Origin of the sequence: Flavobacterium aeripolare (genome assembly GCF_013294025.1) — a bacterium.
Lineage (GTDB): Bacteria > Bacteroidota > Bacteroidia > Flavobacteriales > Flavobacteriaceae > Flavobacterium.
The window spans coordinates 225,766-283,436 of record NZ_JABSNL010000001.1 but is presented as its reverse complement, the minus strand read 5'-3'; the positions used below and the strand labels follow the sequence as shown (position 1 = coordinate 283,436).

At 33.9% G+C, this 57,671-nt stretch carries 55 protein-coding genes, 2 tRNA genes and 1 pseudogene (2 of these 58 only partly in view); 25 read left to right on the top strand and 33 right to left on the bottom strand.

Going from position 1 to position 57,671, the window contains the following annotated elements; translation table 11 throughout:
* Together HNQ00_RS01245 and HNQ00_RS01240 are read right to left on the bottom strand one after the other, a co-directional pair.
* Positions 1-334 carry the 5' portion of an RsmD family RNA methyltransferase gene (locus tag HNQ00_RS01245; RefSeq protein ID WP_026709112.1) on the bottom strand. Its footprint begins 260 nt before the window's first position, so only the first 334 of its 594 coding nucleotides appear in the window; the start codon lies at positions 332-334; its stop codon lies off the left edge, out of view.
* Positions 331-1,152 carry a DUF3822 family protein gene (locus HNQ00_RS01240; protein WP_173836285.1) on the bottom strand — a complete coding sequence of 274 codons (822 nt, stop codon included), beginning with the start codon at positions 1,150-1,152 and terminating at the stop codon, positions 331-333. Before HNQ00_RS01240 ends, HNQ00_RS01245 begins: the two co-directional genes overlap by 4 nt.
* 201 nt (positions 1,153-1,353) lie before the next feature.
* On the opposite strand from HNQ00_RS01240, the gene ung reads away from it, so the two are divergent.
* On the top strand, positions 1,354-2,025 hold the full coding sequence (gene ung, locus HNQ00_RS01235; protein WP_173836283.1) for a uracil-DNA glycosylase: 672 nt from the start codon (positions 1,354-1,356) through the stop codon (positions 2,023-2,025).
* A gap of 154 nt (positions 2,026-2,179) precedes the next feature.
* Here the strand turns inward: ung and HNQ00_RS01230 are convergent, their stop codons facing one another.
* The 5 genes from HNQ00_RS01230 to porX all read right to left on the bottom strand — a co-directional run bounded on the left by HNQ00_RS01230 (position 2,180) and on the right by porX (position 6,415).
* Positions 2,180-2,554 carry a DUF4258 domain-containing protein gene (locus HNQ00_RS01230; protein ID WP_173836281.1) on the bottom strand — a complete coding sequence of 125 codons (375 nt, stop codon included), beginning with the start codon at positions 2,552-2,554 and terminating at the stop codon, positions 2,180-2,182.
* A 35-nt stretch (positions 2,555-2,589) separates the two neighbouring features.
* Complete coding sequence (locus tag HNQ00_RS01225; protein WP_173836279.1) at positions 2,590-3,789, bottom strand: alanine dehydrogenase; 1,200 nt, start codon at positions 3,787-3,789, stop codon at positions 2,590-2,592.
* An 88-nt stretch (positions 3,790-3,877) separates the two neighbouring features.
* Entirely contained in the window at positions 3,878-4,357 is a 480-nt protein-coding gene (locus HNQ00_RS01220) for a GNAT family N-acetyltransferase (protein WP_254598411.1), read from the bottom strand.
* A 2-nt stretch (positions 4,358-4,359) separates the two neighbouring features.
* Positions 4,360-4,767 carry a tRNA (adenosine(37)-N6)-threonylcarbamoyltransferase complex ATPase subunit type 1 TsaE gene (gene tsaE / locus HNQ00_RS01215; RefSeq protein WP_173836276.1) on the bottom strand — a complete coding sequence of 136 codons (408 nt, stop codon included), beginning with the start codon at positions 4,765-4,767 and terminating at the stop codon, positions 4,360-4,362.
* Positions 4,768-4,861: 94 nt separating this feature from the next.
* Positions 4,862-6,415, bottom strand: a complete 1,554-nt coding sequence (gene porX, locus HNQ00_RS01210; RefSeq protein WP_173836274.1) for a T9SS response regulator signal transducer PorX — start codon at positions 6,413-6,415, stop codon at positions 4,862-4,864.
* Between the two features lie 486 nt (positions 6,416-6,901).
* Here porX and HNQ00_RS01205 point away from each other — a divergent pair, with 486 nt between their 5' ends.
* On the top strand, positions 6,902-7,948 hold the full coding sequence (locus HNQ00_RS01205) for a serine hydrolase domain-containing protein (protein WP_173836272.1): 1,047 nt from the start codon (positions 6,902-6,904) through the stop codon (positions 7,946-7,948).
* A gap of 59 nt (positions 7,949-8,007) precedes the next feature.
* A complete protein-coding gene (locus HNQ00_RS01200; protein WP_173836270.1) occupies positions 8,008-8,556 on the top strand; it encodes a DUF1697 domain-containing protein in 549 nt (182 codons plus the stop codon).
* 55 nt (positions 8,557-8,611) lie between these two features.
* Here the strand turns inward: HNQ00_RS01200 and HNQ00_RS01195 are convergent, their stop codons facing one another.
* The gene (locus tag HNQ00_RS01195) at positions 8,612-9,367 is read right to left on the bottom strand and encodes a Dph6-related ATP pyrophosphatase (RefSeq protein ID WP_173836268.1); all 756 of its coding nucleotides are present in this window, start codon (positions 9,365-9,367) and stop codon (positions 8,612-8,614) included.
* 201 nt (positions 9,368-9,568) lie between these two features.
* Between HNQ00_RS01195 and HNQ00_RS01190 the strand changes: the two genes are divergently transcribed.
* On the top strand, positions 9,569-11,647 hold the full coding sequence (locus tag HNQ00_RS01190; protein WP_217425236.1) for a M1 family metallopeptidase: 2,079 nt from the start codon (positions 9,569-9,571) through the stop codon (positions 11,645-11,647).
* A 23-nt stretch (positions 11,648-11,670) separates the two neighbouring features.
* Here HNQ00_RS01190 and HNQ00_RS01185 read toward each other — a convergent pair whose 3' ends face one another.
* Positions 11,671-12,189, bottom strand: coding sequence for a DUF7935 family protein (locus tag HNQ00_RS01185; protein WP_173836266.1), 519 nt, complete (start codon positions 12,187-12,189; stop codon positions 11,671-11,673).
* Positions 12,190-12,323: 134 nt separating this feature from the next.
* On the opposite strand from HNQ00_RS01185, the pseudogene HNQ00_RS01180 reads away from it, so the two are divergent.
* From HNQ00_RS01180 to HNQ00_RS01165, 4 genes and pseudogenes are all read left to right on the top strand, one after another.
* A pseudogene (locus HNQ00_RS01180) lies at positions 12,324-13,094 on the top strand (sulfite exporter TauE/SafE family protein).
* 242 nt (positions 13,095-13,336) lie between these two features.
* Positions 13,337-15,667, top strand: a complete 2,331-nt coding sequence (locus HNQ00_RS01175) for an ATP-dependent helicase (RefSeq protein WP_173836264.1) — start codon at positions 13,337-13,339, stop codon at positions 15,665-15,667.
* 129 nt (positions 15,668-15,796) lie between these two features.
* Complete coding sequence (locus HNQ00_RS01170; RefSeq protein ID WP_173836261.1) at positions 15,797-16,150, top strand: TfoX/Sxy family protein; 354 nt, start codon at positions 15,797-15,799, stop codon at positions 16,148-16,150.
* A 24-nt stretch (positions 16,151-16,174) separates the two neighbouring features.
* Positions 16,175-16,795, top strand: a complete 621-nt coding sequence (locus tag HNQ00_RS01165; RefSeq protein ID WP_173836259.1) for an L-threonylcarbamoyladenylate synthase — start codon at positions 16,175-16,177, stop codon at positions 16,793-16,795.
* A gap of 243 nt (positions 16,796-17,038) precedes the next feature.
* On the opposite strand, the gene HNQ00_RS01160 is transcribed toward HNQ00_RS01165, so the two are convergent.
* From HNQ00_RS01160 to HNQ00_RS01150, 3 genes are all read right to left on the bottom strand, one after another.
* Positions 17,039-17,872, bottom strand: coding sequence for an OmpA/MotB family protein (locus HNQ00_RS01160; RefSeq protein ID WP_173836257.1), 834 nt, complete (start codon positions 17,870-17,872; stop codon positions 17,039-17,041).
* 72 nt (positions 17,873-17,944) lie between these two features.
* Entirely contained in the window at positions 17,945-18,934 is a 990-nt protein-coding gene (locus HNQ00_RS01155) for a glycosyltransferase family 2 protein (protein ID WP_173836255.1), read from the bottom strand.
* Positions 18,935-18,965: 31 nt separating this feature from the next.
* Positions 18,966-19,427, bottom strand: coding sequence for a type I restriction enzyme HsdR N-terminal domain-containing protein (locus HNQ00_RS01150; protein WP_173836253.1), 462 nt, complete (start codon positions 19,425-19,427; stop codon positions 18,966-18,968).
* Between the two features lie 94 nt (positions 19,428-19,521).
* Here HNQ00_RS01150 and holA point away from each other — a divergent pair, with 94 nt between their 5' ends.
* Genes holA through ettA form a run of 3 tightly spaced genes read left to right on the top strand, consistent with a single transcriptional unit; the run spans position 19,522 to position 22,476 of the window.
* Complete coding sequence (holA, locus tag HNQ00_RS01145; protein WP_173836251.1) at positions 19,522-20,526, top strand: DNA polymerase III subunit delta; 1,005 nt, start codon at positions 19,522-19,524, stop codon at positions 20,524-20,526.
* A gap of 45 nt (positions 20,527-20,571) precedes the next feature.
* The gene (locus HNQ00_RS01140; protein WP_173836249.1) at positions 20,572-20,754 is read left to right on the top strand and encodes a CAL67264 family membrane protein; all 183 of its coding nucleotides are present in this window, start codon (positions 20,572-20,574) and stop codon (positions 20,752-20,754) included.
* Positions 20,755-20,781: 27 nt separating this feature from the next.
* Positions 20,782-22,476, top strand: coding sequence for an energy-dependent translational throttle protein EttA (gene ettA / locus HNQ00_RS01135; protein ID WP_173836247.1), 1,695 nt, complete (start codon positions 20,782-20,784; stop codon positions 22,474-22,476).
* A 52-nt stretch (positions 22,477-22,528) separates the two neighbouring features.
* On the opposite strand, the gene HNQ00_RS16370 is transcribed toward ettA, so the two are convergent.
* The 5 genes from HNQ00_RS16370 to HNQ00_RS01115 all read right to left on the bottom strand — a co-directional run bounded on the left by HNQ00_RS16370 (position 22,529) and on the right by HNQ00_RS01115 (position 27,328).
* Positions 22,529-22,657: a hypothetical protein gene (locus HNQ00_RS16370; RefSeq protein ID WP_256434225.1), complete on the bottom strand. Its 129-nt coding sequence runs from the start codon at positions 22,655-22,657 to the stop codon at positions 22,529-22,531.
* Positions 22,658-22,800: 143 nt separating this feature from the next.
* Entirely contained in the window at positions 22,801-23,655 is an 855-nt protein-coding gene (locus HNQ00_RS01130; RefSeq protein WP_173836245.1) for a hypothetical protein, read from the bottom strand.
* Between the two features lie 3 nt (positions 23,656-23,658).
* Entirely contained in the window at positions 23,659-24,372 is a 714-nt protein-coding gene (locus tag HNQ00_RS01125; protein ID WP_173836243.1) for a hypothetical protein, read from the bottom strand.
* Between the two features lie 267 nt (positions 24,373-24,639).
* On the bottom strand, positions 24,640-25,059 hold the full coding sequence (locus tag HNQ00_RS01120) for a thiol-disulfide oxidoreductase DCC family protein (RefSeq protein WP_173836627.1): 420 nt from the start codon (positions 25,057-25,059) through the stop codon (positions 24,640-24,642).
* A gap of 100 nt (positions 25,060-25,159) precedes the next feature.
* The gene (locus HNQ00_RS01115) at positions 25,160-27,328 is read right to left on the bottom strand and encodes an endonuclease MutS2 (protein ID WP_173836241.1); all 2,169 of its coding nucleotides are present in this window, start codon (positions 27,326-27,328) and stop codon (positions 25,160-25,162) included.
* A 157-nt stretch (positions 27,329-27,485) separates the two neighbouring features.
* Here HNQ00_RS01115 and HNQ00_RS01110 point away from each other — a divergent pair, with 157 nt between their 5' ends.
* A complete protein-coding gene (locus tag HNQ00_RS01110) occupies positions 27,486-28,910 on the top strand; it encodes an ATP-dependent DNA helicase (protein WP_173836239.1) in 1,425 nt (474 codons plus the stop codon).
* Between the two features lie 104 nt (positions 28,911-29,014).
* Here HNQ00_RS01110 and HNQ00_RS01105 read toward each other — a convergent pair whose 3' ends face one another.
* Positions 29,015-29,821 (bottom strand): hypothetical protein, encoded by an 807-nt coding sequence (locus tag HNQ00_RS01105; protein WP_173836237.1) that lies wholly within the window; start codon positions 29,819-29,821, stop codon positions 29,015-29,017.
* 95 nt (positions 29,822-29,916) lie between these two features.
* On the opposite strand from HNQ00_RS01105, the gene kdsB reads away from it, so the two are divergent.
* Positions 29,917-30,642 carry a 3-deoxy-manno-octulosonate cytidylyltransferase gene (gene kdsB / locus HNQ00_RS01100; RefSeq protein WP_173836235.1) on the top strand — a complete coding sequence of 242 codons (726 nt, stop codon included), beginning with the start codon at positions 29,917-29,919 and terminating at the stop codon, positions 30,640-30,642.
* Here kdsB and HNQ00_RS01095 read toward each other — a convergent pair whose 3' ends face one another.
* Positions 30,643-31,359: a potassium channel family protein gene (locus HNQ00_RS01095; RefSeq protein ID WP_173836233.1), complete on the bottom strand. Its 717-nt coding sequence runs from the start codon at positions 31,357-31,359 to the stop codon at positions 30,643-30,645.
* A gap of 9 nt (positions 31,360-31,368) precedes the next feature.
* Complete coding sequence (locus tag HNQ00_RS01090; protein ID WP_371738681.1) at positions 31,369-32,037, bottom strand: spermidine synthase; 669 nt, start codon at positions 32,035-32,037, stop codon at positions 31,369-31,371.
* A gap of 59 nt (positions 32,038-32,096) precedes the next feature.
* On the opposite strand from HNQ00_RS01090, the gene HNQ00_RS01085 reads away from it, so the two are divergent.
* Entirely contained in the window at positions 32,097-32,648 is a 552-nt protein-coding gene (locus HNQ00_RS01085) for a 1-acyl-sn-glycerol-3-phosphate acyltransferase (protein WP_173836231.1), read from the top strand.
* 73 nt (positions 32,649-32,721) lie between these two features.
* Entirely contained in the window at positions 32,722-33,729 is a 1,008-nt protein-coding gene (locus tag HNQ00_RS01080) for a hypothetical protein (RefSeq protein ID WP_173836229.1), read from the top strand.
* A gap of 58 nt (positions 33,730-33,787) precedes the next feature.
* On the opposite strand, the gene HNQ00_RS01075 is transcribed toward HNQ00_RS01080, so the two are convergent.
* The gene (locus HNQ00_RS01075) at positions 33,788-34,234 is read right to left on the bottom strand and encodes a helix-turn-helix domain-containing protein (RefSeq protein ID WP_173836227.1); all 447 of its coding nucleotides are present in this window, start codon (positions 34,232-34,234) and stop codon (positions 33,788-33,790) included.
* A gap of 313 nt (positions 34,235-34,547) precedes the next feature.
* Here HNQ00_RS01075 and HNQ00_RS01070 point away from each other — a divergent pair, with 313 nt between their 5' ends.
* The 4 genes from HNQ00_RS01070 to HNQ00_RS01055 all read left to right on the top strand — a co-directional run bounded on the left by HNQ00_RS01070 (position 34,548) and on the right by HNQ00_RS01055 (position 39,471).
* Positions 34,548-35,702 carry a M14 family metallopeptidase gene (locus HNQ00_RS01070; RefSeq protein WP_173836225.1) on the top strand — a complete coding sequence of 385 codons (1,155 nt, stop codon included), beginning with the start codon at positions 34,548-34,550 and terminating at the stop codon, positions 35,700-35,702.
* 76 nt (positions 35,703-35,778) lie between these two features.
* Positions 35,779-36,258, top strand: coding sequence for an Lrp/AsnC family transcriptional regulator (locus tag HNQ00_RS01065; RefSeq protein ID WP_007139244.1), 480 nt, complete (start codon positions 35,779-35,781; stop codon positions 36,256-36,258).
* 102 nt (positions 36,259-36,360) lie between these two features.
* The gene (locus tag HNQ00_RS01060; RefSeq protein WP_173836223.1) at positions 36,361-38,946 is read left to right on the top strand and encodes a phosphoenolpyruvate carboxylase; all 2,586 of its coding nucleotides are present in this window, start codon (positions 36,361-36,363) and stop codon (positions 38,944-38,946) included.
* A gap of 9 nt (positions 38,947-38,955) precedes the next feature.
* The gene (locus HNQ00_RS01055) at positions 38,956-39,471 is read left to right on the top strand and encodes a DinB family protein (protein ID WP_173836221.1); all 516 of its coding nucleotides are present in this window, start codon (positions 38,956-38,958) and stop codon (positions 39,469-39,471) included.
* Between the two features lie 2 nt (positions 39,472-39,473).
* Here the strand turns inward: HNQ00_RS01055 and HNQ00_RS01050 are convergent, their stop codons facing one another.
* The 8 genes from HNQ00_RS01050 to HNQ00_RS01015 form a co-directional block, all read right to left on the bottom strand.
* Complete coding sequence (locus tag HNQ00_RS01050) at positions 39,474-39,947, bottom strand: DNA-deoxyinosine glycosylase (RefSeq protein WP_173836219.1); 474 nt, start codon at positions 39,945-39,947, stop codon at positions 39,474-39,476.
* 4 nt (positions 39,948-39,951) lie between these two features.
* Positions 39,952-42,066 carry a DNA helicase RecQ gene (gene recQ, locus HNQ00_RS01045; RefSeq protein ID WP_173836217.1) on the bottom strand — a complete coding sequence of 705 codons (2,115 nt, stop codon included), beginning with the start codon at positions 42,064-42,066 and terminating at the stop codon, positions 39,952-39,954.
* A gap of 97 nt (positions 42,067-42,163) precedes the next feature.
* Positions 42,164-42,565: a DNA primase gene (locus tag HNQ00_RS01040; protein ID WP_173836215.1), complete on the bottom strand. Its 402-nt coding sequence runs from the start codon at positions 42,563-42,565 to the stop codon at positions 42,164-42,166.
* 9 nt (positions 42,566-42,574) lie between these two features.
* A complete protein-coding gene (locus HNQ00_RS01035; protein ID WP_173836213.1) occupies positions 42,575-43,546 on the bottom strand; it encodes a deoxyhypusine synthase family protein in 972 nt (323 codons plus the stop codon).
* A gap of 92 nt (positions 43,547-43,638) precedes the next feature.
* Positions 43,639-45,039 (bottom strand): type III PLP-dependent enzyme domain-containing protein, encoded by a 1,401-nt coding sequence (locus tag HNQ00_RS01030; protein WP_173836211.1) that lies wholly within the window; start codon positions 45,037-45,039, stop codon positions 43,639-43,641.
* 50 nt (positions 45,040-45,089) lie between these two features.
* Positions 45,090-45,269 (bottom strand): hypothetical protein, encoded by a 180-nt coding sequence (locus HNQ00_RS01025; protein WP_173836209.1) that lies wholly within the window; start codon positions 45,267-45,269, stop codon positions 45,090-45,092.
* 57 nt (positions 45,270-45,326) lie between these two features.
* Positions 45,327-46,394: a 3-dehydroquinate synthase gene (aroB, locus tag HNQ00_RS01020; protein ID WP_173836623.1), complete on the bottom strand. Its 1,068-nt coding sequence runs from the start codon at positions 46,392-46,394 to the stop codon at positions 45,327-45,329.
* 18 nt (positions 46,395-46,412) lie between these two features.
* Positions 46,413-48,797 carry an O-antigen ligase family protein gene (locus HNQ00_RS01015; protein ID WP_173836207.1) on the bottom strand — a complete coding sequence of 795 codons (2,385 nt, stop codon included), beginning with the start codon at positions 48,795-48,797 and terminating at the stop codon, positions 46,413-46,415.
* A 160-nt stretch (positions 48,798-48,957) separates the two neighbouring features.
* On the opposite strand from HNQ00_RS01015, the gene HNQ00_RS01010 reads away from it, so the two are divergent.
* Positions 48,958-50,121 carry a proline dehydrogenase family protein gene (locus tag HNQ00_RS01010; RefSeq protein WP_173836206.1) on the top strand — a complete coding sequence of 388 codons (1,164 nt, stop codon included), beginning with the start codon at positions 48,958-48,960 and terminating at the stop codon, positions 50,119-50,121.
* Between the two features lie 85 nt (positions 50,122-50,206).
* Here HNQ00_RS01010 and HNQ00_RS01005 read toward each other — a convergent pair whose 3' ends face one another.
* Together HNQ00_RS01005 and HNQ00_RS01000 are read right to left on the bottom strand one after the other, a co-directional pair.
* Positions 50,207-51,535: a porin gene (locus HNQ00_RS01005; RefSeq protein ID WP_173836204.1), complete on the bottom strand. Its 1,329-nt coding sequence runs from the start codon at positions 51,533-51,535 to the stop codon at positions 50,207-50,209.
* Position 51,536: 1 nt separating this feature from the next.
* Entirely contained in the window at positions 51,537-53,327 is a 1,791-nt protein-coding gene (locus tag HNQ00_RS01000) for an ABC transporter ATP-binding protein (protein WP_173836202.1), read from the bottom strand.
* 218 nt (positions 53,328-53,545) lie between these two features.
* On the opposite strand from HNQ00_RS01000, the gene HNQ00_RS00995 reads away from it, so the two are divergent.
* A tRNA-Val gene (locus HNQ00_RS00995) sits at positions 53,546-53,620 on the top strand.
* A gap of 164 nt (positions 53,621-53,784) precedes the next feature.
* A tRNA-Val gene (locus HNQ00_RS00990) sits at positions 53,785-53,859 on the top strand.
* Positions 53,860-54,074: 215 nt separating this feature from the next.
* Here HNQ00_RS00990 and HNQ00_RS00985 read toward each other — a convergent pair.
* A complete protein-coding gene (locus HNQ00_RS00985) occupies positions 54,075-54,773 on the bottom strand; it encodes a pseudouridine synthase (protein WP_173836200.1) in 699 nt (232 codons plus the stop codon).
* A 266-nt stretch (positions 54,774-55,039) separates the two neighbouring features.
* On the opposite strand from HNQ00_RS00985, the gene ribB reads away from it, so the two are divergent.
* The 3 genes from ribB (at position 55,040) to HNQ00_RS00970 (ending at position 57,265) form a co-directional block, all read left to right on the top strand.
* The gene (ribB, locus tag HNQ00_RS00980) at positions 55,040-55,702 is read left to right on the top strand and encodes a 3,4-dihydroxy-2-butanone-4-phosphate synthase (RefSeq protein WP_173836198.1); all 663 of its coding nucleotides are present in this window, start codon (positions 55,040-55,042) and stop codon (positions 55,700-55,702) included.
* 6 nt (positions 55,703-55,708) lie between these two features.
* A complete protein-coding gene (locus tag HNQ00_RS00975) occupies positions 55,709-56,278 on the top strand; it encodes a Crp/Fnr family transcriptional regulator (RefSeq protein WP_173836196.1) in 570 nt (189 codons plus the stop codon).
* A gap of 69 nt (positions 56,279-56,347) precedes the next feature.
* Positions 56,348-57,265 (top strand): bestrophin family protein, encoded by a 918-nt coding sequence (locus HNQ00_RS00970; protein WP_173836195.1) that lies wholly within the window; start codon positions 56,348-56,350, stop codon positions 57,263-57,265.
* Here the strand turns inward: HNQ00_RS00970 and HNQ00_RS00965 are convergent.
* Positions 57,262-57,671, bottom strand: the 3' end of a protein-coding gene (locus HNQ00_RS00965) for a transglutaminase-like domain-containing protein (RefSeq protein WP_173836193.1). 520 nt of this gene lie beyond the right edge of the window; 410 of the gene's 930 nt are visible here — the last part of the coding sequence; its start codon lies beyond the right edge, outside the window; the stop codon is at positions 57,262-57,264. The genes HNQ00_RS00970 and HNQ00_RS00965 overlap by 4 nt on opposite strands.

Here is a 57,671-nt window from a genome sequence, read left to right as displayed (position 1 = left end):
CAAATGAAGCGTTGTTTTTCTCTAAAAATTTAAAAACGTCACTTTTAGTTGCAGCAATATTAAAATCATATTCACTAGCCGTTTGCTTTATAAATTTCACACAGCCAAAATCTCCATCTACAGAAGTAATTGGCGTGCTTCCTCTAGAGGCAAATTCATAGCTTATATTTCCTGTACCTGCAAAAAGGTCTAACACTTTTAACCCTTCAAAATTAAAGTGATTGTTTAAAACGTTGAACAACGCTTCCTTAGACATATCGGTGGTGGGGCGTACTGGTAAGCCTTTAGGTGGAGATATGCGTCGTCCTTTGTATTTTCCTGAAATGATTCTCATGAGTTGAAAAGTATATAATTTTTTCTGTTTTCGGCTTCAGAAAAGTAATTGTTCCATCGCAAATCCTCCACATCAAGTAGAGAAACATTGCGAATGTATTTATAAGCTATTTTGTAGAAATCGCTTTCAGTGCTAATGTCTCCAAGTAATGTTAGCGGGAAATGTTCTGGATTTAAACTCAGTTGTTCAGCAGTAAAAAGAATGTAGTAAATAAAGTCTTCTACCGTTTTGTATTCAAAAGAGTTGAAAAGTAGCAACTTTTCGTTTTGAATTACTGCGATTTCAAAATGTTTTTGATCAAAATGAACGTACATTGTTTTGTGTTCGCTATTTTTAGATTCACCTAGCAATCTACCTACTAACACACTGTTAGCGTGTTTGTAATCGAAACTACCGTATTTGTCGATTAAAAAATTATTAATATTGACATAGGGAATGTACACTAAATTAATCTGGTATTCTGTAATTGCATCATAAGAGAAAAAATCAGATTCAAAAACCTTTGTGTTGTATTGCATGTAGCTCGCTAAATAGTTCTCGTCAAATAATGAGGCAGGGACTAAGGTAGTAAGACTATTGCTGTGCACAACTTGTATTTCGTCATACTGAGCAGTTAATTCAGGATAGGTTTCAAAAGCAGCAGCATAGTGTGCTTCGATCTTTATCTCAGGATTACTTAGGTCAAAAACAACAGTATTGAAACTACTAACCGTATTGTTTAAGGTATTGAAACAACAATAAGAAAGCCCAGACAACGAGACTTGTATTGCGAGTCGGTTGTTAGTTTTTTCTATTTGAATTGTTTCTGGAATGACCATAGCTGCAGTTTAAATTTGGATTTTATGAGTCCGTTTACCGGATGCAAATTCAGCGACAAACTTACAATATTTTTTTATTTTTATGGGTTGCAGTCGCTGCCATTTAGCGGTTTTGTTTTTAAATAATATAAAGTTATACTTTTATACTATTATGGATCATCGTATTCACTTATGTTTATATTTGTAATTCAACACAAGACTATGAAAATTAATCTCACACCAGATTGGACTACTTTTTTATCACATCAGCTAAACGCACCTTATTTTGATGAAATGGTTGTTGAATTAGATAAAGAATATACTGAGAACAGCTGTTTTCCGCCGCAAGATCTAATATTTTCAGCATTTAATACTTGCTCTTTAGAAAATTTAAAAGTTGTAATTATAGGGCAAGATCCTTATCACGGACAAGGAGAGGCTAATGGACTTAGTTTTTCGGTGAATGATGGAGTACGTATTCCGCCATCATTGCGCAATATAAATAAAGAGTTATGTTCTGATTTAAGTCATATTTTTGAACCTGCATCAGGTAATCTAAAACATTGGGCAGAACAAGGAGTACTGCTTTTAAATGCTGGATTAACAGTGAGAAAAGACCAACCTAATAGTCACAAACATTTAAAATGGAGTGTCTTTACTGATGCTGTGATTGCAAAAATTTCAGAAGAGAAGGAAGGAGTAGTGTTTTTACTTTGGGGTGCTTTTGCTCATAAAAAAGGGCTGAAGATTGACCGTGAAAAACACTTGGTGTTAGAATCAGGACATCCTTCACCTATGAGTGCTAATCAAGGAAAATGGTTTGGTAATAAACATTTTAGTCAAACGAATGCTTACTTAGAGAGTCAAGGTAAAGCAGGGATAAAGTGGGTGTAAGATTATGTAAATAGAAGCAGAGATCGCGTGAGGGGTAGTAGCAATCTGCCAAAGCAGAGCGGATGACCCGACAGCATAAATAAAAAGGAGCTAATCAACACAACGCTGATTAGCTCCTTTTTATTTATGGTGGCACGCCCAAAAGAGAAACGTACTAGTTTTTTATAATATCTTCTAGCGTTGCTTTTTCGGCACGATTGCTAATTTTAAGAGTGATAGGAATATTTTTCATTGTTTTACCTTCAATTACATACACTTTAGCTTTATTCATCTCAGTGTTGCTTTTATCGAAATCTACGTCTCCATATTGCAAGGTGTTTTTAATATCGATAGTGTCAATCCACGGCTCAGCAAGCACTTGGGAAGCTTTTTCAGAATAATTAAAAGGTTTGTTTCTAATGTCGTTCAAAACACGAGCGTTAGGAAAATAATTACAGCGCGTATCTTTACCGCTGAAAACTAGTGCTACAAAAAAAAGACCTAGAACTAATCCCACTAAATAGTAGGCGAAACGTTGTGCAAATTTCATGAATTATTTTTTGGCAAAGGTAAAGGAAAGATTCTTTAAAATACAATTAAATTGATATCGTTGTTAGGTAAATTAAACCAGTCACCTATGGCTTTATTTGTCAAAATACCGTGGTATAAATAAACACCATGTTTGAGTCCAACATCACAACGAATTGCGCTCTCAATACCGCCATCTTCAGCGATTTTCATAATAAACGGACTGATAATATTGCTAATAGATAGCGAGGCCGTTTTAGAATAACGAGACGGAATATTAGGGACACAATAGTGTACAACATTGCTTTTTATAAATGTTGGTTTTTCATGCGTAGTCACTTCAGAAGTTTCAAAACAACCTCCAGTATCGATACTCACGTCAACAATTACAGCACCACTTTTCATGTGTTCTACCATAGTTTCAGTTACAACAACTGGACAACGTTCAATACCGCGCATCCCACCAATAGCGACATCGCAACGTCGTAGAGCTTTTAATAAGGCCTTTGATTGAATCGTAGATGTAAAAATACGGTGGTTAAGATTGTTTTGTAAACGGCGTAATTTAGTAATTGAATTATCAAAAACTTTTACTGTTGCGCCCAAACCTAAGGCGGTTTTAGCAGCAAATTCTCCTACAGTCCCGGCGCCTAAAATGACCACCTCTGTAGGTGGTACACCAGTAATATTACCAAAAAGGAGTCCTTTTCCAAATTCGTTTGTAATCATCAATTCTGATGCGATGAGTACCGATGCAATTCCTGCGATTTCACTAGAGGAACGCACTACGGGGTACGAACCATCTTGATCTTTTATATATTCGAATGCGAGAGCTGTAATTTTTTTCTTGCTTAACGCCTCAAAGTATTCTTTTGTTTTTGTTTTTAATTGGATTGACGAAATCAAAATTGTTTGATTGTTCATCATTGCGATTTCTTCTAGAGTAGGAGTTCCTACTTTTAAGATCATCGGACATCCAAAGACTTTTTTAGTATCCTTAGTTACTTCGGCTCCAGCGTCACTGTATTCTTTATCTGAATAGCTAGAATTTAATCCCGCTCCAGCTTCAATCATTACTCGGTGACCGTGGGCAGTAAGTGAATTTACGGCATCAGGAGTCAAACAAATACGACGTTCTTGATAGCTAGTTTCATTAGGAATCCCTATGAATAGCTCGCTTTTATGTCGTGCAACTTCAAGTTTTTCTTCTTGAGGTAGCAATTGTTCTTTTGTAAATGGTGATAATGATATTGACATTTTGTGATACTAATTTAGAGTAAAAATACATAAAAAGATTAAAAATAGGCGATTAGATGTTTAGAAATCTCTAAACAAATGATTTAAACTATTTCATATTTCTTTCCATCTTGATATCGGCACGTTCATAATTTGTTGCTCCTAGTGGCACTTCGATAAATCCATGCTGATAATAAAGATGCAATGCTGATTTTAATTTTCTATTCGAATAGAGTAGGAGCTTGTCTATTTTAATAGCTTGTGCCTCTTTAATAACATGTTCGAGTAATTTTTTTCCAATGCCATAACCTTGGTATTTACTACTTACAGCCATTTTACTCAGTTCATAGGCGTTGTCGTTCACTTTAATCAAGGAAACAGTACCTACAATTTGATTTTCTAAAAACGCATAATATATGTGACCTCCTTGATCAATAATATGCTTTTTTGGATCAGAAAGTACGCGCTCGTCTTCGGCTTCAATTTTAAAATGCAGTTGCAACCACTCTTCATTTAGAGTTTTAATTGCTGTTTTATATTCTTGGCTAAACGGTACAATCGTGACCAAATCAATTTTATTCATGTTCATAATTATCTTAAATGAAGCAAACGCTTGCCATCTTCTAGAACCTCAATCGTGATAACGCTATGTTCGTCAGGAATTAAATTAGGTACGTTCTCTGCCCATTCGATAAAACACCAATTCCCAGAGTAGAAGTAATCATCTGCACCCATATCAAGCGCTTCATTTTCATTCTTTAAACGGTAGAAATCAAAATGGTAAACAGTCTGATGGTCTGTGGTTTGGTATTCGTTTACTAATGAAAAGGTAGGACTACTAGTCGCTTCTGTAACACCTAGCGTTTTACAAAATTGCTTGATAAAAGTTGTTTTGCCAGCACCCATTTCACCATGAAATAAAATCACTTTATGCGGATTTTGAATCACAATAATCTCTGCCACAGAGGCGATATCTTCTAATGAAAAAATAAATTCCATCTCTCTTTATTATTTTAAGTTCTGAACCTATTACTTTACTGTTAATGCTTACTTTGCAGCTTAAAATGTACAATTCAAAACATAATTTCGAATATTATTTTGGGTTAAACACCAAGCAAGGAATAATCATTTCTTCCAGTGAAATACCACCATGCTGATAGGTGTTTTTATAATAACTCACATAATGGTTGTAATTGTTTACATAAGCAAGAAACAAATCATTCTTTGCAAAAATATAAGAACTACTCATATTAATGGTAGGTAAACCTATTTTTTTAGGATCTTTTACCGCATAAACATCTTTTTGTTCATACGTCAAGCTGCGACCGGTTTTGTAACGCAAATTCAAGCTCGTGTTTTTATCTCCCACGACCTTAGAAGGGTTTTTTACATTAATCGTTCCATGATCTGTAGTTAAAACCAACTTGAATCCCAGTTTTTGAGCCTGTTGAATGATTTCTAGTAAAGGGGAATTTTTAAACCAACTCAACGTTAATGAGCGGTAAGCTTTATCATCAGATGCGAGCTCTTTTACCACATCCATTTCTGTTTTAGCGTGTGATAACATGTCGACAAAGTTGTAGACTACCGTAACTAAATCATTATCTTTTAATCCTTTAAAATTCTCAACCAATTTTTTACCCGAAGCTAAATTTGTGATTTTGAAATAGTCCTCTTTAATTTTAAGACCCAATCGCTTTAATTGAGCAGATAGAAACTCGGCTTCAAATAGGTTTTTACCACCTTCTTCGGGATCATTTTTCCAGTATTCTGGGAATTGTTTCTCCATGTCTACAGGTAGTAAACCAGAGAATATAGCGTTACGTGCGTATTGCGTCGCGGTGGGTAATATAGAATAATAAGGTACTTCTTTTTCTAACTTGTAATAATCAGCAACGACACTTTCAAAAGTTTTCCATTGATCATAGCGCAGGTTGTCAATCACGATAAAAAGTACTGGTTTGTCTTTTTTAACTAATTCAGGAACTACAATTTCCTTAAAAAGTTCGTGAGACAGTACGGGCTTGTCCGCTCTAGGTAAGAACCATTCTTCGTAGTTGCGTTCAATGAATTTTCCAAACATTGAGTTGGCTTCTGCTTTTTGTGATTCTAAAATGGTAATCATTCCTTGGTCGTTAATTGTTTCCAATTGCAGCTCCCAGAATATCAATTTTTTGTACAATTCTATCCAATCTTCGTAAGAATTTACCATCGCCATTTCCATAGTGATTTTCCTAAATTCTTTTTGGTAATCAAGAGTTGTTTTTTGCGAAATTAATCTGGAGTGATCGAGATTCTTTTTTAAACTAAGCAAAATCTGGTTTGGATTCACTGGTTTAATTAAGTAATCAGCAATTTTAGAGCCTATGGCTTCTTCCATGATATACTCCTCCTCACTTTTTGTGATCATAATCATAGGAATGGCATTCTTTTTCTCTTTCATCTCTGATAGGGTTTCAAGACCACTCATACCAGGCATGTTTTCATCTAAAAAAACAACGTCAAAATTCTCTTCGTCAAATATATCAATAGCGTCACGACCGTTATTACAGGTAGTCACAGCATAATTTCTTTTCTCTAGAAACAGTATGTGCGGTTTTAAATAATCAATTTCATCATCAACCCAAAGTATTTTTATCTTGTCCATATCTCTCGTGTAACGGTGTTAATCAATGTGCCAAATTACATTTTTTTACAACGGATAGTTACTAATATTATTATAAAGTTTAGCTTCAACAAGGTGCCAAAGTGTTCCGATAATTTTGAACAGCAGTCTTAAATTAGCTGCAATTCATTGATGCACGATCCATTAATTGAGTGAAAATCACTAATTCAGATTATCAGTATTTAATAGAAATAATCTTATATTTGGAACCAATTTAAAAAACAGCAAATTTGTTTGATGAATCTATCTAAAAACTGCTGTCTTTTAATGGCTATTATCAGTACAATTTCCTGAGCAAAAGCATGGTCAAGCAACCAAGTAAGATAGGCCTTTTTTTCATGGGAAATAAATATTTGGTTGTACCTTTTATACAAATTTTCGATAGCATTGATTTTTGTAAAAGTTTACTTTTCCAGTAAGTACAATGATGCTAAGCAAATTAATTGTGAATAATTACAATAAGAAATAATGAATATACTATCTAAGATTACTGTTGCTCTTAGTCTTTTACTTTTATTAAGTACGAGTTGTAGCAAAGCCCAAAAGAGCGATAACGACACCGTAAAAATCGATAGTTTGCTAACGCTTGTAAGCCCAAGACCTTTTAATGGAGTGGTCCTGGTTACTCAAAACGATAGTGTACGTTATGAGAAGGCAGTAGGTTATGACACTTTTAAAAACAAAAAAACATTAAAGGTTAACGATCAATTTGTGATTAATTCGAATAGCAAACAAATAACCGCTGTATTGATTTTATTAGAGGTAGAGAGAGGAACGGTCGATTTACAAGCTCCTATAATTACTTATTTACCTCGTTTAAAAAAGGATTGGGCTAAGAAGGTTACTGTACATCAACTTTTAAATCATACTCATGGTATTGCAACACTAAATAAACCGTTGCTGTTTGAGGCTGGAACCGAATTTAAATACGGGAATTTATCTAATGTTTTGCTGGGCGAAATTATTTCAGCTGTTACAAATAAAAGCTATACGGTAGTTGCAGAAACACTTTTCAAAAAATTAGGAATGAAAAATACTGTAGCAAATGCTTCTAGGGTCGCTCCTAATTTAGTTGCAGGAAACACTAATGATAACAATACATTTACGGTTGCAAAAAAGATAAAGAAGAATGCGTCGAGTATTCCCGCCGCCGGAGTGATTAGTACTGTTCATGATTTGGCTTTATGGAATAAAAGTTTACATGAGGGCGCCATTTTAAAACCAGAAAGTTATGCTAAAATGATTACTGCTGCAGTTTTAGCGCAGCATGATGCCTTTGGTAAAGAAAAAACTGGATATGGATACGGTATTAGAATCAACGATTTAGGGAAAACAAAATACATTGGTCATACCGGTCTTGGAGATGGCTATGCTTCTTTAAACGTGTACTTTCCTGAAACTAAAACAAGCTTAGTGGTATTAGAAAACCAGTCAAATGCTGATATGAGTTTGAGTTATTATTTTGGCACTCAAATTAAAGAGATGCTATTAAAGTCCATGAATAGCGTAAAATAATAAATTGTGATTTCTATCACAAAGACGATACCTTTGTGACAATTAAAAAAAACTCAAAAATGACTACGCATCTCGCTTTACTTCGTGGAATCAATGTTTCTGGACACAACATGATCAAAATGGATTTGTTGAAAACAACCTTAGAGAAAATAGGATTTACAAATGTGGAAACCTATGTGCAGTCAGGGAATGTGTTTGTTGATACTGAGGAAGTAAATGCCGCTAAAGTAGGATTTATAATTAAACAAGAGATTTTTAAAGCTTTTGGGTACGATGTTCCTACAATCGTAATTGGGATTAGTGATTTGCAAAATTGCTTTAAAAATAACCCTTATTTAAAGGAGAAAGATGCTGATGTGAAAAAACTTTACGTGGCCTTTGTATCTAAAGAGTTGAAATCAGAGAATATTAATGATTTAAAAATCAGTCAATTTAAGCCTGATGTAGCTGCCTTGGATCAAAATAGAATATTTATAAAATATGCAGTAGGAGCAGGGAAAACGCGTTTAGACCAAAAATACATAGAGAAGAAACTCAATCTTACTGCAACCATTAGAAACTGGAATTCAGTTACCAATCTTTTAAAAATGTATGAGGAGCGCATCTAATTGCTCTCAAAACGATTGGCTTTTTTTAAAATAGCTACTTTATTTTATTTTGCACTTAAAATGAGTCGATAGTGTCTTTTGCAACTAAATCACAGTACCAAAAGCCGTAGTCAAAAGCGTCTGTGGCACTAGTATCGCAAGCTTTATCTGAGCTGTCTTCCTTTTCAGGTCTCTCGTATTTTCTATAAACGATTTCGCCTGTTTCAAAATCAACTGGTTTTGTAAAGATTGGTCCATCAAAAGTGAAAGTATGAAATTCACCATTCTCACCACAAACATCTACATTTGCAGGTAAGTCCTTGATAAACTGTTCGTCAATTACACGTCCTACAAAACTCTTGTCTAGAAAGTGCTCGTTTACACATACAACAATGGTTTTAAAACCCAAGCAAATAAATTCTTGAATTAAATCCATAGTTGGTATTTTCCAAAGTGGAAAGATGCCTTTAAATCCTATAGTTTCTAATTTTTCTTCGCGGTATTTTCTTAAATCTTCTAGGAAAATATCACCAAAGATGGAGTAATCTACCCCTTCAGACTTTAGCTGCGTCAGTGTTTGAGTCATGACTTCTTCATACACTTCCATCGTGGGCATTTCAGGAATTTCCATTATTTTAAGTGGTATTCCAATGCTCTTTGCTTGTTCTTGTAGCAGTGAAATTCTAATGCCGTGCATCGATACTCGCTGAAATTGCTGGTTCACACTGGTAAGTAAACAACTAATTTCATAATCTGGATTTTGCAATGTTTTGTAAAGTGCTAATGCAGAATCTTTGCCGCTGCTCCAGTTGAATAAGGCTTTCTTTGTCAAAATAGTATCTTTTTAGGGATTACAAACGTACAAAATTAGCTTCTGATTATACTCTTGTCATGATGACAAACGTGTAAAACTTTGTAACTTTGGCTTGACCAGAAACGATCGCTATTGTTTGATTTATTTTCGAAAATAAAAAAGCCTAGTTTGTGGAGTATATTTATAATAACGACCGAGACTTTCTTGCAAATAAATACAATGATAAAATACTTTTTCTTATTACTTACAACAGCTGCCTTTGCTCAACAAACGGCAAAAGTAGATTTTAAATCCATGAATGGTAAGATCGCAATTGATGTTGCTAGTAAAGTGGTTTCAGGTGATATAATCTATCAATTTGACGTGTTATCAGCTAGTGATACCATCAAAATAGATGCGCAAAATATGAACTTTAGTGATTTATTACTAGACGGGATTTCTGTAGAATTTTTAAACAATAAAAAAGAACTCTTAATTGTGCATCCTTTTAAGGAAGGAAGTCAAGTTTTAAGCTTTAAATACAGTGTAAAACCTAAGCAAGCCTTGTATTTTATAGGATCAGAGGCAAAGGACAATTTACAAATTTGGACACAGGGTCAAGGCAGGTATACGAGCAACTGGCTGCCTAGTTTTGATGATGTCAATGAGAAGGTTATTTTTAATTTGAGTATAGGATTTGATGCTCAGTATGAGGTTGTTTCAAATGGATCATTAGCTAATAAGGAAACGGTTAATAATACTACTAATTGGGAATATAAAATGCAAGAACCTATGAGTTCGTATTTAGTGATGCTAGCTATAGGTAAATACAGTAAAAAAGTGATTCAATCCAAGTCTGGTGTGGCTTTAGTGAATTATTTTGAACCGCAAGACAGTGTTCGTTTTGAACCCACTTATCGTTATTCTAAAGAGCTTTTTGATTATTTAGAGAAGAAAATTGGTGTGAAATACTCATGGGGAAGCTATAGCCAAATTCCAGCAAGAGATTTTTTATATGCAGGAATGGAGAATACTTCGGCTACCATTTTATCTAGCAGATATGTTGTGGATAGTGTGGGCTATGAGGATCGAAATTACAGCTATGTCAATGCGCACGAATTAGCACACCAATGGTTTGGAGATTTGGTTACAGCTCAAAGTGGAAAACACCATTGGTTACAGGAAGGATTTGCTACTTATTACGCTTTAATGGCAGAGTCTTCTATTTATGGAGACGACTATTTTTATTATAAAATGTATGAGTCAGCACAGCAAATAAAATATGCCTCACGCACCGACACTGCTCCGGTCCTAGATGCTAAAGCGAGTTCGTTGAGTTTTTATCAAAAAGGAGCTTGGGCACTGTTTGTAATTAGGGAGACAGTAGGAGAAAGAGCGTTTAAAAAAGCAATTAAAAATTATTTAAAAAAGTATGCTTACCAGACTGTTACTACCGATGATTTGTTTAACGAAATTAAGAAAGTAGCTCATTTTGATAGTGATGAATTTAGCAAAGTTTGGCTTGAATCAATACCGTTTAATACACAGCAATCTAATGAGTTACTATTGAAAAATAGAACAATGCAATTGCTTTTTGAAATTGATAAGTTAAAGAAAGTACCGCTTAATGAAAAAGAGGAGTTCTTTACTAAAACCTTAAAATCGAATGCTTACTTTCAAGTAAAAATTGCGATTGTTAACCAACTCAAATCTGAGGTTTTTGAAGAAAAAAAGGCTTTGTTATCGGTTGCTATGGGGACAAATAATATTCAAATTCGTCAAGCGGTAGCTGCTAGTTTATCAAAAATTCCAGTAGATTTTAAAAGTGAATATGAAACCTTATTAAAGGATAAGTCGTATCAAACACAGGAAATAGCGTTGTTCTACTTATGGAATAATTTCCCTAGCAATCGCGTTACTTACTTAAATGAAACTAAAAATTGGATTGGTTTTAATGACTACAATTTACGCACTTTGTGGTTATCGTTAGCGCTATCGACTGCAGATTACAACGTTGATAAAGAACCTTTAATTGAGGAGCTAATCAACTATTCATCTTTAAATTATGAAGCGACAACAAGACAAAATGCTTTAGAAAAACTGTTAACCTTTAAACTAATTAATGATACTGTACTAGCTAATCTTGTCAATGCTACAACGCACCATATGTGGCAATTTTCTAAATTTGGTCGTGACAACATCCGTTTAATGCTTAAAGACTCTCAAATGGTCCTAGATTTTGAACGTGTTTTACCATCATTAAATGAAGGCGAACAATTTCAATTGAACAGGTTGCTACTTGAACTTCAGCCTAAATAACTACTTTTTAAAAAACAAAATAATTACCACAACTGTGTAACTTCTTGCTTCATAAACAACAAGGCCGCTTTGCTTGGCGCAGTGCTATCCATATTATTTGTTAATACATATTCCCTTAAACTATCTGCATTTGTTACTGTCTCAATGTTGGCAGCGACTCTCACTAGTTGTATTGTTTCGTTCTTTGCGGCTGTGATAATTGACCAGCTTTCTTCACTTAGGTATATCTGTTGCGATATATTGTGTTCGTATTCTTGCTCGATTTGCGCAATTACATAATTTTGATAATCAAATTTAAGGGTAGAGATAGGCGTGATGCGTACCATAAGTTGTGAAGGGCGTATCCTCTCTAGAAACAAGGTTAGTCGTTCATACGCTTGCAAACGATTTGTGGTAATTGAGCGATCATCGTGATTTGTCCGTTCTTTTTTTAATTCTAAATGCTCATTTAATTGAGTGTTAAAAAAGTAATATGCTATGGCAGCAGTGGCTATGGACGGAATGGTGTACCCTAATATTTGCGCAATTAATACAGAATTCATGATATTTTTATTTAAAAAGCAAAAATATACTTTTACTTTAAATTAATGGAATAATATGGTGCTATTTAGTATTGTCAAGAGTATTTTTGCATTAAAAGTTAGTTACACTACTTTTCAATCTTTGCCTTAATTTTATGGAAACCTACATTATTGTCTTTCTTTGCATTGCTGCCTTTATTGCTGGTTTTATTGATGCCATCGTAGGTGGTGGCGGATTAATCCAAACCCCAGCAGCCCTTATTTTACTACCTAATTTACCAGTTTCAACTGTAATTGGAACGTTGAAAATTCCAGCTTTTAGTGGTACCTCTTTTGCGGCAGCGCAGTATTTAAAAAAGGTTACGATGAACTGGCGCTTGCTAATTATTATGATGGCATTAGCGTTGCCATCTGCGTTTTTAGGTTCGACATTACTCACCTATATGAGTAACGATTTCATGAAGCCGTTGCTACTCTTTATTTTATCTTTATTAGCAGTTTATACCTATGCTAAAAAGAATTTTGGACAGCATGTTGCTAAAGATTTATCAGAGAGGTAATTAATTTTGAACGCAGTAATGATTAGCTTTATTGTTGGTTTCTATGATGGTTTTATTGGTCCTGGAACAGGAAGTTTTTTTGTTGTAGCTTTCATTGCTTTGATGGGATTTGATTTTCTTCACGCTTCTGCGAATGCTAAAATGGTCAACTTGGCAACAAATTTTGGTTCGATATGTCTCTTTGCGTTAAAAGGAAAGATTATCTGGGCAATTGCTTTACCTATGGCTGCTTGCAACGCTTTTGGGGGTTGGTTAGGAGCAAAGTTAGCCATCAGTAAAGGGAATGGATTTATTCGAATCTTCTTCTTGGTGGTGGTTGTAGGAACATTGATCCGATTTGCTTATGATGTTTTTTGGAACGATTAATATTGTTTTAAGCTACTTTTACAGCCTATTCATTTTCGAAAATAAATTGTAATACGACTCTTTTTATTATTTTCGAAAACAAACTATTAACTCTCTATGTAGTCCACAAAATGCTCTTATCAAGTCTGATTTTCTTTCGAATAAAAAAAATGAGAAAGCCTGATATGTTTCGTGGTAAAAATGCATGAGTTCCAACCATATTAACTCTGAAATTCTTATTTTTGCACAAATAGAAAATTTTCATGCAACAATATATTTCCCAACTTAACGAAGCACAGCGCGAACCTGTATTGCAAAAAGAAGGTCCGATGATTATTATCGCTGGAGCAGGTTCAGGTAAAACACGTGTACTGACAATAAGAATTGCTTATTTAATGCACCAAGGAATCGATGCTTTCAATATTTTATCGCTAACATTTACAAACAAAGCGGCACGCGAAATGAAAAAGCGTATCTCGGATATTGTTGGGTCAGGCGAGGCAAAAAATTTGTGGATGGGAACGTTTCACTCTGTATTTGCTAAAATCCTTCGTTCTGAGGCTGATAAATTAGGATATCCATCTAACTTTACTATTTATGATTCTCAAGATTCGTTAAGAACTATATCAGGAATTATTAAAGAGATGCAGTTAGACAGAGATGTCTATAAACCAAAGCAAGTTTTAGGGAGGATTTCTAATTTTAAGAACAGCTTGATTACTGTAAAAGCATACTTTAATGATAAAGAATTACAGGAAGCAGATGCGATGTCTAAGAAACCGAGAATGGGGGAAATCTACGAGAAATATGTAGAGAAATGTTTCAAATCTGGCGCAATGGATTTTGATGATTTATTGCTTAAAACCAACGAATTGCTAACGCGTTTTCCTGAGGTGTTAGCTAAATATCAAAACCGTTTTAGATACATCATGGTTGATGAGTACCAAGATACAAATCACTCGCAGTATCTAATCGTAAGAGCATTATCAGACAAATTTCAAAATATTTGTGTGGTAGGTGACGATGCACAAAGTATCTACGCTTTTAGGGGGGCAAACATTAACAACATCTTAAACTTTCAAAAAGATTATGAAGGGGTTAAGACGTTTAAGTTAGAACAGAACTACCGCTCTACGCGAAATATTGTTGAAGCGGCCAACACAATTATAGATAAAAATAAGGTTAAGCTAGACAAGATTGTTTGGACAGCAAATGAATTTGGACCCAAGATAAAAGTGCACCGAAGCATGACTGATGCTGAAGAAGGACGTTTTGTAGCTAGTACAATTTTCGAACAAAAAATGCAAAACCAGATGACAAATGGTCAATTTGCTATTTTGTATCGTACTAATGCACAGTCACGTGCAATGGAAGATGCGTTACGTAAACGTGATATTCCATACCGTATTTATGGCGGACTTTCTTTTTATCAAAGAAAAGAGATTAAAGATGTGCTTTGCTATTTAAGATTGGTGATTAATCCTAAAGATGAAGAAGCTTTAATGCGTGTGATCAATTATCCGGCTAGAGGAATAGGGGATACAACTGTTGAAAAATTAGTTGTAGCGGCAAATCATTACAAGCGTTCGATATTTGAAGTAATGCAAAATATTGATAAGATTGATCTAAAGTTGAATAACGGAACCAAGCAGAAATTAAAAGATTTTGTGTTGATGATTTTGAGTTTTCAAGCAATTGATCAAAATCATGATGCTTTTTATGTAACAGAACACGTTTCTAAAAAAACAGGTTTGGTTCAAGAATTGAAAAAAGATGCTACTCCAGAAGGAATGGCAAAAATTCAAAATATAGAAGAGCTATTAAATGGTTTAAAAGACTTTACCGAAGGTCAAAAGGAAGTTGATGGTGCTAGAGGTGCCTTAGCTGAATTTATGGAAGATGTAGCCTTAGCGACAGATCTTGACAAGGATACTAATGATGAAGATCGTGTAGCCTTGATGACTATTCACCTTGCAAAAGGATTAGAATTCCCGCATGTATTTGTGGTAGGAATGGAGGAAGATTTATTTCCTAGTGCTATGAGTATGAGCACAAGAAGCGAACTAGAAGAAGAACGCCGCTTGTTTTATGTTGCTTTAACCCGTGCCGAGCACCAAGCTTACCTAACGTATTCACAGTCGCGATACCGCTGGGGAAAATTAACAGATAGTGAACCCTCCCGTTTTATAGAGGAAATCGATGGTCAGTTTTTAGAATATCTAACTCCTGCTGAGAGCAATTACCGTTTTAAGCCGCTTATTGATAAAGACGTTTTTGGGGACGTAGATAAATCAAAAATGAGATTGTCTAAACCTTCTAATGGAACACCACCACCAAAAGTTGTTCCTGGTCAAAGGGTAGAGGCGACGGTAAGAAAGTTGAAACCATTGGGTGGAAACCCTAATGCTGCAGGGCCTAATTTATTTGATAATAATTTATCTGCAGGTAATATTGTGATGCACGAGCGTTTTGGTAAAGGTCAAATTATAAATATCGAAGGAGTAGGCGCTGATAAAAAAGCAGAAATCAAATTTGAAGTTGGCGGACTTAAAAAATTACTGCTGCGTTTTGCTAAGTTAGATGTTATAGGATAAGTGATTTTAAAGTAAATTGCTTTGCAATACATTTTTAATTTGCTAGAAATCAATTCAAGTATGCGTTAGCGATTAGGAAACTGCTATTTTAATTTTTGGAATAATTCTTGATACATAATAGATACACAAATGCCTTTTAACGAATTACTTTCTATTCGAATCACCACCATATTACTAGAAAATAACTGTTCTTTCAAGGAGAAGAAAATGTTTGGGGGGATCACTTTTATGATTAATGATAAAATGTGTATAGGGGTGATGCAAGACGTTATCATGCTTAGAGTGTTACCAGAATTTTATGAGGCATTACTCGAAGAAAACGATGTTAGGGCTATGGATTTTACGGGTAGGATAACAGCTGGTTTTATTTACATTGATGCAGAAGGTTTTAAAACAGAGCGGCAATTGAAAAGATGGATTGCCTATGGTTTAGATTTTGCCGAAAGAGGTGTTGTAAAAAGTAAAAAGAGATTAAAAAATTAACGTTGTAGTTAAAGGAGAAAAAAAATGGGACAGTTTATTAAAATATATGAAGATAAGCCTAACGAAGCTGCTATAGCAAAAGTCGTTAAGGTTTTAAAAGATGGAGGTTTAGTAATTTATCCTACTGATACTGTTTATGGATTGGGTTGTGATATTACTAATACAAAAGCATTAGAGCGTATAGCAAAGATTAAGGGCATTAAATTAGAGAAAGCTAATTTCTCATTTGTTTGTCATGATCTAAGTAATATTTCTGATTATGTAAGGCAAATAGATACGGCTACATTTAAAATTTTAAAAAGAGCATTGCCAGGACCGTACACTTTTATTTTACCAGGAAATAATAATTTACCAAAGGAGTTTAAGAAAAAAACAACAGTAGGAATTCGTGTTCCAGATAATGCAATCGCTTTAGAAATTGTTCGTCAGTTAGGAAATCCTATTGTGTCGACTTCTATACGTGACGAAGATGATGTTATTGAATACACTACAGATCCAGAGCTTATTTTTGAGAAATGGCAAAATTTAGTAGATCTTGTTATTGATGGTGGTTATGGTGACAATGTAGGTTCTACTATAATTGATTTATCTGGAGATGAACCACTAATTGTGCGTGAAGGAAAAGGAGATATCGATATACTTTAATTGTAGATTTGGTTTATTCATATTAATCTGTATATTAGCGCATCGGTTAACGATAGTAAAATATAAGCATGTTATTCTTAATTATATTTAATTGGTTATTAGAAAAGGTTAAGGATACATTAAAGCAGGTCGCAAGACCTGCTTTTTCTTTTTATATCAATTCCAAAATACATATTAAAATCAAGGCATAAAAAAAGCGTCTCTAGATAGAGACGCTTTTTAAATTTATAAAATGAATTACAATTATTTAGTTTGTTTTTTCATTTCTTTTTCAATCATTTCATAGAATTGATCAATTTTAGGCAATACAACAATACGTGTTCTTCTGTTACGAGCTCTGTTTTCTGCAGAGTCATTTGCAACTAAAGGAACGTAAGAACTTCTACCTGCAGCAATTAATTGCTCTGGTTTAACACCTAATTGGTTTGTTAAAACACGGATGATAGATGTAGAACGTTTTACACTTAAATCCCAGTTGTCTAATAAAATTCCGCTTCCATTGTAAGGAACGTTATCAGTATGACCTTCTACCATACATTCAAAGTCTGGTTTGTCATTCACAACTTTAGCTACTTTAGCTAAAACACCTTTTGCTTTATCAGAAACTTCGTAGCTTCCAGTTTTGAATAATAATTTATCTGCAATAGAGATAAATACCACTCCTTTTTCAACATTGATTTCGATGTCTGGATCAGAAATACCAACAGCACTTTTCAAACTAGTAACTACAGCAAGTGTAACACTATCTTTCTTAGTTAATGCATCTTGCATTCTGCTAATTTTTAAATCTTTTTCTTTAATCGATTCTAAAGCTTTTTCAATATTCTCTGCACCTTTAGTTGTCAAGACAGTCATGTCCTTAGAAGTAGAGATTAATGTTTGATTGTGCTCTCTTAAACCAGATACAGTAGCAGTAAGTCCAGCTTTCTCTTCAAGGCAAGAATTCAGTTTTACAGTAGCAGAGTTTAATAAATCTTGAGTTTCCTTATTTTTCATCTCCAAGTCTGCGTATTTCTTTTTAGAAACACATGAAGTTAAAAGTGCCATTACAGATAAGGCCATTACGACTTTTTTCATAAATTTAATGTTTAGTTTAATTACAAATTTAGGTTTTAAAGGTTACAATACGAACATAAAGTTCTGTTAAATTTATTTAACAAATACCTTGCCACCCTTTATATAGTAAGTATAAACGATACTTTTAGCGCGATAGTATTTTTGCATCTGAAAATTATCTCTTTTTTTATAAGCGTTTGATACTAAAGCATAGAAATCAAAGTGTGCTTTTAAAATGGCTGTAAAATGTGCTACTTTTCCTTTAAATAAAAATTGTAAGCCAGCTATACCGTCTAAAATCATGCGAAAAAAGAGAATAAAAAATAATTTTCCCTTGGGTACGTTTTTAGTCAACATTAATAGCGAATTTCTGAAGTTCAAGTAGGTTTTCTTAGCATTGCCTTGTTGTAGCGTCGCTCCACCTACATGATATACCTTAGAAAGGTAGTTGTATTTTATAATGTATCCTTTATTATTGGCTCGCCAGCAAAGATCAATTTCTTCTTGATGAGCAAAAAAACTGCTGTCAAATCCTTTAAGTTCTCTATAAATGTTTTTTCGAATAAAAAAGCAAGCACCAGAAGCCCAAAAGATTGTTGCGTGATCATCATACTGACCTAAGTCTTCTTCTACGGTATCAAACAAGCGTCCGCGACAATAGGGATAACCATACTTGTCAATGTAACCACCTGCTGCGCCAGCGTATTCAAAGAATGCCTTGTTTTTATAATCTAAAATCTTAGGTTGGATAATAGCAGTTGATGATTCGCTATTGAATGTTTCAAGAATTGGTTGCAACCAGTTTTGCGTCACTTCAATATCTGAGTTAACGAGCGCATAAATTTCTTCTTCAACATTTTGTAAAGCCTCATTATATCCTTGGGCAAAACCATAATTATTCTTATTGATAATTATTTTAATTTCAGGATAATTAGCAGTGACAAAAGCTATCGAAGCGTCAGTTGAAGCGTTATCAGCTACATATATAGTTGCCTCTGGAGAATAGGCTATAATAGAAGGTAAAAATTGTTCTAATAGTTGGACTCCATTCCAATTTAGTATTACAACTGCAATTTGTTTCAAAGTATCTGGTTTAAATTAAGGTACTGTATAATTAAAGTATATTAGACGGAGTACCATATATAGGTAGTTCTCTTAAAAAATGGTACTTTTCATTCTTATAATCCATTTGGCAAAAGTAATGATTCAATCCGTTTGTTACCATTAAATAATCTGCTTTCAAAGTCATATTATAGCGCGCAATTTGGTCAAATGTGAGTTGGCCAATTTTAATTTCTGGCGCTTTGCATTCGATTAATAGAAAGATAGAGCCATCAGGATTGAAAACGACGCCATCATAACGTTTGCGCAAGTCGTTGACTTTTAAAACTTTTTCGACATTTATCATTGATTTAGGGTACTTCATTTCTTCTAGCAAATATAAAATAACGTGCTGTCTAACCCATTCCTCAGGAGTAAGGATGATAAATTTTTTCCTGATTTCATCAAAGATAGACACTTTATTTTCGTTATTTTTGAATCGAAAAGTATAAGAAGGAAAATTAAGTTTTTGCATGAGGCAAAAATAGTTATTTAGTTTAAAATTTAAGGTCTAAAATTGTACACGATATAAGGAAACTTTACTATTTTAAACTTCAAACAAGAAATACATGGACGAGGTTATAAAAATTGTTAATGACATTAAGGCTGGAAATATCAAGCCCATCTATTTTTTAATGGGTGAGGAGTCGTATTACATTGACAAATTATCTGATTATATTGAGAAGAATGTACTTTCTGAAGAAGAAAAGGGATTCAATCAAACGGTACTTTACGGTAGAGATGTAACGATAGAGGATATTGTTTCTACTGCAAAAAGGTACCCTATGATGGCAGATCGCCAGGTAGTTATAGTAAAGGAAGCTCAAGAGTTAAGTCGTACTATTGACAAACTAGAGAGTTATGCCGAAAACCCGATGCCATCAACAGTGCTTGTTCTTTGCTATAAATACAAGACATTAGATAAAAGAAAGAAAACAACAAAGTTATTAGCTAAAACTGGTGTTGTATATGAAAGTAAGAAGCTGTATGAAAACCAAGTAGGAGACTGGATTAAAAGAGTTTTATCTGGTAAGAAATATGGTATCGAAGCCAAGGCGTCGGCAATGTTAGTGGAGTTTCTAGGAACTGATTTGAGTAAGATTAATAACGAACTAGAAAAATTACAAATTATATTACCAAAGGGCAGTATGATTACACCTAAAGATATCGAAGAAAATATTGGTTTCAGTAAAGACTTCAATGTATTCGAATTAAGAAAGGCAATAGGGGAGCGCAACCAAATAAAAGCCTACACTATTGCAGATAACTTTGCAAATAATCCTAAAGACAACCCTATGGTGGTCACTACATCACTAGTCTTTAGTTTTTTTATCCAGCTGCTGAAATATCATGGTTTAAAGGATAGAAATCCTAAGAATGTCGCTGCTATATTAGGCGTAAGTCCATTTTTCTTAAAGGATTACGATGTTGCATTAAAGAATTATCCCATGCGTAAGGTGAGCCAGATTGTGGCTGGATTACGTGATATTGACGTGAAAAGTAAAGGTGTGGGCGCACAATCTCTGTCTAATTATGATCTTTTAAGAGAAATGCTCTATAAAATATTTAATTAACGGTTAAAAATTATCGATATTTGCATATTAAAAATAACGCAAAATATGGGAATGAATAAGAATACCATTTTAGGATGGGCTACTTTGATAATGATATTAATGGGTTTGTTGTTAATAGGTCTAGGCGCCTTTAAATATAGAGATGTATCTGGATGGGGTTTTGTAGCAGTAGGTGTTGGTTTTTTAGCTAACGCTTGGGTTTTTAGTTCGCTTAAAGGAAGGGTGTAAATTATTTTAAAATTTAAATTATAAAAAATGTCAGACGATAAAAAAGTAATTTTCTCAATGTCAAAATTGAGCAAGACTTATACAGGAGCAGATAAAGCGGTCTTAAAAAACATATACTTAAGCTTTTTTTATGGAGCTAAAATTGGAATTTTAGGACTTAATGGTTCTGGAAAATCTTCACTTTTAAAAATTATTGCTGGAGTAGATAAAAACTACCAAGGAGATGTTGTTTTTGCTCCCGGTTACACAGTAGGATACTTAGAGCAAGAGCCTATTCTGGACGATTCTAAAACGGTTATTGAAATCGTACGTGAAGGAGTAGCTGAAACTATGGAAGTTCTTGAGGAGTATAATAAAATCAATGATTTGTTTGGTCTTGAGGAAAACTACTCAGATGCAGATAAGATGGACAAGTTAATGGACCGTCAAGCAGCATTGCAAGATAAAATCGATGCATTAGGGGCTTGGGAAATTGACACTAAATTAGAGATTGCAATGGATGCGTTACGTACTCCAGATGGGGACACACCTATTAAAAATCTTTCAGGAGGTGAGCGTCGTCGTGTTGCCTTATGTCGTTTGTTATTAAAACAACCAGATGTATTGCTACTAGATGAACCTACCAATCACCTTGATGCAGAATCTGTCTTATGGTTAGAACAACATTTAGCACAATATGCTGGAACGGTAATCGCTGTAACGCACGATAGGTATTTCCTTGATAATGTAGCTGGATGGATTCTTGAACTAGATAGAGGTGAAGGTATTCCTTGGAAAGGAAACTACTCTTCATGGTTAGATCAAAAATCAAGTCGTTTAGCACAAGAAGAAAAAGTAGCTTCTAAACGTCGTAAAAACTTAGAGCGTGAGTTGGACTGGGTTCGTCAAGGAGCTAAAGGTCGTCAAACAAAGCAAAAAGCACGTTTACAGAACTACGATAAATTATTAAACGAAGATCAAAAAGAACTAGACGAGAAATTGGAAATCTATATTCCCAATGGACCACGTTTAGGTACAAATGTTATCGAAGCAAAAGCTGTTGCTAAAGCTTTTGGTGATAAATTATTATATGACAATTTGAATTTCACTTTGCCACAAGCTGGAATAGTTGGAATTATCGGACCCAATGGTGCTGGTAAATCTACTATTTTTAGAATGATCATGGGAGAGCAAGAAACAGATAGTGGAGAATTCTCTGTAGGAGAAACTGTAAAAATCGCTTATGTCGATCAAGCACACTCTAATATCGATCCTAATAAAACAATCTGGGAGAACTTTTGTGACGGTCAAGAATTGATCATGATGGGTGGACGCCAGGTGAACTCGCGTGCTTACCTTAGTCGTTTCAACTTTGGAGGTAGCGATCAAAACAAAAAAGTAGCCACACTTTCTGGAGGAGAGCGCAACCGTTTACACCTTGCAATGACTTTAAAAGAAGAAGGAAACGTATTGCTACTGGATGAACCTACTAATGACTTGGACGTAAATACATTGCGTGCCTTAGAAGAAGGTTTAGAGCAATTTGCTGGTTGTGCCGTAGTAATTTCGCATGATAGATGGTTCTTAGATAGAATTTGTACGCATATTTTAGCTTTTGAAGGAGAGTCTGAAGTGTATTTCTTTGAAGGAGGTTTCTCTGAATATGAAGAAAATAAGAAAAAACGTTTAGGTGGAGATTTGACTCCAAAACGTTTGAAATACAAAAAATTAATCAGAGGATAATTTATTCTTTGCTTTATATAAAAAAAAGGATATCCTCACAGATATCCTTTTTTTATTCTTTCTTTTTATCGTTGTTCATCAATAATAGTATTGCAGCGACCAATCCTACAATGACCAAACCAAATACAAATACAATTATAATTGAACCATTATCCCAGTTGACGAGTATTCCTTTTCTCATAGCTTAAATTTTATAGTGTAAAAATACTAGTTCGACTTATATTAAAATATGATAAAAGTCAGTTGGCTTTAAAGAAAAAAAAAGCTCACCATCGCCTAAGCAATAAATGAGTTTTTCAAATATAAAAAAGTGGTATTTACATGTTATTGAATGTCTAAAAATACACCACCACTATAAGTAGGAGCAGCATAGGTGATTTTTCCAGACAAGATAGTGGTATAATTAAATGTCACGCCTAATTTGCTAGAGATATAGTATCCTATCTCACCGGATAAGTTGGTAAACTCAACATTATTGGCAAAAACACCTTGACCAGTTCCCGTAGCATCACCATTATTAAACGATCGGACATTAGCTGACTTAACCGCCAAAAATACTTTGTCATTAAACTTTGTTCCTATTTCTCCACCAAATTGAAATTCGTCAGAGAAGCCATTCGTTCTATTATTAAAACCAGAATATATTTTGCCATACATATTTTGATTTCCTATTTTATAAGGTATACCTAAATCTAATTGTACACCCTGATTGAATTCGCCATCACCTGTTTGTAAGCTACCATCAAGCCCTCCTGACTTTTTACCAGTGGGCAATCCTAATTTTAACGTTGCAGATAAGGCTAAAAAATCATTCTTTAAAATACCGTAGCGAATACCTAAATCGATATCACCAATACTATTAACGCTTTCTCCATCATTTATAACATTTCCACTTGTTCGAGATACCTGCTTGTTTTGGTAAACCCTTGCTAGTAAAGGGACATATGCGATTACATCAAATTTTTCAGTTAAACCATATTCAGCATACGCACTTACTACAAAATTTCCTCGAGTAATATTAGGGTCTTTATCTTTAGTGCTAGTATAATGCTCATCGGCTACTAAGGAGCTTGCAGAAAGTTTGTAATAGCCATTTCCTTTTCCCTTATTCCATTGAGCGTATGATAAATTTGTTACAAAAAGGAATACTAGTGATAGTTTTATAATTTTATATGTCATGTCTTATTTGTTTTTGATTTCTGCTACACCTACTTTAATTCTAAACGGCTCACACCAATGTGTTAAGTACCCAAAGTCATTTATACCCACACCCATCACATCAATGCTAAAGGCACCACTGTATATCACGCCATCTGCATCTCCTTGACTATCGATTTTCAAGGCATTTGTAATTAAATTAGGATTATTGGTTAAATACATAGCAAAACCAGGCAAAGATCTATCAGCTCTATAATTACTGGCAAATTTTATGCGAATTCCACCAGTAATTTCTGTGATTTCAAAATCACCAGCAGCATCATAAGAACTCGTTTTACTAATCGTTCCTATTTTAATATTAGAAGCAGTAGGAGCAGGGGCAGTCCCTAACTCGTTTACAGTAACAACAACCGAATTTTCAATTGTTTTACCACCATAAACTGTAGAAACTAGTAGCGTAGAAGTACCTTTAGCTTTGGCTATGATTTCATTAGTAGTAGTATCAATTTCAAGAACAGTGGGATTTTGCGAACTTAAATTAAAATCAACGGTTTGTTTTATACCCTGATTATCAAAAAAAGCGGCGTCCAGGATAACTGTTGAACCAACATTGAAATTTGAAAATGAATTGTTTATTCTGATTATTTCGACAATTTCATCATCAACAATGTCTTCACTTATACAAGAACCAAAGGTTAATAAAATAATGAGGGAGACTGCGAGTTTCATAACTTTCATATACTACTGTTTTTAAATTATATAAGAACAGTCGATAGTAATTGAGAATCCTGACAAAAATTTTCACTTTTTTTTAACATAAGTATTTCAGGCTAGATGTTTTTATGTTCGGGCCCAGTCCTGCTTTCCACTCTAGCCCTCATTCACAAAGTTTATTTTACTAAGTATTTACAGGAGCTTCCGCCGGTCGCTCTGTCAATGCTGTAAAAAATAACTTTCTTCAGTCGGGGCTGCCGTTGCAATCAGGGGCAGAAAAAAATAAGAAACCTATAGATCTAGAAATTTTGATTTTAATTCCGGAGTAGGAATCATGCAATTGTCTTTTTTACCGTACCAGCGGTAACGATTTCTAGCGATGTAATCATAAAAATAATTAGAAAAACCAGATGGTAATACTTTGAAAACACCTAGTAAACTTACAGCTCCTTTGAGATCTGAAGCAATATGTAAAGCAGCTTCCGCTTTATAGTAATAAGCTACTCCAGGTTCATAAAGAATAATACTATCAATTTGAGTAACATCAATACCTATTTTTTTAATAATCTGTTGTCCTAAAACTGACTGCAAAGAAGCGAACCTAAAAACATCTTTCTTGTCATGCTTAATAATGAACTGAACAGCATTGTCACACAAGTTACAAACACCGTCAAAAAGGACTATTTTTTTATTCTTGGGTAAGTTTTCCATATTTATTTCTTTTATGATTGCTTCCTTCATCGCAATGAGTTTTTTTTTACGAATTAGCTTTGTAATTGCGAGGCACGAGCAATAACGCTTACTATCCTAATTATTTCTTTTTCATTGCTTCAACGAGTTCCAGCTCATCCATACTTACTTTTGAGGTGAACGTACCATAATTTACTGTGGCTTTGTTTTTCTCGATAGCGTCAATTGTTCCAACAGCTCTACCGTCTAGCATACGTACACGATCACCTAAGCGAATCATTGCTTTTGGTTTTTCTACTATTGGTTTGAGTTTTTTCTCTTTCTTCTCCTTGCGAATTTCCTCAACAATAACTTCTGCTTCTTTTACAATTTCTTTTTTCTTTTCTACAATCGCCTTCACTTCTTTAGGAGTGGCTTTCTTGCGTTTTGAATTTTCTATTTCGATAATTTTCAAGAATTCTCCTATCAGATCTTTTTTGTTTTTATTGTTGAAATATTTATTGGCGAGATCTTCGACTTTTTGACCTATATATATAGTCTTTTGATTGCTATCGTAAAGTTCTTGATAGCTTTCTAATTTTTGCTTGATCTTAGTATTAATGTTCTCCATTTTTTTTCCTTCCTCACGAGCTTTGGTTTCTTCCTCTTTCAAATTCTGAGAAGTCTTCTCCATCTTTGATCGCTCTTTTTGTAAGGTTGCAATTGTTTTATCGAAGCGGACTTTTCCTACTTCAATTTTTTTCTTTGCACGGTTGATTAAACTAAACGGAATTCCGTTTTTTAACGCTACTTCAAATGTAAACGAACTACCAGCTTGACCAAGCACTAATTTGTACATGGGTTCTAATGTTTTTTCGTCAAAAAGCATGTTGGCATTTGTTGCAAAAGGCAATTCGTTGGCTAGTATTTTTAAGTTGGAGTAGTGCGTTGTTATAATCCCAAAAGCTTCCCTATGATAGAACTCTTCAAGGAAGATTTCGGCTAGCGCTCCACCAAGTTCCGGATCAGACCCAGTACCAAACTCGTCGATTAAAAACATCGTTTTAGCATTGCATTTTTTCAAAAAGTAGTTCATGTTCTTCAAGCGGTAACTGTACGTACTTAAATGATTTTCAATTGATTGGTTATCACCAATATCGGTAAGTATTCTATCGAATAAAAAAGTTTCTGATCTTTCGTGAACTGGAATAAGCATTCCAGATTGCAACATTAATTGTAAAAGTCCTACTGTTTTTAAAGAGATTGTTTTACCTCCAGCGTTAGGTCCAGAGATTACTATAATACGGTTTTCTTGCTGTAATTCTATGGTTTGTGGATGGGTGATTTCCTTTTTCTGTTTGTTGTTTAAATACAAAATAGGGTGGTAGGCATCTCTAAAATACAAACGACGATTTTCAGTAATTTGAGGTAGTATTCCGTTGATGCGGTTGGCATATTTTGCTTTGGCAGCGACCACATCAATATCACTTAAAAAGTTTTGATATTCGATAAGAAGGGGTAAAAAAGGACGAATAGCATTAGATAATTGTTTTAAAATACGTGTGACTTCTTCGGTCTCTTCGTACTCTAAATTACTCAACTCTCTAGAATATTGTAAGGTAGCTTCGGGTTCGATGTAAGCAATACTTCCCGTTTTACTACTTCCTAATATTGATCCTTTTACCTTACGGCGGTACATAGCTAGAACTGCAAGTACACGTCTGTTTTGAACAAAGCTTTCCTTGATATCATCTAAGTAGCCTAAACTATTGTATTGTGTCATAGCCGAACCAAAACTTTGATTCACTTTTCCACGTACACTGTTCATATTGCGCCTAATATCCAGCAAAACTGGTGAAGCGCTATCTTTTATTTCTCCATATTTATCTACAATGACATCGATTTGGCTAATAATATCCTTTGTAAATTCTACTTCGTTTGCGCGACTGTTTAAATTGGGATAGTAATCATCAAACTTTTTGAAATAATTCAGTAAGAAATTAACTGTCGATGACAATGTCGCAATTTTTCTAAAACTACCTACTTCTAGAAAGCTATCTTCAATGGCTAAAAATTTGATTTCGTGAGAGATTGCTTCAAAACCGTGATTAGGTATGGCATTATTATTTTCGAAAGACGAAACATACTCTGATGTCTGCATCAATGCTTCCATCAAGCTTTCTTTGTCTTTAAAAGGGATTATTTCAATGGCTTTTTGTTTTCCTAAATCAGTATTGCACAACGACGAAATCGTTTCTAAAACTGTAGGAAATTGTAAATCTTGTAAGGTTTTATCGGTAATGGATATCATTCTTTAATATAAATTGGATCAATGCAAAGTTACAAACAATCCATGTTAAATTAAACTATAGATGTTATGCAATTTTAAGGTCATTTGTGGTGATTTTATATTGTTGCTCAAAATTTCATCCTTATATTTGAGGTTCATTTATCAACAGCATACACTAATGAATTCTTCCTTGTTTTACAGTCTTTTACGAAAAAAATTTCCATTTGCACCAACATACAATCAAGACATATTTTTTCAGAAGATTGCTATTTTCTTAACTGATACGCATAATGATACCATTTTTGTACTCAAGGGATATGCAGGAACCGGTAAAACCACAGTAATTTCGACAATAGTAAACAATTTAGTAGAGTTAAATAAAAAATATGTGCTACTAGCGCCTACTGGACGTGCCGCAAAAGTGATTGCAAATTACAGTGATAAGCCGGCTTTTACCATTCACAAGAAGATATATTTCCCTAAAAAATCATCAGGAGGCGGTGTGTCTTTTACATTGCAGCCTAACAAACATAAAAATACGATTTTTATCGTTGATGAAGCTTCAATGATTTCAGATACAAACTCTGATTCTAAACTGTATGAAAACAGCTCATTGCTAGATGATTTGATTTCGTATGTATACTCAGGGACTAATTGTAAGATGATATTGCTAGGGGATACTGCTCAGCTTCCACCGGTGAATTTAGATATTAGTCCGGCACTCGATATTCAAACCTTAGGGATGAATTATAATAAGGAAGTAGAACATATTGAGCTGAATGAAGTAATGCGTCAAGAAGAGAATTCAGGGATATTATACAATGCAACAGAACTACGTGAGCTGTTAAAGGACTCGTTTATAACCGATTTTCAGTTTGATGTCAAGAAGTTTAAAGACATTACTCGTTTGACAGATGGCTACGATATACAAGATGCCATCAATTCAGCATATAGTAATTACAGTATTGAAGATACCGCGTTTATTGTAAGATCTAACAAGAGAGCCAATCAATATAATGAGCAAATAAGAACCAAAATTCTGGATAAAGAAAGCGAACTATCTACTGGAGATTTCTTAATGGTGGTAAAAAACAATTACTTCTGGCTAAAAGACTCAGACGAAGCTGGTTTTATTGCCAATGGTGATATAATCGAAGTCCTCGAAATATTTAAAATTCAAGAATTATACGGATTTAAATTTGCCTCTGTAAAAATAAGAATGGTCGATTATCCTAATCAAAAACCATTTGAAACAGTGCTTTTATTAGATACAATAAAAAGTGAATCACCATCACTTACGTATGAAGAATCAAACAGATTGTATGAAGAAGTGATGAAAGATTATGAGAGCGAAACAACCAAATACAAGAAATTCCAAAAGGTAAAGGCCAACGAATATTTTAATGGATTGCAAGTAAAATTCTCGTATGCAATCACGTGTCATAAATCTCAAGGAGGGCAATGGAACACCGTTTTTATAGAGCAACCTTATTTGCCTAATGGTATCGACCGTGATTATATACGCTGGTTGTATACCGCAATGACTCGAGCAAAAAATAAATTGTACTTAATTGGTTTTAAAGATGATAGTTTTGTGGAGTAAATGTAATACTTTAAGTAAAGATAAGCTTTAAAATGCCCGGTGTTTATATGTAATATGATGGGAAGATGATGAAACTAAACCAAATTGCAGAAGGATTATTAAGTTTAATAGTAAGTGATATGGTAAGTTGTTTTATCAATCATTTTATTGACTAGATATCTTTCTCTACTTATAATATTCCCTACTTTATCATAAGTATTTTTGAACGTTATAATTTCGATTATTGTGCCATCTCCTTTATGATATATTTTTGAAGTCAGGTTTCCTTTTTTATCAAATTCATAGCTGTAATATTTAGCGTTTGATGATGATGCAATTCTCTGTCTTTTGGTTATGAAGCCTCTTTTATTAAAATCATTTTTAGTTACTATTTCAAGCGTAGCTATGGTGTCCAAAACACTTTTACTCAGGAACGATTTTCGCTTGTAGTCGTAGTCTATAAATACAGACTGCTTTATTTTTTCTTTAAATTGATTGTGCAACTCGATAGGGTTATGGTATTTGTCAAATACTACCGTTTTTACGTTGTATATTCCGTTTTTGTTAGTAGCTATCTCTTCGGTAACATTACGCTCTTTGTCATACTTGTACACAATCGAACTAGTGTCGTTTTTTGAAATAATTTGTTTCTGAATTAATAAGTCTTCTTGATATTTAAAAAAAGTCTCTCTGGATCCGTTTGCAGTTTGATGTTTCTCACTTATTAATTTGTTGCCTTTATCATAATTTAAAAAGCTTGTTGTAACAAGATTGATGGTGTCTTTTTTAAGGAATTTGTACTCGTGTTTTTGGATAGTTATTGTTTCCACCGAACCAACTAATTCTTGCGTATAATCGTCGTTAAAATCTTTAATTTTTACAGGGCCACATGAAATTAATGCGAGAAGTAGTAAGAGCGAGAATGTTTTCATTATTACTGTGTTAGTTTGCTTAGTAAATAAAGATACTAAGTTTAAACAGAAATTTTAAAATAATAGTATTTTTGTATAGCATTTTAAACAACACCATGAAAATAATAGCAGTTATACCAGCACGTTACGCCTCAACTCGATTTCCAGCAAAATTAATGCAAGATCTAGGAGGAAAAACGGTAATATTACGAACTTACGAAGCCGCAATATCGACCCGTCTATTTGATGATGTTTTTGTTGTGACGGACTCTGATTTAATTTATAACGAAATTGTTTCGAAAGGCGGGAAAGCAATCATGAGCGTGAAAGAACACGAATCTGGGAGCGACCGAATTGCTGAAGCAATAGCTAATCTTGATGTAGATATCGTCGTAAATGTGCAGGGTGACGAACCTTTTATAGACGCTGAACCTTTGAAAAAAGTGATTGAAGTATTCGGGAATGATGCCGATAGAAAAGTTGATTTAGCTTCACTTATGCGCCAAATTACTGATGAAGAAGACATTAATAACCCTAATAATGTAAAGGTAGTTACTGATCAGAATAACTTTGCTCTGTATTTCTCGCGTTCTGTAATCCCATTTCCAAGGGAGAAAAATGTGGGTGTGCGTTACATGCAGCATATAGGAATTTATGCCTTTAGAAAGCAAGCTTTATTGGATTTTTACAGTTTACCAATGAAATCTTTGGAAGCATCCGAAAAATTAGAGCAATTACGTTATTTAGAATTTGGCAAGCGTATCAAAATGTTAGAAACTACACACATAGGCATTGGAATAGATACAATTGAAGATTTAGAAAAAGCTAGAAAGATGCTTTAATTATCGTTTTGGGTTTTCCTTTTCATTGAAATAACCTTTAGGTTCGATTTTAGTCGAAAAGAAATTTAAAAATAAGACGACGTACATTAATACTAACACCGATTGTACTGTAACTAGAAATTTACCTAAAGGCTTAATAGGGTAGTACTCACCAAAACCTATTGTCGAGGAAGTAACAGTGCTAAAATAGATGGGGTCAAACCAATGCGTAAAGGGTTTATTGAAATAGTTGTCGCAAGAATAGAGCACAGCAAAAGCGAGAACCATTTCGACATAATTAAAGAAGAGTAGTAAAATTGATCTTTTATACGATCTGGGACTGCTGAATAAGTCTGATGCAAAGATTAGTGTGGGAATGTATAACACCGTTTCTAATACAAAATAAATCATTATTGCAATTAATATAGCATTGTTTTGCCAATTGTTTGCAATAATAAGTAAGGGAAATAAGACCTTAAATAATACAAAAAAGTCTACCGCAAGATCTTTATGCTGTATCCCTCTTGAAGACGCAAAATATTTAATATACAAACCAGGTAAAAATAGTTGTGAGCTTGCAAGAAACAATCGCACAATCTTCTCGATGCCTATATCATCGTGCTGGTCGTTGTTCCAAATTGCCTTGATGTTATCAATTCTCGTTCTAATAGGATTATAATCTGGGTTTTTATGTTGGTGATTTTTACCCAACAGCAACTTCTGCATTAATTTCTTCATATGGTGCGGTTACATTTGTTTTTCGATAACAATTAATTCATTATGCTGTTCGACCCTAGGTATTGTTCTTATTTTAAAATTGGCTAAATCAAAGTCATTTACATACTTTTCATTTCGTTTGTTGTCATTATCGCTCAACAACATCGTATTGAACAATACAGCACCATAATCATTTATTAGAGTGCAAATACGGTTAACAAAATACGATTCAAATAAAAAATTAGGCATTTTTGTATCTTGAAAAATATCAATAATAATCAGATCGTAGGTATTTTTTGTTTTTAATATGTATTCGAAAGCATCCTCTACGATAATATCTAGTTGCGAAATTTCGTTTAATTTGAAAAATTTGTTTGCGATATCAATTACAGAAGGATCTATTTCTACTCCAGTTATCTTTCCATCAAAATTTATCTCGTCTACTAATGTTTTGACAACGCTGCCACCAGCTACGCCTAAGACCAGAACTTCGTCCATGCTTTTAACTTTAGCAAAACCTATTTCTTTTAAACCTAATCTAAGTATATCCTGCAAATCACCATAAGAATAATTGGTATTTTCAGAGTCTAATATTAGTTTTCCTTTTACCCAAGTTACTTCAAGTGATTTACTCAATGAAGATTTAGATAAGAAAATAGTGACTGGAATTAGGTAACTAATTAATTTTTTAAACATCATTACTGCTTTTTATCAAAAATAACTTTTAAATTATATATTTTGCACAAAAAAATAAAGGAATGAAGAAGATTTTGTACAAATGGATATTTTTTAACCTCATGGGCTGGAAGATTGTTGGATCAATTGATCCTTCGATAAAAAAGTGCGTTATGATGGTTTTGCCCCATACAAGTGCACATGACTTCTACCTTGGAATTTTTACTAGAGGAATTACGCAATTACAAATGCATTGGGTGGGAAAGAAAGAGCTTTTCCGTTTTCCTTTTGGAGCCTATTTCAGGTACATGGGAGGGGAACCTCTTGATAGGAGCGGTGGATTAAATAAAGTTGATTCAGTCGCTGCTATTTTCGAAAAAAAGGAAATTTTTAGACTTGCTGTATTACCAGAAGGAACACGTAAAAAAGTAACCGAATTAAAAACAGGCTTCTATTATATTGCAATGAAAGCTCAGGTTCCTATTATTCCTGTGACTTTTGATTTTGGAAGAAAGCAAGTTAATCTAGGGCTTCCATTAGAACCATCAGGAAATTTAGAAAATGACATGAAAATACTCTCTCAACATTTTCAAGGTGTAAAAGGAAAAGTACCTAGTAAAGGATACGAATTTTAATTTTTTTCGAAAATTTTAAAACCGCACTTATAATTTTATCGTAAATGATTGTTAATTAATAAAACAAAAAATTATGAAAAATTTATTTATTTGTGCGTCTGTTATGATGTTGGTTTTCACATCTTGTGATAATAATGATTCTGATAATGCAGTAGAGTCAAAAGAATTAAGCTTGGTAACTTCAAGTAATACTTCAGGAAAGGTAAGTTACACTAATCTTTTAGCAACTACGCCTACAATTAGCTATTTTACTATCGCGTCGCTAGATGCTGAAGGTGTATCTTACAATGGCGATACTGATGCGATTACAGTTGTTTCTAGAACAAACAATAAATTAGAAACGTACTCTGGTATCAAAACCGCGGTAGCAAGCGGACTTGCAAACTTGTCGTTGTCTATATCTGGTTCAGGAAGCGATTTTAATAATCCAAGAGAAACTGCGGTTTCAGGAGATATGGTTGTTGTAACACAAGATCAGGCAGATAGTAATGGAAACACAAATAAGTTGTTTTTATACCAACGCACTAGCACAGGCTTCACGCTATTAAAATCTTTTACTACTAGCTTCAAATTGTGGGGAATTCATATGGATGGAAACGATCTTTATGCTGTCGCTGATTTAACAGGAGACATTGTTCAATTCAAAAATTTCACAAGTAACGCTAGTGGTGCTATTACTACAACAAAACGTGTTACAATTGAAGGACTTACAAGAACACACGGAATAACTTACTCATCAAATGACGATGTAATGATTCTTACTGATGTCGCTAGCGCTACTTCAGCAACAGACGGTGGACTGGTTGTGATTAAAAACTTCTCATCAGTTTTTTCATCAACTGCGGCTGCTGGAACAATTGCTATGTCTAACCAAGTTAGAATTTATGGTGCTAAATCACTTTTAGGAAACCCTGTAGATGTTGCTTATGATGACGTAACAAATAACATTTACGTTGCTGAAAGATTAAATGCAGGTGGTCAAGTATTGACTTTTAGTTATCCTACAACAACAGGAGATGCTGCGCCTACAAATATAAGAGCAGAAGCTGGTGTTACATCAATATTTGTTTTAAGAAAATAATATATAATACCACTACTACAATGCAAGGCCTCAATTCTATAATAGAATTGAGGCTTTTTTATGGTCGATAACTTTTGAAAGTTCCATCTTTATAGAAAATGACTATTTTGTCAATTTCCGTCTCGATAGTGCTATTGGTGATAGATGGTGTTGAGATTGCTGCTTTTGGATCAGGGATTAATTCTGAATCCTCGGTAAAAAGAGGCGCTATAGTAGGTTCTGGAGTAGGGGAAGTGATTTGAGTAGCTTGCGCGTTATTGCTGCTTGGTTTTGAAGCCAACTTGGGGAAGCTTCCTTTACCATTCAAAATCCAGTATAAATCGACCTCAGGATATACTTCTAGTATTTTCAATATAAAATCGAGACTAGGCTTATTTCTTCCTGATAAAAGATGCGACAAGCTAGAGCGCTGCACTCCTATGTTATCTGCAAACGACGAGGCGTTAACACCATAGTATTCGAGAATTATTTCCAGTCTTTTTATAAAATCCTCTATGTTTACCATTGTAAATTAGGCTTTAGCAATATTGATTTACAAATGTAATAAAACAGCTAGTAGTAAGCAACAAAATAGAACTATTTAAGCAATAACACCTCAATAATTATAAATTAAAAGTTTAATTGGTCATACTTAATTAACTGATTAACATGTATCTATATTATTTTAAATAGTTTTGTATAATTAGCTAAGATTAAAGAAGAATAAACCTGGGAATAGTTCGGTTTTACTGTTTACAATATTAATTTTACAGACACAATTGTAAATTACAATTGTAAATTTAAAGTTGTTTACTTTTGTAAACTAAAGCAAATGGAAAATGGATCTAGAACAATTACACCATCTATATAAAGAGCCGAGTATCTCAGGAAGGTATATAACCTTAAAAGATATTGAGCCAATATTAAACCGATTAAACAAGAATAGCGAACTAAACAATATTGGAAAGTCGGTTCAAGATCGCGCTATTTACAGTTACCAAATTGGTTCTGGAAAGATCAAAATCTTTCTATGGTCTCAAATGCATGGGAACGAAAGTACTACTACAAAAGCATTATTTGATTTTCTAAATTTCTTGCATAGTGACTCTGATATAGCTAAACAATTCTTAAAGAAATTCACTTTTTTAGCGATTCCTATGCTAAATCCTGATGGTGCGTTCTTATATACAAGAGCAAATGCTAACGATGTGGACTTGAATAGAGATTCTCAAAATCTTACGCAACCTGAAAGCAAGTTGTTGAGGAATACGTTTGAAAGTTTCCAACCTGATTACTGCTATAATCTACATGATCAACGTACTATTTTTGGAGTCGATACAACAGGCGTGCCAGCCACATTATCCTTCTTAGCTCCAGCCTATAATGAGGCTAGAGAGATTAATGAAAATCGTCTAAACGCAATAAATGTGATCGCAAGCATTAATAAGGAGTTGATAAAATACCTTCCTGATGGGATTGGTAGATTTGATGATTCCTTTAATATCAATTGCATAGGGGATACATTTCAATCTTTAGGAGCGGCCACGATTTTATTTGAAGCGGGGCACTTTCCTGATGATTATGCAAGAGAGCAAACTCGCAAATTTGTATTTATGTCGTTAATTGTGAGTTTTCAGTCATTTTGCGAAAACGATATAGTTATCAATAGATTAAGTGAATATTTGAATATTCCTCAGAATAAAGTCGTTTTTTATGATTTTATATATAAAAATGTCAAGATAAATTATGATGGTATTGAAAAAATAACGAATTTTGCTGCGCAATACAAAGAAGAGCTGATTGATAATAATGTATGTTTTAATGCATATATATCAGAAATCGGTAATTTAGAGGGTTTTTTCGCTCACCATGAATATGATGCTAAGGGGGCAACATATAGTGATGATGAATCTAATTTTCCAAAAATAGGTCAAAAAGCCAACTTTAAGTTAGACAATAGCATAAATTATGTTAACGGATTGATAAAAAACTAATGTATCAGACTGTTTTCTTGTTTTAATGTATATTTTTGCACTTTGTTTTAGCAAATAATAAGATAAATAAAAAAATATGAGTAAGTTCCGTTTAGATGAAGTAGATCATCAAATTTTAGATATGTTGATTGACAACACCAGAGTTCCATTTACAGATATTGCAAAGAAATTATTGATTTCTGCTGGAACCGTGCATGTAAGAGTTAAAAAAATGGAAGATGCAGGAATCATTATGGGTTCTTCATTAGTACTGGATTACGATAAATTAGGATATTCATTTATTGCTTATGTAGGTGTGTTCTTGAATAATACCTCGCAAACTAAATTTGTTTTACAACGTATTAACGAAATTCCTTTTGTAACAGTAGCTTCTGTGACGACTGGTAAATTCAATATTTTTTGTAAAATTAGAGCAAAAGATACTAAGCACGCTAAAGACGTTATCTTCATGATTGACGATATCGATGGTGTATATAGAACTGAAACTATGATTTCTCTTGAGGAAAGCATTAACGATAAAAAGCGTTTGATGCACACTATTTTCAAAAATATGTAACACTAGCTTGATTGCTATATTTCAATATATAACCTCAAGTTAGTTCTTGGGGTTATTTTTTTATAACTATTTTCTACAATAACCAACCAACTATAACAAATTATGTACACGCTACCTAAAATTGAACGTTTTAATCAAAACGTGCTCTCAAAATACAACATATACAATAGTGTGTTTATCACATTACCGTTTGATTCCATTGATAATACAGGTGTATTACTTCCTTTGTTTACAGAGGTTTGTGAGTCTGGTTTCAAGAAGCAGGAAACTCCAAAAGAAATTATGGAGCAATTCTCAGACAAGTATCTCGACAACAAATCTGAACAAGATCAAATTAGCTTAATGTTTCGTTTTATACAATATATTGAACGTCAAATTGTTCTTTTTGATGCTGTAGAAGATGCTGCATTCCCCGTTGTAAACAATATGGAAGGCCGTGGTTCTTTAAGAGATATTAAGGAGAAAGCGGATGCTAAAGGAAAGAAAGAAGAGCTAATCGCTTTTCTTGAATCATTCAATGTGCGTACTGTTTTAACAGCACATCCCACACAGTTTTATCCTGGTTCAGTCCTAGGGATTATCAATGATCTAACGGATGCTATAAGAGATAATAAGCTTTTGAAAATTAAACACTTGCTGGCTCAATTAGGTAAGACACCTTTTATAAAAAATGAAAAGCCAAATCCATTTGACGAAGCGGTTAGTTTAATTTGGTACTTAGAGAATGTTTTCTACCACACATCAGGAGATATGGTACAGTACCTTCAAAAAAATATTTTTAAAGATGTCGAAATCCAAAATGCGCTGATCAAGCTGGGTTTCTGGCCCGGAGGTGACCGCGATGGTAATCCATTCGTTACTACAAGTATTACCTTAAATGTTGCTGATCGATTACGAACATCAATTTTAAAGTGTTATTATATCGAAATGCGAGCATTAAAAAGAAAACTTACCTTTTTTAATGTAGATGTTTTAGTCGCTGAACTGGAGCATAAGCTTTACCGCTCCGTCTTTTATTCAAATGGAGAGATTTATATTACTCTAGAAGAGTTTAAGGCGCAATTAAATAAAATAAAAACAATTGTAATTGAACAACATCAGTCATTGTATTTAGATGACTTAAATGCATTATTAATTAAAGTAAATCTTTTTGGTTTTCACTTTGCTACTTTAGATATTCGTCAAAACAGTCGCATACATAATGATGTTTTTAAAGATATTTTTGATTTTTATCAAAAAAACGAAAATCCAGCTTTTCCAGCAAATTACTATGAATTATCTGAAACTGAAAAATTTGAGGTTCTGGCTAATGCTAAAGGAAATTTGAACAGTGCAGATTTTGATAGCGAAATTACGCGTTCTACAATTGAATCTATACAAGCGATTAAGACTATTCAAAAGCAGAATGGGGAGGAAGGTGCTAACAGGTATATCATTAGTAATAATGAAAGCGCTCTTAATGTCATGGAAACTTTTGCAATGATTCGTTTGACAGATTGGGACCAACCCACAGTTGATGTTATTCCGTTATTTGAATCGGTTGATGATTTAATGAGTGCACATAATGTGATGGAGCAGCTGTACACAAATCCTACCTATGCTGCACATTTAGAGCAACGTGAGATGAAACAAACAATTATGCTTGGATTCTCTGACGGAACTAAAGATGGCGGGTATTTAATGGCTAACTGGAGTATTTTTAAAGCTAAAGAAGCGTTGACTGAAATGTCTAGAAAATATGGCGTAAAAGTGATATTCTTTGACGGTCGTGGTGGTCCTCCAGCTCGTGGTGGCGGAAAAACACATAAATTTTATGCTTCTTTAGGGCCAACAATAGAGAATAACGAAATCCAAATCACCGTACAAGGGCAAACGATTAGTTCTAATTTTGGAACATTAGATTCCTGCAGGTATAACTTAGAGAACTTATTAAGTGCAGGAGTTACAAATCAGGTTTTTAGTAAGAACAAGAACGAACTCTCAACTGATGAGAAAGTAGTGATGGATCAACTTGCCGATTTAGGGTATAAAAAATATTTAAGTTTTAAAAATCATCCTAAATTCATACCGTATTTGGAGCAAATGAGTACGTTGAAGTATTATGCTAAAACGAATATAGGTAGTCGTCCGTCAAAAAGAAGTAAGTCGGCTACATTAGATTTTGCTGATTTAAGAGCCATCCCATTTGTAGGATCGTGGAGTCAATTAAAACAAAATGTACCTGGATTTTTTGGGGTAGGTTCTGCTTTAAAATATTTTGAAGAAAACAATCAGTGGGATAGTGTTCAAGATTTATATGATAATTCCTTATTCTTTAAAACGCTTTTAGAGAATAGTATGATGTCCTTGGCAAAATCATTTTTCCCCCTGACAGCATACATGAAAAAGGACCCGGAATTTGGTGAATTTTGGCAAATTATCTATGATGAATTTTTAGAAACAAAACGTTTATTATTAAAAATTGCTGGACACACAGAGTTGATGGAGAACTATGCAGATGGTAAAGCTTCTATTCAAATAAGAGAACGTATAGTATTGCCATTGTTAACGATACAACAATACGCCTTACTTAGAATTAATGAATTAAATAAAGTAGAGGTTCCTGACGACGCTTTGATAAAAGTATATGAAAAAATTGTTATGCGATCACTTTTTGGAAACACAAACGCAAGTAGAAACTCAGCTTAAAAAATAATTATGTTAGTAATTGATGTCAATAAAAATGAATATGCACCTTATTTTGAAGGGTATATGCAAGCAGCAGGAACTGGAATTTTAATCGAAGAACTAGAAATTTCTGTTCATGCGTTCATCCGTTTTGTACAGAATATACCAATGGATAAATTTGATTATCGTTATGCCGAAGGGAAGTGGACCATTAAGGAAATCATTCAACACTTAATTGATACTGAGCGAATTTTTGCTTATCGCGCTTTACGAATTTCGAGAAATGATAGTACACCCTTGCCTGGTTTTGACGAGAATGAATATGTTGTCAATACTACTGCAAGCGAACGGAATTTACAAGGTTTATTAACTGAGATGGCAGTCGTAAGACAAGCAACGCTTTCTTTATTCAATAGTTTTTCTAAAGAGCAATTACTGCGAATAGGAATAGCTTCTGATAAAAATATCTCAGTGAGGGCTATTGGTTTTTTAATTATAGGGCACCAAGTGCATCATCAAAGAATATTTGAAGAGCGTTATTTATAATATTAGAAGCAAGAAGACCATAATGCAAATTTTTTGTCAAATGACATGGTGTTTGCAGGACTAGTAGAAGGCATTACATAATACGTGATGCCTTTTATTTGTCCAAATTTTTTAAAAAAGTATTTGTGGCTTTCTTTGCCATTGAATATAATTGTATTTATCTGAGGATATTGCTCAAAAAGTGATATAAAATCATTTTCCTTTTGGTTTTTAATGTGCACGTCTAAACTGCCTTTGCGTTCGCAATTCTCTAATACGTCCCACAATCCTATAGCATGCTCTTGCAACAGATTTATTTTTTTAGAAAACGCATCATCCATAGGTAAGGAGTTAAATAAAGTATACATTATCTTCCAAAAATGATTGCGAGGATGCGCGTAGTATTCTTGCCTTGCTAATGATTGAACGCCAGGCATTGTTCCTAATATTAGAATTCGAGTGTTGTGATCAATATAGGGTAAAAATGATTGAATCATTTCATTAATTATAAATTGGTTCTTTTTCAATAATTGATAATGCCAGTCTTATCTTACCATAGCCCACTTTTTCTTCTAGAAAATCATAGTATGGTTTTAAAGTAGTAGGACTTTCTAGTTTTTTCTTTGCTTTATAAACTTGAGTGATCTCTTCTTTTGAAATAAATTGATGTAAATCGATTGCTACTCCATCAGAATATAACTTAGCAAAATGAGACATAATAGTTCCTACACCTAGTTTTCTTTTATCTGCGATTTGTTCTACAGTGTAGCCTTTTTCAAATAATTCTAATGTTTCCTTGTACGTACTACTCGCTTTTTTTGATTTTGTAGCTTTCTCTTTATGAAAATTGATAATGCACTTGATGAACGCATCACCATATTTTTCTAGTTTTACTTTCCCGACTCCATCAATGGTGATAAATTCTTCGTCACTCATCGGTCTAATGGTTTCCATTTGGCGTAAAGCCGCATCACTAAAAATAACATAAGCAGGAACACTTTCTTCCTTGGAAATATCGTAACGTAATTTTTTTAATATTTCGAATAAAGATCCAGTCGCACTCTTTTTTCGTGGTTCAGCTGCAGCTACTTTTTCAGTATTTGCTTTAACCATAGTAGTCAATTGCACCTTATCACCTTCAAATAAGACCTCTCTTGCAAGAGTTGTCAAGCGAATTTTATTTTTCTGGTGAAAAGCAATTTCGCAATACCCCTGATTAATTAACTGAATTATGTATTGATTCCAGTCAAACCACGAAATATCAGCTCCCACAGCATACGTTTTTAGGTTTTGGTATTCTTTTTCGAAAATATAAGCATTCTTAGAGCCACGTAGAAAATCAATTATGACGGGCAATGGTTCCGATTCTTTTAATCGAATAATAGCAGAAAGTGCTTTTTGAGCGATTACCGTTCCATCAAAAAATTCTGGTGGATTTTTACAAATGTCGCAATTTCCGCAATTTTCTGTTACTAATTCTCCAAAGTAAGAAAGCAATATTTTCCGACGACAACTAAAGGCATCTGCATACTGCTTCATTCGTTCTAGCTTGGCCAACTGCACTTCTGAATTTAAACCTTGAGAAGCAAACTTTTGTAACTGAATGACATCACCATAGCTTTCGAATAATATCGTTTCAGAAGGGAGTCCGTCACGACCAGCACGACCAATTTCTTGATAGTACCCTTCTATATTTTTAGGTAAATTATAATGAATAACCCAGCGCACATTAGATTTATCAATTCCCATTCCAAACGCAATTGTTGCACAAACCACTTGACAGTCGTCATTGATAAATTCGTCTTGTGTCTTGGAACGCGTTGCCGCGTCTAAGCCAGCGTGATATGCCTTTGCGTTGATTCCTGCTTTACTTAATTTCTGGGCTAATTCTTCGGTAGTTTTTCTACTCAAGCAGTAGATGATCCCTGATTCTGTGGGTTTACTTTCGATAAAATCCTGTATTTGCTTTACGCGATCGAGAGCTGGTCTTACTTCAAGGCTTAAATTCTTTCGATCAAAAGAAGAAATAAAAACCTCAGGATTTGTTAAATTTAATTGTGCACTTATGTCCTTACGAGTTGCTTTGTCAGCAGTCGCAGTAAGGGCTAAGATAGGAGTAGAGGGAAAGCGATTCTTTAAATAGCCCAAATTAGTATACGCTGGTCTAAAATCATGACCCCATGACGAGATACAGTGCGCTTCATCTATTGCAATTAAACTTAAAGAGATGGTATTAAATAAATTTTCAATGTATGATAAACTCTCAGGAGCGATGTATACTATTTTAATATGACCATCCTTTATGGCATCGATATGTGCCTGTTGTTCTCCAGCTGATTGGCTACTATTTATGTAACAGGCTTCAATACCGTTTGTTTTTAAACTATCTACTTGGTCCTTCATCAACGCGATAAGTGGCGAAATTACTATAGTTAATCCCGGAAAGACCAAGGCTGGTAACTGAAAGCAAATAGATTTACCACCACCAGTAGGCATAATGGCTAGCGTGTCTTTGCCAGCCATTATTGAATTGATTATTTTTTCCTGATTAGGTCTAAACTTTTCAAATCCAAAATTGTCTTTTAGTGTATCGTGTAATAGCTGAGATGTGATCATATTGCAAAGGAAATGGTAAGCTTTAAAAGCGTTTGGGAATAGTTTTAAACAAAAAAAGGAACTCTTTTAATAGAGTTCCTTTTTTATTTATCATGAATTAATCTTCGTCGTCATCGTCGTCTTCGTCAGAGTAATCTTTTTTATTTGAATCCTCGTCGTCATCTTCATCATCAACATCAGGCTTGTCTATATTGTCGTCGTCATCGTCGTCATCCTCATCATCGTCAAGGTCTAAACCTTTGATTGGGATAATTGGTTCGATTACATCGTCGATATCTTCATCATCGTCGTGATTTTCTATTCTATCAGCAAGTTTCATACTTACTTTAACTAAATAAATAGTGTCTTCAGTACGTACTTCTACTGCTTCTATTAATTCGTTTTTAGCATTTCTAAAACGAATGATATCTGAGTCATCATAACCGTCAGGAAATCTTTCAACCAATAAGTTTAAGATTTCGTTTGTAAGTTTTGCGTAATCAACAATTACTCTTTTCATAATGATATTCTATAGGTCTAATATATAAGCAAAAATAAGCGGTGCTACAATCGTAGCATCAGATTCGATAATAAACTTAGGAGTCTTAATATCTAGTTTACCCCAAGTAATTTTTTCATTAGGTACTGCTCCAGAATACGAACCATAACTCGTTGTAGAGTCTGAAATCTGACAGAAATAACTCCAAAAAGGAGTTTCAGGCATTTCCATATCTTGGTACAACATAGGAACAACGCAAATTGGGAAATCTCCAGCGATACCACCACCAATTTGGAAAAATCCAACTCCATTAGCAGAATTTTTAGGATACCAATCTGCTAAAAATGTCATGTATTCTATTCCAGATTTCATTGTAGAGACTTTCAAATCTCCTTTGATAACATAAGAAGCAAAAATATTTCCCATAGTACTATCTTCCCATCCTGGACAGATAATTGGTAAGTTTTTTTCTGCTGCAGCATACATCCAGCTGTCTTTTAAATCTATTTCGTAATATTCTTCTAAAACGCCTGATAAAAGCATTTTATACATAAATTCATGTGGTAAAAAACGTTCTCCTTTGTCATCAGCGTCTTTCCAAATCTTGTAAATATGTTTTTGTAAACGACGGAATGCTTCATGCTCAGGAATACACGTATCTGTAACTCGATTTAAACCTCTTTCAAGTAAATCCCATTCTTGTTCTGGAGTCAAATCACGGTAGTTAGGTACTCTTTCATAATGTGAGTGCGCTACCAAGTTCATGATATCTTCTTCTAAATTTGCACCTGTACAAGATATGATTTGTACTTTGTCTTGACGGATCATTTCTGCAAAAATCTTTCCAATTTCGGCAGTACTCATTGCTCCAGCAAGAGTTACCATCATTTTAGCTCCATTTGCTAGCTGTTGTTCATAAGCTTTTGCTGCATCTACTAAAGCCGCAGAATTGAAATGCAAGTAATGCTTTTCGATAAACTGACTGATTGGTCCTTTACTCATTTTATTGGATTTTAATTTTTAAAAAATCGGCTATTGAATATTGTATGCTTTCAAATATAGCGAAATTTTATTTTGACTGATTATGTAATTTTTTATTTTGTGTTGTAACCTAAAATTTTTAGCACATCCTCAGAAGTTTGTTGTTCTGAGAAAACTTCTGTTGCAATAATTCCGTTTTCATCTCTATCAATTAAGATATGTTTAGGTTGCGGAATCAAACAGTGGTGTAATCCACCATATCCACCAATTGTCTCTTGGTATGCACCCGTGTTGAAAAAACCAATGTAAAGCGGTTTTTCTTTATTGTATTTAGGTAAGTAAATCGCGTTCATGTTTTGCTCAGAATTGTAGTAATCATCGCTATCACAAGTTAATCCACCTAATAGAACCCGCTCATAAGTTTCATTCCATCTATTAACAGCAAGCATTATAAAACGCTTGTTAATTGCCCATGTATCTGGTAAAGTGGTAATGAAAGAGGAATCAATCATATTCCATTTTTCTCTATCATTCTGTTGTTTTTGATACAAGATTTGGTAGATTGCTCCACCACTTTCTCCTACAGTAAACGAACCAAATTCTGTAAAGATATTAGGAACATCAACTTCAGCCTCATCACAAGCTATTTTAATTTGATTGATGATTTCGTCAATCATATATTGATAGTCGTATTCAAAAGCTAATGAATTTTTTATAGGGAAACCACCACCAATATTCAATCCGTCTAATGAAGGACATTCTTTTTTAAGTGCAATATATACTTTAATACATTTTACTAATTCATTCCAGTAATACGCAGTGTCATTGATACCTGTATTAATGAAAAAGTGTAGCATTTTAAGCTCTAACTTATCGTTGTCCTGAATTTGCTTTTTGTAAAAGTTTACAATGTTTTTATATCCTATTCCTAATCTAGAGGTATAGAATTCAAACTTTGGCTCTTCTTCTGCAGCAATACGAATTCCTATTTTAAATTTTCCTTTAATTTCTGCTTGAAGTAGGTCTAACTCTTCGTAATTATCAATAATTGGAATAGTGTTTTTATGACCGTTGTTGATTAATCTAGCAATATTTTCAATGTATTGGTCTCTTTTAAAACCATTACAAATTACATAAGTGCTTTTATTAATTTTTCCATTTGCCATCAAATTCTCAACAATGTTGATATCAAATGCCGAAGATGTTTCTACGTGAATGTTGTTTTTAAAGGCCTCATTCATGATAAACTCAAAGTGCGAACTCTTAGTACAGTAGCAGTAAAAATACTTAGCGTCGTACTTGTTCTTCTCCATTGATTTACGAAACCAACTTTTTGCTTTATTAATATTATTAGAGATTTGTGGCAAGTAAGTAAACTTTAAAGGAGTACCGTATTGCTCAACTAATTTCATTAAATCAATATTATGAAACTGAAGATTGTCTTTATTTAATTTAAATTCTTCTTGTGGGAAATAGTATGTTTGATTTATTAGATCAGAATATTTTGTATTCATTGAGTTTGAGTATAAAGATTATTTAAAATTTGATAGTGAACTGCACGTATTCAAACTCTAATATTTGCATAAATAATTTGTAATTTTTTATTCTCAAGCTTCAGGTACTGAAAAATATCAAAAGTAAAACTTCCTTTAATAGAATAGAAACCCTTCAACACACTTGAAAAAGTACTATTGTTTTCAATTCGATTAGACCCGTAATCACCTTTGTTTTTTGTGTTTTTCATTGGGACAAATGTAAAAAATAAATTAGACGCAATGCAATCCTTTTAGCTAAAAAATAATTAAGATTGATAATCTTTGAAAGCGTCAAGAATTAATTCATTTTCAACCAATTGATTTATTTTAATATTCCCAATGCCGTCAATTAAGGCAAACTGAATGCTACCATACTCATTTTTCTTGTCGTGAATGAGTAATTCAAGTATCGGATCGATGTCACTTGAGCTAAATAGTATAGTATCAAATATGGCTTTTATCGCCACTTTTATCTCTAGATATTCTTCTTGTGAAAGTAAAGATTTTTTCCAAGCGATGTAACTTTCTAGTATCATTCCTACAGCAATCGCTTCACCGTGGAGTAAAGTTGTTTTGTCTGTGCTTTCTAGAAAGTAACTTTCGATAGCATGACCTAGAGTATGCCCAAAGTTTAATGATTTTCGAATGTTTTTCTCTGTGGGATCAAGCGTTACAATTTCGTTCTTAATAGCAACAGATCGGTGTATTAAAGCATCAAAATCTGCATAATCCAATTCTTTTAAATTTAGAAACTGCTCCCAGTATTTTTTATCGAAAATCAAACCGTGTTTCAACATTTCTGCAAGACCAGATCGCATTTCGTTTTGAGGCAAGCTTTCTAAAAAATCAGTATGCACAATGACCATTACAGGCAAATTAAAAACACCTATTTGGTTCTTCAAATTTCCTAAGTCAACACCATTTTTACCACCCACAGAAGCATCTACCATTGAAAGTAGGGTAGTGGGTATGTTGATAAAGTCGATACCACGCTTAAAAGTCGAAGCTACAAATCCTCCAAGATCTGTAACGACACCACCACCTAAATTGATCACTAGACTCTTTCTATCTGCGCTTAACTCGGTTAATACATTCCAAATTTCGACACAAGTCTCAATATTTTTATTGATCTCGCCATTTTCAAATTCGATAATTTCAATCGTTAAATCAGTTTCAAGCACAGGAAGTAACTTAGTTAAGCAAGCTTCGTTAGTGTTGCTATCAACTATAATAAATATGTTGGAGTACTTATTACTGTTTAAATGTTCGTTTAAAGCTTCATATCCCTCAGCATTAAAATAAATAGGATGATTGCTCGCTTGTATAGTTGTTATTTGTTCAGACATGATGTATTAATTACAGTATTGTGCTACTATTTTTGCAGCCTCAGGATAGTTTTTGTTTTCGGCTTCAATCAGGTATTTACAGCCTTTTTCTTTGTTATTTGTGTTAAGATAACTTGCGCCAAGAATAAACTCAGTCTTACCATCAGTTAACAAGGGCGAATTTAAGGCTTTTTCTAAATAAATAATAGCCGATTTAAACTGATTTGTCTTAAAATAACAAATCCCTATATTCTGTGTTATTATACTGTTTTTAGGATCCTCTATGGCAGCTTGTTTATAAAATTGCAAAGCTGTTTTAAAATCTGATTTCGCTGCATAGTTATTAGCTTTTACAAGAGCTGTAATTGCTACGGTAGCAGTACTACTTGCACTTTTGGCTAATAAAGCATCTCTTTGAAAAGACTTTTTTCTCTCAATCAAGGTACTGTCTTTAGGGAACAACGCTAATCCCTTGTCTATAAATTTCAATATAAAATCATTAGGATAACGAGACTGAGCAAGTGCACTTGAGGTATTAATCCATACGCTAGGCTCTTTTACATATTGCGTATACCTATTGTGAACTTTTAAAATAGCTGTAGTGTCCTTAGCAGCGGCCTCTACTACTAGAGCAGTTAAATAATAATCTTCATTACGTGGTCGCGTATCAAATGCTTTACGAGCATAGAAAGCGGCACTGTCAGGCTTTTGAGTCTCTTGGTACAGACGGTATTTGTAAAATGATGACCTTCCAGTATAAGGATTGATTTTTTCTGCTTGATTGAAATATTTCAAAGCTTGATCGAATCTTTTTTCGCCAAGAGCATAGATAGCAGCAACTTCAACATAAGGTTGCGAGTTATTAGCAACATTAGGAAATGAAGGTAATCTATTTACAATATCTGTGTAGCTATATTTTCGAGGGCTGTCGACTTGTGCTAAATCAATTATAGTATCGTTTTCAAACTGAAAGCTTTTAAATGTAGCATACGAGAAATAACATGTGAATAGCCCTAATGAAACAATAATAGCAGCAGTTAATTGACTTTTACTACTTACTGTAGATTCTTCAAATTCTACTGTGTTTAAAAGAGATAATACTAGTAATAATACAAAGTTGAGTTGCATAGTAGCACGATACAACGGGAAGTTGAATAGGGCGTCAATACCATAAGCAAACAGTAATAATAGCGTAATAAAAGCAATCATTTGACTTAGTTCATTATCCTTTTTTCGAATTCTCTTAATGCTTATCACTAAAGCAAAAACAAAGATGCTCAAATAAACGATTAGGTTTAGGTAGCCTGTTTCGGCAGCAATTTCTAAAAAGTCGTTGTGAGGATGATCTGAAACCGTTAATCTATTACTAATTTCTTTTTCATATGGTAATGATTCAATTTTCCAATTTCCCAAACCTATTCCAAATACAGGATTTTCATTGGCTATCTTAAGCGCATTATCCCAATATTTTAAACGAACATTTACGGAGCCATCAGTACTATTTACAGGATTTATAGTTGCAACCCTACTCGATATTGATGCAAATCGGCCGGTATCTTCACTCTTAGAAAACATATAGCTAGAGGCTGCAAATACGACTACCAGAGGAATTAGAACAGCTGATAGCACAGTTACTTTGTCTTTACGCTCTGATTTTAATATAAATTGTACAATAATAAAACTAATAACGATTATAAATAAAGCAATGTAAGACGCTCTAGAAGCAGTAAGTAAAACTAAAAAAGCGCTTAAAAATAAGCTAAAAACAACAAACCATTTTTTCCAATCTTTAAAATGTAAAATAGCAAGCAGTAAAAAAGGGATGCGTCCCGTTATGCTAGCAGCAAAAATGTTGATATTTCCAGTATTTCCTTTTAACTGCGACAAGGCAGCTAGCATACTATCAGTTTTAACTACTGTAAAAAAACTATTCAAAGCAACGAGCCCTTCTATCAATACAAAAGCAGCAATCAACAAAGCAATATTGTAAATTAGATACAACCTATTGTTTAAGAAAACGGCAATGTTAAATGCGAGACAGCCTACAATGAGTAATTGTACTAAGTTCATTAAGGCCAGCGAAAAGTTGTTTGCAGTAAAAATTGAAACCGTACATAGTCCAAGAAATAGTAGGTATGATTTAATGATCAAACTTTCTCTAAGTCTACGAAATAATGAATTTGAAAGTAATTCTGGATTTTTATAAATAAATAATCCGCAAGCAATATTAATAATAGACAAATACAAGTATTGTGGAGCTATAATCTCTAAGCTTCCAAATTGTGGAAAGAAATCTATAAGCATGATGCTAAAAACAAGTACCATGGCAAGCACATCAAAATAATTTTTATTATCAGCTGTTGCTGTATTATTTTGCACTGTATTTTCTATTACCTTATTCTTTTTAGCCATTGGTTGTTTAAGTTAAAATTTTACCAAATTTATTAATTATTTCTCCCAACAGACTTTTTTTGTTAATAATTATTAAAAACTAAAATTTAAGACAATTTATTTAGCATATTAATAACATTGAAATAGAACTATATCTATATTTGCTTAAAAAAACCAGTATATGGAAAAATTGTTTGACAACACACAAGTTGCATTTTCATTAAAGAGCGATACTGAATTAGATCGTGCTTATTTTCTATTTAAAATGATAGCTAATCAACCACTTGTTAGAATAGGAACAGCGGTTACTAATTTTGCTTTAAAAGCGCATCTACCTGTTGAAGGATTGATTAGAGCCACTGTTTTTGATCATTTTTGTGGTGGTGTTAATGAAGAAGATTGCTTGTCTGTTGTGGATAGAATGTATACAAAGGGCGTTTCTTCGGTATTAGATTATTCTGTTGAAGGCAAAGAAGAAGAAGATCAATTTGATGCGGCTCTTAAAATGACCTTAAAAACTATTGAGTTTGCTAAGGAAAGAATGGCTATTCCTTTTGCTGTATTTAAACCTACAGGTTTAGGACGTTTTGAACTATATGTAAAGAAAGGAAATAACGAACTCTTTACTAGTCAAGAGCAAGCAGAGTGGGACCGTGTTCTTGACCGGTTTGAACAAGTTTGCCAGCGCGGACATGAAAGAGATGTCGCTTTATTAATTGACGGTGAAGAAAGTTGGATGCAAGATGCAGCAGATGAAATCGTCACTAATATGATGCGCAAATACAATAAAGAAAAAGCAATTGTTTTTAATACATTGCAATTGTACCGCTGGGATAGATTAGATTATCTAAAGAAAATTCACCAGATCGCTGATCAGGAGAATTTTTATGTAGGTATGAAAATTGTTCGTGGTGCCTATATGGAAAAGGAAAATGCACGTGCCATTGAAAAAGGATATCCATCTCCTATATGTGAATCTAAAGCAGCTACTGATGTAAATTATGATACGACAGTAAAATACATGCTTGAACACCTAGATCGTCTCTCTATATTTGCTGGTACACACAATGAGGAAAGCACTTATAAATTAATGGATATCATGAAATTTAAAGGTATAGCTGCAAATACTGAACACATTTGGTTTGGCCAATTATATGGAATGAGTGATAACATTAGTTACAACTTGGCTCAAAATGGTTACAATGTAGCCAAGTATTTGCCATTCGGACCTGTGAAAGATGTTATGCCATACTTAATTAGACGCGCCGAAGAAAACACATCGGTGGCAGGACAAACAAGTCGTGAGCTAGAAATGCTTAAAAAAGAACGCAAGCGTCGTAAATAAGAATTTTACAAATAGACTTATAAAAGTAGAGGCCCCATTATAATTAATGGGACCTCTATTTTTTTTTAAATATGTTGTAGTGGTACTAGAACGAAACCTGAAATTGTAACATCGCCATTCCTTTGCGATCATTTTGTGTGTATTTGCCTCCAGTATTTTCAAATAATGCTCTATTTTGATATCCTAAACTTAATTTAGGACCTAGAGTTCCTGTCAAGTAGTAATTAGCTCCTAATTCATACATACTCATTGGTGTTTCTAATATTTGCAAATCTGCAATTTGAGTTGCCGCGTAAGCTTGTAAACGGCCCTTGCTTTTAGTCGTAGCACCTTTAGGTAATAAATAACCTAATTGTGCGTAATAAATATTACCTGTTCCTACAGCTATAAATCCGTTTCCGGAGCCATTAATAAGCGTGGCATCAACAATGGCAGGATTGGGAGTGGCAATACTTCTAATGTAATTTTTCCCGTAATCTAAGTTGTTGTAGGCAGCGTAAACTGTCAAAGCATCTCCTTTTGGACTCAACGGTTTGTCATAAAACAAATCAAGTCCTAAAACTTTCATATCTGTCAATATAGGATTTGAAGCATCATCTGGATTACTACGCCACATTGCCTTTGACTGCGTTAAATAACCTATACCAATATTAAAGATTTTTTTTGTCCCTAAATACGTTCCCTTATTGTACGGTTCATTATTTGATTCCATATCTGCAAATGAGTAGGTAAGCATTCCTGCATATTGTGCATGCGGTGTTTTAGTGCTTATAGTAGTGTTTGCATTCAAACTTGATGTAGCGTATCGATAGGGGTTAGTAATAGCTACACGGTAACTAAAATGATCAAGAATCCCTTTAGCGTAAATACTTAAATTTCGGTTTCCAAAAGTGGATGATATATTAATATTTTGCTGGTATAGTGGGGCGTCAAGAGTTAATTGCGACGCAGAACTATTAGCTGAATAACGTGTTGTTCCCGCTCCCCAAGCTGTTAATCCTCCACCTACATGTATTTTATTATTAAAACGATATTCTCCAATAGCGTCTAATATAGATAGTGGTGCATTACTTGGCCCAGAATTCTGTGTGAAATTGATATTATTCTGCCCTAACTGAAAATGAAAGAAAACCTTGTCTGTAATCATTCCACTTGCTTGAATACGCAATCTTCTAATTACGAAATCACTTGTTGAAGCGACCACATTTTCACCCACTTTGCTTTGAGGATTTAAATCAGTATAACGAGCCCACAACTGGAGATTAGCACCAAATTTGATGTATTTGGAACCATCTTCAGATAAATTTACAGTAAGCGGACTTTTCTTTTCCTGGGCTTGTGAACTGATACCTTGCAATGCTAGAAGTAAAAAACAACCCGCAACTTTATTTAACCTTGATTTTGTTTTTGTCATCTTAGTATTCTGTAAATTGTAAGTTGCTTAGATTTTTATATTTTCCGTTTTCTAATGTGATTAATTCTTGGTGTGTTCCTTTTTCGGCTACGATTCCGTTGTCTAATACTAAGATTTGATCTGCACTTCTAATGGTCGAAAGGCGGTGTGCAATAATAATACTTGTACGACCTTTCATTAATATCTCTAGTGCTTCTTGAACTAATTTTTCACTTTCACTGTCTAATGACGAAGTAGCTTCATCTAAGATCAATATACTTGGGTTTTTTAATAAAGCTCTAGCGATAGCAATACGCTGGCGCTGTCCACCTGATAATTTAATTCCTCGCTCTCCTACGACAGTTTCAAAAGCTTCTGGAAAACTTTGTATAAAATCAAGTGCATTGGCTTGTTTCGCTGCCGCAAAAATTTCGTCCTCACTAGCCGTTGGTTTACCGTATGCAATATTCTCTCTAATTGTACCTCCAAAAAGGATTACATCTTGCGGCACAATACTCATGTTTCCTCTTAATGTTTCTAAGTCGTAATCATAAATGTTTTTACCATCAATTGTAATGGCTCCTTTTTCAATATCATAGAAACGCAGTAATAACGAAGCAATGGTAGATTTACCAGCACCACTAGGACCTACAATCGCTATTTTTTGGCCAAAAGCCACGTCAAAATTTACATCTTTTAATACTGAAATTTCCTTACGTGTAGGGTAGTTAAACGCTACGTTTTCAAAGCGAACGGTTCCGTTTAGTTTTTCAATAGTATGAGAAGGCTCTGTTGTTGCGATTGGTTCCGGCGTTTCGTCTAATAATTCAAATACGCGTTCTGTTGCACCCACTGCTTTTTGAATCTGCGCATACATCTCGGCAATACCTCCAAAAGAAGCACCAATAAATGTTGTATATAGTATGAACGAAATTAAATCTCCCACACCTTCAACTTCGCCTTTTATGGTTAAGGTGATTCCGTACCATACTACGGCAACAACGCAGCCAAAAAGACACAGTATAATAAATGAAGCAAAGTAACCTCGATATTGTCCTCCTTTAATAGCTATTTTTACAATCTCATTAATCTTGTTTTTGTAGCGTTGTAGTTCATACCATTCATTAGCAAAAGCCTTCACATTAGTAATTCCCTGCAAAGTTTCCTCTACAATAACTTGGCTTTCGGCTACTTTGTCCTGTGTTTTCTTTCCGTATTTTCGAATAAAACGACCAAATAGAACAGCACCCACTGCAACAACAGGAACGATGCAAAGCATCATTAAGGTAAGTTTGGGTGAAATACTTGCTAAGATTATAAATCCACCTACAATCAATATAAACTGACGTAAAAATTCGGCTATAGTTGTTGTAAAAGTATCTTGTAATTGCGAAATATCTGCGCTAATTCTACTGTTTAATTCTCCCACACGTTTTTGAGAAAAGAAGTTCATGGGTAATTTTATCAAATTCTCGTAAAGTGCAAATCGAATATTAGATAATGCATTCTCAGTGAAGTTCACAAATAGCGAAATTCTAAAGAATGAAAAAATAGCTTGAAGCACCAGAATTCCCATTAAACCCAGGGCAACATTATTAGCTTTATCAAGATCTTTATTAGTTACACAGTCAACTAACATTCCCATCAATTTAGGAAAGGCTAGGGCAGTGGCACTCGTTAGTAGTAAGAAAACCAAACCAACGAAAAATTTCCATTTGTGGTTTTTAGCATATTTAAAAATGCGTAGCGCTTTTTGTAGTGAATTCGAATTTAATTTCGCTTTCGGTAAATCATTTTCCTTGTACCTTGCCATTATAATTTGTTTATGATGCAAATGTACCACTATACCGAATCATTACAAAAAAATAATATTCACTATCTTTTTTACTAAGTATTTGTGTGTGAGGATGGAAGAAAAAAGAGCGCGATTTTTATCAAAATATTTTTCAAAAACGCTTGTAAATACCAATTCTAGATGTATCTTTGCACCAGCAATAACGAACAACATGCTTCGTGAAAAGCTAAAGAATAGGGCGATTAGCTCAGCTGGTTCAGAGCACCTCGTTTACACCGAGGGGGTCGGGGGTTCGAACCCCTCATCGCCCACAAAACTTCAACAGAAATGTTGGAGTTTTTTTTTGTTCAATTTTTTGTAAAAATGTAGTAGATCCCATAGTAATATTTTTCAAAAACCCTTGTATATATCAATTCTAGGTGTATCTTTGCACCAGTAATAACAAACAACATGTTTCGTGAAAAGCTAAAGAATAGGGCGATTAGCTCAGCTGGTTCAGAGCACCTCGTTTACACCGAGGGGGTCGGGGGTTCGAACCCCTCATCGCCCACAAAACTTCAACAGAAATGTTGGAGTTTTTTTTTGCCCAAATTTTTACTAGCATGGTAACCGCTTCTAAAACTTGACGCTATTGCATTGTTATTATAGTGCTGAAATTAGTATGATTAGCAATTTTTTTATTCGATTAAATTAAAACAGCTAGGAGATAGATTGGTACAACAACTATTTTAAAAAACACAGCGAATTTTTAAATAACTGAGAATGCTACTGATACTTTTTTAAATCCAAGTTCAAAATAGATCCCACTTTGCTAAACTCTTCGTTTACCTTTGCATTTACAGTTAGCCGTTCATTAGTTACGGGGTGATTAAAAACCAGTTGGTGTGCATGAAGCATCATTCCTGTAACGCCATAGTTCTCTAGCCACAATTTGTTTTGCTTGTTGCAACCATGCGGTCGGCTGCCTAGAATAGGATGAAAGATGTGCTTAAAATGCTTCCTGAGCTGATGCATGCGTCCTGTTTCAGGTATGGCCTCAACTAAACAATATCTGGAAGTAGGTTTATTATTGAATTCTAAATCAATGGCAACACTTTGCAAACGATGAAAATAAGTGATAGCATTTTGGGTAACGTTATCGTCATTTACTAAATCGTATTCAATAGTTAACTCATCCACTGTCCAACCGCGCAGAATGGCCAAATATTTCTTTTCGACTTCTCGAGAAGCAAAACGCTCATTCATAATTTTTAAAGATTCTTTATCTAATGCAAATAACAGTACTCCAGAAGTTTTTCGGTCTAAACGATGAACAGGATAAACATGTTGTCCTCCTATTTGATTGCGCAGCTCTTGAATAGCATATACTTTTGCATCACGGGCATAAAATGATTTATGAACTAATAAACCGCTAGGCTTATTGATTGCTATAATGTAATCGTCTTGATATAGAATTTCTAACATCTGGCAAAAGTAACGGAGATTTTGATTAAAAACGCTGTTATACTTTAATTAAATGAATCGGAATTATTGAAAACTTTATTGCTACTAATATAAAATCATCTATTTCAATACTATTCTCAAATACTGTGATACTATTCGCTCTAAACAACTAATTATTTTATTTATTATCGAATAAACGTACATCAGTCATTATTTGACATAGGTCAAAGAAATTGGTGATTAACAGTTCTAAATTTGTATTCGAAAATTAAACAACACAAAATATAATGATAGCTACAGAAACACATCCATTAGTAAAATTTGGATACACTAGTGAAGAACGCGTTAATAAGGCATTAAGTGACTTACAACAAGGCAAAGGAATTCTTTTAATTGATGATAAAAACAGAGAAAATGAAGGTGATTTAATTTTCTCAGCACACAATATGTCTGTAGAAAGTATGGCCTTGATGATTAGAGAATGTAGTGGTATCGTTTGTCTTTGTTTAAGTAATGACAAAGCAGACCAACTTGAATTACCGTATATGGTTAAAGAAAATACAAGTAGTTTTCAAACTCCTTTTACAATTACAATCGAAGCTAAAACTGGAGTAACAACCGGTGTATCTGCAGCTGATCGCCTGCGTACTATTCAAGCAGCAATTCATGCAAACGCAAGCACCGCTGATTTATCTAAACCAGGACATATTTTCCCACTGCGTTCTAGAGACAATGGTGTTCTTGAAAGAAAAGGACATACAGAGGGAAGCGTTGATTTAATGAGATTAGCTAATTTGCAACCGGAAGCAGTTTTATGTGAGTTGATGAATCCAGATGGAACAATGGCAACAACTACGCAAATTATTGCCTTTGCGGGACAGCATGATTTTACAGTTTTATCAATTGAAGATATTATTGAATATCGTAAATTTGTCAGAGATTATAACTAAACTAACATGCACCAAGAGCTCACTCTCTACCTACATAAAAATATAAAGATTACAGCGCAAGATTTAGAAAAAGTGCTTTCTTGTTTCCAAAGTGTTTCCGTTAGAAAAAACGAAATTCTACTTGAAGAAGGAAAGGTAAGCCAATACAATTATTTTGTGAAAAAAGGATGTCTTAGGATTTTCTACATTAATAATGAAGGAAAAGATCGCACGAGGTACATTGCATTTGAAAATCAATTTGTCACCGCACTTGTTAGTTTTATAACTAAAGAGCCTGCTCAAGAGACAATTCAGGCAGTTGAAGACTCAGAGTTATTAGCGATTTCTCACGACGATTTTAGAAAATTAATGGTATCAGTACCGGCTTGGAAAGATTTTTACAACCTGTACTTAGAGAAAGCTTATGTAAACAACTCAAAAAGAATGTTATCATTTAGCACCCTAGATGCCACGGAGAGATATAGTCAATTATTTCAGGTTAATCCTGACATTGTTAAGCGACTACCTAATAAAATTGTCGCTTCGTACATTAATATTTCGCAAGAAACTTTAAGCAGAATAAAGTCTAAAATTTAGATTTTATTCTGCTTATTTCCGTTTAAAATGATAATGAATAAAATAAATAGTTAACATTACACAATCACCATGATTATAAAAAAGAAAACCCATTGGTTCTTAATGTTGTTTGAGTGGAACGGTTCTGTTTTGCCTCAATTGTTACCCAGGTTACTGTTATTATTCATTTATTCTGTGGCCATCGTGTATTATAGAGATACATTTTTGGCATACGGCTTAAGCTTAAATCCAGCGACGTTTACTTTATTTGGAATTGCTCTTGCTATCTTTTTGGGATTTAGAAATAATGTAAGTTACGATCGTTTTTGGGAAGCTAGAAAATTGTGGGGAGCATTGTTAAATGATACAAGATCACTTGCTAGACAAGCACATACTCTAGTTGAAGGAGAGGGATACGCTGTAGAACAAACGCGTTTTATTAAATTAATGACTGCTTTAGTCCACGCTTTAAAGCATCAATTAAGACATACAGATTCAAGATATGATTTTGATCGGCTCTTAGATAACGGTGACAAAATAAAATATGAGAACACGGTATTCAAACCTATAATGCTTTTAAAAGAGTTAGGGATATGGGTCAATACCGCTAAAAAATCAGGTAGGATTGATGCCATCACCCAAGCCAACTTTGATACTAATCTCAATAAAATTTCAGATATTATAGGAGGTTGCGAACGTATTGCAAGTACGCCAATTCCGTATACTTATAGTATCTTATTGCACCGCACTGTTTACATCTATTGTTTTCTACTGCCATTTGGTTTTATTAATTCAATGGTGTGGCTTGGCCCAGTAATTATCGTGTTTATCGCCTACACTTTTGTAGCGCTTGAAGCTATTGCAGATGAATTAGAAGATCCTTTTGGCGTAGAGCCTAATGATTTAGCACTTCAAACAATGGCAAATAATATTGAAAATACGTTAGCTGAAATAGATAATCAAAAAATTACCACTCCAGAAAAATCAACAGCTTATTTTTTAACCTAATTTAAGGTCAAGGCTCCTAGAATTTCCTCGGATAAAAAGGGACCTCCAGGATAATGGGCAGTATAATCAAGATTAAGCCATACTTGGTCGCGCTCGTCAATGTGGTAGTGCAATTGTTTACCAGCACTTTCTTTTACAAATAGTACGTTTTTAATTAAATAATTCACGGTTTCTAAATCGTTCATTGTACCTATTAATATTTCGGGATAAATATGCCCTTTAGTATGTATTAATCTGGGTGTTCCACCTATAGCGCGTACTGCGGCAGCCATCAGTATAGAATGATCATCGCAATCACCTGAGAAATAATCTAGTGACTCACTTGCCGTAGCAATATAATCGCCATCCTTAGGGTCGTTTACATAGTTCCAGCGATTGTTGATTTCTTTAAAGACAGCAAAGCATT

Excerpts from the sequence above, each read along its gene's own strand:
- HNQ00_RS01240 (WP_173836285.1), bottom strand. The coding sequence starts at position 1,152 with ATGGTCATTCCAGAAACAATTCAAATAGAAAAAACTAACAACCGACTC.
- ung (WP_173836283.1), top strand. The coding sequence starts at position 1,354 with ATGAAAATTAATCTCACACCAGATTGGACTACTTTTTTATCACATCAG.
- HNQ00_RS01230 (WP_173836281.1), bottom strand. The coding sequence starts at position 2,554 with ATGAAATTTGCACAACGTTTCGCCTACTATTTAGTGGGATTAGTTCTA.
- HNQ00_RS01225 (WP_173836279.1), bottom strand. The coding sequence starts at position 3,789 with ATGTCAATATCATTATCACCATTTACAAAAGAACAATTGCTACCTCAA.
- HNQ00_RS01220 (WP_254598411.1), bottom strand. The coding sequence starts at position 4,357 with ATGAACATGAATAAAATTGATTTGGTCACGATTGTACCGTTTAGCCAA.
- tsaE (WP_173836276.1), bottom strand. The coding sequence starts at position 4,767 with ATGGAATTTATTTTTTCATTAGAAGATATCGCCTCTGTGGCAGAGATT.
- porX (WP_173836274.1), bottom strand. The coding sequence starts at position 6,415 with ATGGACAAGATAAAAATACTTTGGGTTGATGATGAAATTGATTATTTA.
- HNQ00_RS01205 (WP_173836272.1), top strand. The coding sequence starts at position 6,902 with ATGAATATACTATCTAAGATTACTGTTGCTCTTAGTCTTTTACTTTTA.
- HNQ00_RS01200 (WP_173836270.1), top strand. The coding sequence starts at position 8,008 with ATGACTACGCATCTCGCTTTACTTCGTGGAATCAATGTTTCTGGACAC.
- HNQ00_RS01190 (WP_217425236.1), top strand. The coding sequence starts at position 9,569 with ATGATAAAATACTTTTTCTTATTACTTACAACAGCTGCCTTTGCTCAA.
- HNQ00_RS01185 (WP_173836266.1), bottom strand. The coding sequence starts at position 12,189 with ATGAATTCTGTATTAATTGCGCAAATATTAGGGTACACCATTCCGTCC.
- HNQ00_RS01175 (WP_173836264.1), top strand. The coding sequence starts at position 13,337 with ATGCAACAATATATTTCCCAACTTAACGAAGCACAGCGCGAACCTGTA.
- HNQ00_RS01170 (WP_173836261.1), top strand. The coding sequence starts at position 15,797 with ATGCCTTTTAACGAATTACTTTCTATTCGAATCACCACCATATTACTA.
- HNQ00_RS01165 (WP_173836259.1), top strand. The coding sequence starts at position 16,175 with ATGGGACAGTTTATTAAAATATATGAAGATAAGCCTAACGAAGCTGCT.
- HNQ00_RS01160 (WP_173836257.1), bottom strand. The coding sequence starts at position 17,872 with ATGAAAAAAGTCGTAATGGCCTTATCTGTAATGGCACTTTTAACTTCA.
- HNQ00_RS01150 (WP_173836253.1), bottom strand. The coding sequence starts at position 19,427 with ATGCAAAAACTTAATTTTCCTTCTTATACTTTTCGATTCAAAAATAAC.
- holA (WP_173836251.1), top strand. The coding sequence starts at position 19,522 with ATGGACGAGGTTATAAAAATTGTTAATGACATTAAGGCTGGAAATATC.
- HNQ00_RS01140 (WP_173836249.1), top strand. The coding sequence starts at position 20,572 with ATGGGAATGAATAAGAATACCATTTTAGGATGGGCTACTTTGATAATG.
- ettA (WP_173836247.1), top strand. The coding sequence starts at position 20,782 with ATGTCAGACGATAAAAAAGTAATTTTCTCAATGTCAAAATTGAGCAAG.
- HNQ00_RS16370 (WP_256434225.1), bottom strand. The coding sequence starts at position 22,657 with ATGAGAAAAGGAATACTCGTCAACTGGGATAATGGTTCAATTATAATT.
- HNQ00_RS01130 (WP_173836245.1), bottom strand. The coding sequence starts at position 23,655 with ATGACATATAAAATTATAAAACTATCACTAGTATTCCTTTTTGTAACA.
- HNQ00_RS01125 (WP_173836243.1), bottom strand. The coding sequence starts at position 24,372 with ATGAAAGTTATGAAACTCGCAGTCTCCCTCATTATTTTATTAACCTTT.
- HNQ00_RS01120 (WP_173836627.1), bottom strand. The coding sequence starts at position 25,059 with ATGGAAAACTTACCCAAGAATAAAAAAATAGTCCTTTTTGACGGTGTT.
- HNQ00_RS01115 (WP_173836241.1), bottom strand. The coding sequence starts at position 27,328 with ATGATATCCATTACCGATAAAACCTTACAAGATTTACAATTTCCTACA.
- HNQ00_RS01110 (WP_173836239.1), top strand. The coding sequence starts at position 27,486 with ATGAATTCTTCCTTGTTTTACAGTCTTTTACGAAAAAAATTTCCATTT.
- HNQ00_RS01105 (WP_173836237.1), bottom strand. The coding sequence starts at position 29,821 with ATGAAAACATTCTCGCTCTTACTACTTCTCGCATTAATTTCATGTGGC.
- kdsB (WP_173836235.1), top strand. The coding sequence starts at position 29,917 with ATGAAAATAATAGCAGTTATACCAGCACGTTACGCCTCAACTCGATTT.
- HNQ00_RS01095 (WP_173836233.1), bottom strand. The coding sequence starts at position 31,359 with ATGAAGAAATTAATGCAGAAGTTGCTGTTGGGTAAAAATCACCAACAT.
- HNQ00_RS01090 (WP_371738681.1), bottom strand. The coding sequence starts at position 32,037 with ATGATGTTTAAAAAATTAATTAGTTACCTAATTCCAGTCACTATTTTC.
- HNQ00_RS01085 (WP_173836231.1), top strand. The coding sequence starts at position 32,097 with ATGAAGAAGATTTTGTACAAATGGATATTTTTTAACCTCATGGGCTGG.
- HNQ00_RS01080 (WP_173836229.1), top strand. The coding sequence starts at position 32,722 with ATGAAAAATTTATTTATTTGTGCGTCTGTTATGATGTTGGTTTTCACA.
- HNQ00_RS01075 (WP_173836227.1), bottom strand. The coding sequence starts at position 34,234 with ATGGTAAACATAGAGGATTTTATAAAAAGACTGGAAATAATTCTCGAA.
- HNQ00_RS01070 (WP_173836225.1), top strand. The coding sequence starts at position 34,548 with ATGGATCTAGAACAATTACACCATCTATATAAAGAGCCGAGTATCTCA.
- HNQ00_RS01065 (WP_007139244.1), top strand. The coding sequence starts at position 35,779 with ATGAGTAAGTTCCGTTTAGATGAAGTAGATCATCAAATTTTAGATATG.
- HNQ00_RS01060 (WP_173836223.1), top strand. The coding sequence starts at position 36,361 with ATGTACACGCTACCTAAAATTGAACGTTTTAATCAAAACGTGCTCTCA.
- HNQ00_RS01055 (WP_173836221.1), top strand. The coding sequence starts at position 38,956 with ATGTTAGTAATTGATGTCAATAAAAATGAATATGCACCTTATTTTGAA.
- HNQ00_RS01050 (WP_173836219.1), bottom strand. The coding sequence starts at position 39,947 with ATGATTCAATCATTTTTACCCTATATTGATCACAACACTCGAATTCTA.
- recQ (WP_173836217.1), bottom strand. The coding sequence starts at position 42,066 with ATGATCACATCTCAGCTATTACACGATACACTAAAAGACAATTTTGGA.
- HNQ00_RS01040 (WP_173836215.1), bottom strand. The coding sequence starts at position 42,565 with ATGAAAAGAGTAATTGTTGATTACGCAAAACTTACAAACGAAATCTTA.
- HNQ00_RS01035 (WP_173836213.1), bottom strand. The coding sequence starts at position 43,546 with ATGAGTAAAGGACCAATCAGTCAGTTTATCGAAAAGCATTACTTGCAT.
- HNQ00_RS01030 (WP_173836211.1), bottom strand. The coding sequence starts at position 45,039 with ATGAATACAAAATATTCTGATCTAATAAATCAAACATACTATTTCCCA.
- HNQ00_RS01025 (WP_173836209.1), bottom strand. The coding sequence starts at position 45,269 with ATGAAAAACACAAAAAACAAAGGTGATTACGGGTCTAATCGAATTGAA.
- HNQ00_RS01015 (WP_173836207.1), bottom strand. The coding sequence starts at position 48,797 with ATGGCTAAAAAGAATAAGGTAATAGAAAATACAGTGCAAAATAATACA.
- HNQ00_RS01010 (WP_173836206.1), top strand. The coding sequence starts at position 48,958 with ATGGAAAAATTGTTTGACAACACACAAGTTGCATTTTCATTAAAGAGC.
- HNQ00_RS01005 (WP_173836204.1), bottom strand. The coding sequence starts at position 51,535 with ATGACAAAAACAAAATCAAGGTTAAATAAAGTTGCGGGTTGTTTTTTA.
- HNQ00_RS01000 (WP_173836202.1), bottom strand. The coding sequence starts at position 53,327 with ATGGCAAGGTACAAGGAAAATGATTTACCGAAAGCGAAATTAAATTCG.
- HNQ00_RS00985 (WP_173836200.1), bottom strand. The coding sequence starts at position 54,773 with ATGTTAGAAATTCTATATCAAGACGATTACATTATAGCAATCAATAAG.
- ribB (WP_173836198.1), top strand. The coding sequence starts at position 55,040 with ATGATAGCTACAGAAACACATCCATTAGTAAAATTTGGATACACTAGT.
- HNQ00_RS00975 (WP_173836196.1), top strand. The coding sequence starts at position 55,709 with ATGCACCAAGAGCTCACTCTCTACCTACATAAAAATATAAAGATTACA.
- HNQ00_RS00970 (WP_173836195.1), top strand. The coding sequence starts at position 56,348 with ATGATTATAAAAAAGAAAACCCATTGGTTCTTAATGTTGTTTGAGTGG.